The organism is Bacillus pacificus (assembly GCF_020861345.1).
Classification (GTDB): domain Bacteria; phylum Bacillota; class Bacilli; order Bacillales; family Bacillaceae_G; genus Bacillus_A; species Bacillus_A pacificus.
Window position 1 is genome coordinate 2474124 of sequence record NZ_CP086328.1, and the last position, 56964, is coordinate 2531087.

The window sequence follows — 56964 nt, forward strand, 5'->3', positions numbered from 1 at the left end:
AATTGCGGTCCGATTCAATATGAACCGCAAAGTGTAGAAGGAATAGGTGGCTTCCCGCAATCAGGACCTTCGGATGGTCAAATCGCAGGAGCTGGCCATTTCCCTGCTTTAGATGTACAGACTGTAGATAGGTGGAAGAAAGTTACTTTAAACGGTGGGACGAATACATTCAAGTGGAAACTAACGGCTCCTCATAGTACGAAAGAGTGGAAATATTATATTACGAAGAAAGATTGGAATCCAAATAAGCCTTTAACGAGGTCTGATTTAGATTTAGTGCCTTTCTATGTGAAAAATGATGGAGGAGCTAGACCTGGAACTTCCGTAACACATGAAGCAAATGTGCCTACTGATAGAAATGGATATCACCTTATTTTAGCTGTGTGGGAAATTGCAGACACTGGGAATGCATTTTATCAAGTTATCGATGTTAACCTTGTAAATAATGGTTTGGCATCGAATTTTCCGCTAAATCATGTAGTGCAAGCTCCTAGCTTATTTTAAATAAAGTGAAACTTTAATCAGTGGGGGTCTTACTGCACATTAAAGCGGGATAAAATATACATTTCGATCATCTAATTCATTTTAGATGATCTTTTTTTACGAAAAACGATGAAAAATATAGAAGAAAGTGCAATTATTTATAAAAAATTATGCTTTAAATATTGTCATATTTGCTTCTTTAAGATATCCTTTTCATGAAGAGGTGGAAAACATGGAAAAAGTACTAGTTTTCGGGCATAAAAACCCAGATACAGATGCAATTTGTTCTGCAATTGCTTATGCAGAATTGAAAAAAGAATTAGGAATGAATGCTGAGCCTGTACGTTTAGGCGAAATCAGCGGTGAAACTCAATTTGCGTTAGACTATTTTAAAGTAGAAGGACCGCGTTTTGTTGAGACAGTTGCAAACGAAGTGGACAACGTTATTTTAGTTGACCATAACGAGCGTCAACAAAGTGCTAACGATATCGAATCTGTTCGTGTGTTAGAAGTTATTGACCATCACCGTATTGCTAACTTTGAAACAAGCGATCCTATTTACTACCGTTGTGAGCCAGTTGGTTGTACAGCTACAATTTTAAACAAGATGTACAAAGAAAACGGCATTACAATTCGTAAAGAAGTTGCAGGTTTAATGTTATCTGCAATCATTTCAGATTCTTTACTATTCAAATCTCCAACTTGCACAGAGCAAGACGTAGCAGCAGCTCGTGAATTAGCGGAAATCGCTGGTGTAGATGCTGATAACTACGGCTTAGAAATGTTAAAAGCTGGTGCTGACTTAAGCGGAAAAACAATGGAGCAATTAATCTCTCTTGACGCTAAAGAATTCCAAATGGGTAATGCGAAAGTTGAAATCGCACAAGTAAACGCTGTTGATACGAACGACGTTCTTGTACACCAAGCAGAACTTGAAAAAGTTATCTCTGCAGTAGTAGAAGAAAAAGGTTTAGACCTATTCTTGTTTGTTGTAACTGATATCTTAACAAACGATTCTGTCGGTCTTGCGATCGGTAACGCAGCAAACGTTGTTGAGAAAGCATACAACGTATCTCTAGAAAACAACACTGCTACATTAAAAGGTGTAGTATCTCGTAAAAAACAAATCGTACCAGTATTAACAGAAGCATTCCAAGCTTAATTTTATTGAGTACAGATAGAAAAGGACAAGTAGTCGGATTGGCTACTTGTCTTTTTCTATCCGTATAAAACAGAAAATTCGAATTTTTAATAGGGGGTTTGTGTATGCTTAATGAATTCGAAAGTAAATTACAGTCACTTTTAGAGCGAAATATTACTTCTGTTTTAGAATTAGAAAGTTGGCTTTTCGATGAACTGCGTGTAACCGCTGAAGTAGAAGAGGAGATAACAAGTAGTTTAATCGCCACGTATAGAGATACAGATGACAGAAATATGCGTGATTTACATATGTATAATCAAAATACAATTCAACCACTTTTAAAAAGATACACTGCAAAATTTGACGAGAAATTTAGAGAGTGTCCGTTTTCTGACTTATTAGATGAGCAGAAATATGGATTTATGAAAAAAGCAAGATTTGTGAAGAGTAGAATGTTTAATGAAGAAAATATTGCTCTTTCTATTAAAGAGCAAGAGCTTATTACGAAGTATAGAGAAATAATGTCTAACATAACAATTAATTGGGAGGGAGAGCAAAAGACGTATGCATACGTTAAAGCACAGCTAGATAACTCTAATAGAGCTATTCGTGAAAAAGCTTGGTACGCTTTATGTGAAGCAAGAAGTGCAGTGAAGATGGAAATAGATTGTATTATGAATGAGCTCGTACAATTACGGAATGAGCTCGCTTTAAATGCAGGATTTCATAATTATAGTGAATATGCTTATAAACAAAAAAACAGAGATTATAACATTGAAGATTGCTATAAGCTCCATGAATCTATAGAAAAGTATGTTGTACCAATTTGGAAACAATTAGGGAGTATTTCTAAAAAGAATCTCGGTGTAAAAACGTATCGCCCTTGGGATCTTACTCCATGTAATATACTAAAAGCTCCATTTCAAAATGCCATTGATTTATTGGATGGGTTGGAAGAAATGTTTCGGAAGACAGATTTATATTTTTATGAGGAATTTATCCATATACGAAAAGCAGGATTAATTGATGTAGAAGAACGTGAAAATAAAGCACCAGGAGCTGCTTGTTTTACCTTGCCTCATAGTAAAGAGGTTTTTGTGTATTCTAATTTTAGTCCATCATTTTATGCGATTAATGCGCTCATACATGAAGTGGGACATGCATTTCATTTTTATAAACAATTTAAAAATGATAGTAGCATGCAGGAAAGGTATCTTCGTGAAGAGGTGGCTGAGCTTTATTCCCTCAGTCTTGAGTTACTAGTAATGGATAAGCATACTATTTTTTATAAGCAAGAGGATGAATATAAAGAAGTGCAGCGCGTACAATTATATCGTGCTTTGTCTTTATTATTGTCGTCAATTGCAGGAGATGTATTCCAGCATTGGATCTATACAAATCCAAACCATACACCAGAAGAGCGTGATAAGAAATACGCTGAACTATGCAAAAGGTATCAATATTCATCAGTCAATATTGACGGATTAGAAGATGAAATTGGTTCGAGTTGGGTAGAGTCATTTCACTTTGTTCAGTTCCCTTTTTATAAAATTGAATATGCAATTGCGCAAATAGGAGCAATGCAATTGTTTCAAATTTATCGAGAGGATCCAGAAAAAGCGATTACTTTCTTTAAAGAGGGAGCGAGTGCAGACTGGAACCTACCAATACAAGAAATATATGAAAAAACAGGTGTCACGTTTGATTTTTCGGAAGAAAGGATAGAAAGTACTGCAAGTGTAATTGTTGATCTGATTAATGAATTAAAATAAGGATAGCATTAGCTATCCTTATAGCTGTTTGTTCGTAGATTTTTTCTTGTTTATATAAAATGTAATAATAGCTGTAATGAGAAAAATAGGTATAGCATACGCTTGCCCAACAAACAACTTCCAGCCCACATGATTATAACCTTGAGATGCTGGAGCAATCATAGCGATTACGCAAACAATAATATAGAGTACTAGTGCAGGGAGTATATTTTTCACTTATTCACCTCCTTCTAAAGATAAAATATTTTGTCATTCATATATTTTAATTAATATTAAGAGCTTTGAAAAGTAAATGTACCATTATTGGTAGTATTATAATATTTACAAAAAGTGTACTATGTTTAAATAGGGCAATGGGATTTCAAATCTTAAAAAAGTGAATTATAAGTAAAAAACGATGGTTTTATGGTAAAAGATATATTTTTTATTTTTAATATCATTATATAGCATGTTGAGAGAAAAATGTGTAAAATAGTTAATTTTACTTATGCAAGAGAAGAGGTAAGAGATAAATGAAAAGGTTATGCATAATTCCATGCGGAAAGAAGAAAATTTGGGATAAGTATCCGGATTACGGGCCTATGGAGGCAAAAGATGTATATATTAGCCCGTTCGGAAAAGGGTGTCAGGCGTATGCAACGATGTTTTTTGAGAATTGGGTTATATTATCGGCGAAGCATGGATTTTTAAGGCCAAATGATATTGTACTAGAAAACTATGATCTTGCGTTTGATTCAAAGAGCGATAAGGTAATAAGTATAGAGCAATTACAAAAACAGATGGTAGATAAAAGTTTACTACAGTTTGACGAAATCGTCTTACTTGCAGGGAAAAAGCATAAAAAAGTAGTAACAAAGCTATATCCAGAAGAAATGATTACATATCCGTTAGAAGGATATAAAGGAATTGGATATATGTTGCAGAGGTTGAAAGAGGCAGTGAAGGAAGAGGAGGAAATATAAGTATAGTTTCGGTCACCATGAGCTTAAACTGTTTTTAAGGAGCTAAAACGTAAAATAGAGTTTTTAAGCATCGCCAAAAAGGTGATGCTTTTTGTTCGTGTCACCACTTTTTATATCGAAAACGATTTGCCTTCACCTATAGAAAATGTAGGACGTATGGGGACAGTTAAGATTGTAAGAGGGAATAGCAATAAGACAAGTTTTGAATATGATATTAAGAAAGGAGATGTTGATAAATAAATGGCCAGATATAGTTTGCACGGAGGACACAATAGTATTGTTCAAGGGGCTAATTTTGGGAATCGGAAAGAACACGTTCTAGATAGGCAAGTTAAAGATGCTGTGGCGACTAAGTTAAGATCCCTAGGACACACGGTTTATGACGATACGGATGAGGTAGGGACAACTCAATCACAAAATTTAAATAATATCATTCGGAATAGCAATTCCCATGCTGTGGATTTAGTTATTTCTTTTCATCTTAATGCAAGTGATGGAAATGGACAGGGTGTTGAGGTTTTGTATTATGATCAGAAAGATTTGGCGGCTAAAATATCAGCTCAACTAGCAAAAGATATTGGATGGCGTGATCGAGGTGCGAAACAACGTACAGATTTAGCGGTATTAAATGGAACGAAGGCACCGGCTATTCTTATTGAATTAGGATTTATTGATAATGAATCCGACATGGCAAAATGGAATGTTGATAAAATCGCTAATTCTATTGTATTTGCTCTTACAGGACAAACTGGAGGAGGTGCAACGGACTTGCTCAAAGTAAAAACTGGTGGTGTAGCATTTAGCAATTTACAAGCTTTGGCTCAGGCGATGGTTGATGCGGGTATTGATGGACAAATTGTCGTTCAGAAAGATGGCATTGGTTATGCTATAACGAATGGCTATCCGTCCGGAAATATCGATAAATTTACAGCTTGGTTAGATGCACGTAAATGGTACTATGAGTACTTGAGATAAAACGAAAATTAGTTTGATTAAAAACTAAAAATTGTCTTATTTTTAGTTAACAAGTATATTAAGTAATTAATAATTATGTAACTATAAATATGGATAATGTATATGTAAAGTAGTACACAAAACCACCTGTCAGAAAGGTGGTTTTGTGTATCCCGCTTTAATGGGCAGTAAAATTCATACCTCAAAATTCGGATGAAGCTAAGAAATTAGCTGGGAATTGCACTGCTTGTGGCCTCCTACTGATTATAGTTTAGAGCTTTGTAAGTCTTTACTTATTAAACCCGTAATAATATTTTATTTTCTCAATACATAAGCCGAATTTTAAATTATTACTAAATAATACAATACTTCTCATACTATTTATTAGATGATAATAGCAAAAAAACAAGCTTTGAATATAATAACGAAAAAGGAGATGTTAAATAATGGGTTACATTGTAGATATTTCGAAATGGAATGGCAACATTAATTGGGATATCGCGGCTCCACAATTAGATTTTGTAATTGCACGTGTGCAAGATGGTTCAAATTATGTAGATCCTTTATATAAAAATTATGTACAAGCAATGAAAGCAAGAAATATTCCGTTTGGTAATTATGCGTTCTGTCGTTTCGTTTCAGTAGAGGATGCACGGATAGAGGCGAGAGACTTTTGGAACCGTGGTGATAAAAATGCAACAGTTTGGGTAGCTGACATAGAAGTAAAAACAATGAACGATATGAGAGCAGGTACACAAGCTTTTATTGATGAATTACGAAGATTAGGAGCTAAGAAAGTCGGTTTATACATCGCTCATCATATGTATGCTCCATTTGGAATGGCAAATGTCAATTGTGATTTTGTATGGATTCCTCGTTATGGTGGTAACAAACCAGCCTACCCATGTGATATTTGGCAATACACAGAAACAGGGAATGTAGCCGGCATAGGAAAATGTGATTTAAATAAGTTAATGGGAAATAAACCGTTAGTTTGGTTTACTAATCAAACTGTTGAACAATCGACAAAACAAGAAGGAGTTGGAATTATAGTGAATAAATTTAGTAAAGTTGTTACGTATGAATTTGGTACAGCGTTAGTAGTAGAAATGTTAGGAATGATGGATGCTCTTGGGTATGAATCTCGTATTATCTCATATGGAGATAAACAAGGATTAGTTAGATTTGAAACAGCATATCGCCAAGGGAATGAATTAGATCGAGCGACAGCGTGGTTAGATGCTAAGGGACTTAAATATTTTTATACAAAAGAATAGTTTGCTAAATAAAAAGCCGTCATGTGACGGTTTTTTATTTTTATGTAATCTTTTAACTCTACTTATAATATGGAGAAAATAGACTAACAAACAAGCCATTGTATACTTTCAAACATAGAATATGATGCATTCTATCAAGGAGGAAGCATATTTATGAGAAATACTTGTCATTGTGGACATTTTTAAGATTGTAATAAATTTTGGGATGATTTGATGTTTGGGAGATGTAAACGTAATGATTTTCATGAGTGTTGTTGCAAAGAGAAACCGAAGTGTGAGTGTGAAAAATGTCATTGTAAAACAAAAGCGAAATGCCATTGTAGGCATGAAGAGGAAGGGTATTAATAATAAAAAAGAGTACGATACGCACTCTTTTTTGGGGTGATTATATTCCATCTTGAACAGATTTCTTTACAACTAACCATGTGTCTTTCTTTTTAATCGTTATAGCTACATTAGTTCCATTAGATTCCTTATAAAAGATATATCCATTGTTTGAGTTTACATATGTGACTGGTTCGCCTATGCAATCTCGCGAGCAGGATTTGTTGACTAGTTCAATTAGGGAGAGTTCGCTTGGATCTGTTTTACTTGCTTCTATAACAGCATCAAGGTTCGTTTTTCGATAGCCTTGTAAGTTGATATGAAAAAACTGCTCTATTTCTCCTGTAATGCTAGTATTCATTACTTCTACTGAATTCTTTTTTTCTTGAAGAAATCCGTTTTTATAAAGTAATTTTGTATATCCAATCCATGCTATTAATACTAGCATGAAAAATATACCCGTCATTTTAAGCGTTCGTAGTCGTTTACTTACAATAGTTTCTGAGTATTTCATTCAGTCTAATCCTCCAATGTTTTTAATTTAAAATATGCTTGGATACATACTTTTAGAAGAGGATGAAATTTGATGAGTTTTCAATAAAAAAGAAAACATCCAGAGTTAGATGCTTTCTTTTTTGTATTTTTTGCTATCTGTTAGTTACTTGTTTCATAAGTGGTCTAATTTCTTTAACCGGTGGTTTTTTATCGTATACATCAACGTAAGAAAAATAATAATTTAAGTTTCTGAGAATTCCTTTTCCTATTTTAGCACTTAAGAAAGGAAAGACTTGTCCAGTATAATCATCAAGAGATTTACAGTAGTATTTTTCATCTAAATATATACTGTATTTACATGTTAGTTCTACTAGTGAGTTTCCTTCATCATCAATTACTTCCTTAGAATCAATAATGTCTATTAATGCGAATTTTTCATTTAGATAAACTTTCTTCTTTTTCTCATATTTATTTGTGAGTATAAATACGAGACCAATGGCGTTAATCAAACTGTTTCCTCCTATAAAAAACGGATATTAATAAAATATATCGATATACGTTAAATGTAAAGAGGACAGGTGAAATATCATTGATAGAAAGTTCAATAAGCCGATTTGGTTTTCAAATCGGCTTATTGTTATTGAAATACTTGCGGGAATTGCTTTACGATTGCGTTTGTTATCATGTCGGCCATTTCTAAAGCTTCTTTTTCAATTTTATCGTACAGTTTTACGCCTGCTTCATAATCTTTATTTAGGAATGCCAGTGCTTCTGCCTTAGTTAGTGCTAAATGTTCATAAAACATGTTTCTAAATGCTTCTTTATCAATATATGGGTTAATGCTAGTAAGAAATGCAACAATTTCATCTCCGTTAGCGTACCATTTTTTCTCTATAGCAGTAGCTGAATTTTGATCACCAGCTTTTGCTGCTTTAACAAGATCCGCTGCAATTACTAAGTGGTCTTTAATTAGTGCACTATATTTTTTTACAGCATCCTCACCATAGAATGGTTCAAGCGACAGTCCCATATGTGTTGCATTTTGAAGAAGCCGCCCAACTGTAATGTTTACGTCAGGTAAATTAAAAACAATACTTATAATAGCTAATCTCGTCCAAGCAACGTGTTGTTCCCATAAGGAACGCATATAACCTTTTAAAAAATTCTCGTTTTTACTAATTCGGTAATTACGTACAGATGTATCAAACTGTACATAAGGGTTATGATAGGGGGAGTAATACGATTGCCAATAAGGGTACATAAACGGTAACACTCCTTTGAACATGTATAACTCAAAGTATGATGGAAATTTATATTTAGTTACGTGTCCTCGCTTATTTTTAAAAAATGAGTGTTTTAATTGTGATATACAGATAAAACGAATATAAAGTAAAAGATGCTCTGCAAGGGAAGTTGCAGAGCATCAAAAGGGTATTGCCGAGATGTCGGACTCGACTACGTAATATTATCATAAAATTCGCTTAAAAAAACCTGGTAAATGTGTCCAAATGAAAGTGTATCTTTAATAAAGTCAAAGGGATCTGCTTCCCGCGGCAGATCCCTTTGACTAGATAATGTCGATGAGCAAAAACTCATCTGGAGTACTTTAATAGTAACAAGTGAAATTCGTTTTGTGTATTGAGAAAAAAAGATTTACTTTATTAAATGTTAAGAACTTATATTTTACTTCTTGCTATTATCATCATTTGTTGTGAGTGGAGTATGGTTATAAAATGGAGAAAAGATTTACAATCACATCTAAAAGTGTACTGAAATATATATAAATCAAAAAAGACCTGCACAAATAAGCAGGTCAACTTAAGGGGGGATCAAACAGAATATTTCATATGTTAACAACTGTATTGTATTAAGTCTATAAGGTTCATATTGAGAAAATTATTATGAACGATCTATTTCGCACGTGTATTAACGTTTAAAAAGTTGAGAAAGAAAATGAAAAAGCTTTCTATAAGAAAATAATGGTTGGTACTTATAGTATGATTCATATTTCCACGCTTCATTATTTGAGAATTGGGGTTGGTTCGATACGCTTTTCTGTTTGATGAAACTAATATTATGGTGCTTCATATAGTAACCTCCTGAATTCATATGTATAAGATTAGTAGTATTCAAGGAGAATTAATAAAATGTGTATTTATTTAGAAATTCGTTATAGTTGTTAATCCATCTCTAAAACGTAAAGAAGCATAAAATAATGAAAAAGCAGGACGTTAGTCATGTATTCATCGCTTTCATGACCCATAAGAGATGATATAATAGGAGTAGATGAAAGATAAAGAAAAGCAGGTGACTCTTTTTTGTTTACAAAAGCACAAGAACTTTTAGCGTCTTATTTCGGTTATTCGTCATTCCGAAGAGGACAAGATGAAACAATTAAAAATGTATTAGATGGGAAAGATACAGTTTGTATTATGCCTACAGGTGGTGGTAAGTCAATTTGTTATCAAATTCCCGCATTAGTATTTGAAGGAACAACGTTAGTTATATCGCCTTTAATATCGCTTATGAAAGACCAAGTAGATACATTAGTACAAAATGGTATTTCAGCTACATATATTAATAGTTCTATTTCGATTACAGAAGCGAATCAACGAATTCAATTAGCGAAACAGGGCCATTATAAGTTACTTTATGTAGCGCCAGAGCGACTTGATTCAATGGAGTTTGTTGACCAACTGATCGATATGAAAATTCCGATGATTGCCATTGATGAGGCGCACTGTATTTCGCAGTGGGGACATGATTTCCGTCCGAGCTATTTACATATACACCGTATATTAGATTATCTTCCAGAAAAGCCGCTCGTATTAGCATTAACTGCTACGGCAACACCACAAGTTCGTGATGATATTTGCAACACGCTTGGAATTAATCAAGAAAACACGATTATGACAACGTTTGAGCGCGAGAACTTATCATTTTCTGTTATTAAAGGACAAGATCGTAATGCATATTTAGCGGATTATATTCGTCAAAATCAAAAGGAATCTGGGATTATATATGCAGCTACTAGAAAAGTAGTTGATCAGTTGTATGAGGATTTAATGAAAGCGGGAGTTTCTGTATCAAAATATCATGCTGGTATGAGTGATAACGATCGAAATGAGCAACAAGAACTCTTTTTACGTGATGAAGTGAGCGTAATGGTAGCCACATCTGCGTTTGGGATGGGTATTGATAAATCGAATATTCGTTACGTTATCCATTATCAGCTTCCAAAAAATATGGAAAGTTATTACCAAGAAGCAGGACGTGCTGGCCGTGACGGATTAGATAGTGCATGTATATTGCTTTATTCTTCTCAAGATGTACAAGTACAACGCTTTTTAATTGATCAATCGACAGGAGAGTCTCGTTTTTCAAATGAACTTGAAAAACTGCAAAATATGACTGACTACTGTCATACAGAACAATGTTTACAATCATTTATTTTGCAATACTTTGGAGAAGAACCAAAAGAAGATTGTGGCCGCTGCGGTAATTGTACAGACGACCGAGAAAGTATCGATGTGACGAGAGAATCGCAAATGGTTTTATCTTGTATGATTAGGACGAACCAACGATTTGGTAAACAAATGATTGCACAAGTACTAACTGGATCTAAAAATAAGAAAGTCATTGAATTTAATTTTCATACTTTGCCAACTTACGGACTTTTATCAAATCGTAGTGTAAAAGAAGTGAGTGAATTTATTGAGTTTTTAATTTCAGACGAGCTAATTGCAGTTGAACATGGTACTTACCCGACACTAAAAGTAACGGAAAAAGGGAAAGAAGTGTTACTTGGTAAAGAGAATGTTTTACGTAAAGAACGAGTAGAGACAAGACAAATCGTTCAAGATCATCCTTTATTTGAAGTACTTCGCGAAGTACGTAAAGAAATTGCGCAAGGAGAAGGGGTACCTCCATTCGTTATTTTCTCTGACCAAACGTTGAAAGATATGTGCGCAAAAATGCCGCAAAGCGACTCTGAACTTTTAACTGTGAAAGGGATTGGTGAACACAAACTTGTGAAGTATGGTTCGCACTTCTTACAAGCAGTTCAGCACTTTATTGAGGAAAATCCAAACTATGCTGAAACTATTAAAACAGAAGTGGTGACAGAGCGGAAAAAATCAGGGAAAGCTTCAGCAAATTCTCATTTGGAAACGTATGAAATGTATAAACAAGGTATTAATCTAGATGAAATTGCGAAAGAACGTGGATTATCAAGACAAACGATTGAAAATCATTTAATTCGTTGTTTTGAAGATGGAATGGAAGTAGACTGGAACAGTTTTGTTCCTGCAGAATACGAACAACTGATTGAAACTGCTGTGCAAAATGCTGATGGTGGTCTGAAATCGATTAAGGAACAACTTCCGAATGAAGTGAGTTACTTTATGATTCGTGCTTATTTACAAATTAGAAAGTAGTGACATGTAAAGGGGATAGGGATTTATGCATCACGTTTTTGTGTATGGCACGCTAAGAAAAGAGCAAACGAATGCTCATTATATGCAAGGTGCAATATGCATTGCAGACGAAGCATGGACGTATGGCGAATTATTTGATACAAACGAAGGGTATCCAGCGATGATTTGTTCAAATAAAGATAAGGTATATGGAGAAGTTTATGAAGTAAATGATGCTGTTCTGCAAAAATTAGATGAACTGGAAGAATACACAGGTAATGTAGAGAGTGATTTATATGACCGAATCACCGAAACAATATACTTTAGTGATAGAGAAATACGTGCATTTGTGTATGTTGCTCAAGACAAAGAGATGCTGAAGAAAGTTATCATTTCTGGTGATTGGGTAGAATATCAAAAAGGACAATAAGAGCAGCCGTAGAGCAGATAGTGGGATTTTCCGTTATCTGCTTTTTGTTTTACTACTTCCAAAATTCTTATTATTTTGATAAATTGTGAATATAGGGAATTTCATAGGTGTCAGAAAATTAGTCGGTCACCTACAGCGGGAAAACTTATTACAGGAGGAGAATAATGAACGAATTAGATGTGAGGGAGTTTTATCAAAAACAATTTGAACTGTCGAATTACGATATAAATACAGAAAGCTGGTTAGAGCAGCTCGCTAAAGAAGTTAAAGAGCAAATTGGACATCCATTTCAGTCGATGTTAGAACTGGGAGCAGGAAATGGCGGTTTTGCAAGGGCGATGTCTAAGTTACGTGTAAAGATGACTACTGTTGAGCTTGTACGAGAGTTAGTTATGTTTGCAAAAGAGCATTCTACTAATGATATTGCTATTCATTGCGCTGATTTTTATAAAATTAATTTTGAAGAAAAGTTTGATGTTGTTAGTTATTTAGATGGGTTTGGTGTAGGAACAGATGATGAACAATTGATTCTATTGAAACGGATTAAAAATTGGATGAAGGATGATGGATGTGCACTTATTGATATTTATCAACCATTGTATTGGAAAAAGGTAAGTGGACAAGAAATGCTCTTAAGTTCAGCTATGCGAAAATATGAATATGATAGCATAAATGAAAGAATGTTAGATCATTGGTGGCATCCTAATAATCCAAATGATATAGTTACACAGTCTTTACGTTGTTATACGGTAGATGAGATTAGTAATCTATGTGCTGAAGCTGGTCTAAGTATAGTTGGGATTTTCCCAGGAGGAGCGTATGACTTTGAAGAGGGAAAATATAAAGAGCAAGCGTCGTTAAATGAATGTTTATCATATCGAATAAAAGTAAAAAAGAGTAAGGATTAAATTCCTTACTCTTTTTTGCTTCTATAGTGTGAATCATTGACTGTCTTTCGTATTTAATTGTCGTTCTTTTTTAATTCTTATAGATCTTAGTACGATCCCAATTCCAAGAAATATAATAGTAGCAACGACTCCACTAATAGGGTTTAACCAAAGATCACTACTGTTAGTAAGTGCAATGATCCCTGTTATTGTAACTAAAACAGTAGGAACGGCATCTTCAATTGCATGCATGATAACGCATGGCCATACTGACTTTGTAAGTCTATATATTTCAACATACATAATAGACCAAGAAACCATAAGTATGCAACCGGATAAAAGCATATTTAACCTTGAAATAGATTCGAAATATTCATTTGGTAAAAAAACTAAATAATAAGCGGCATGCCAAAGAGCCCAAACTAAACCAGAAATAATATAAATAAACCAATCGTTTAACTTTAGTTCAATGAGCTTAGGAGTTAAATAACCGCGCCATGAAAACTCTTCAAAAATATTTTTAATAAAGTTACCAATAGTAGACATGAATATGAGTGACAATAACGAATATATTTCAAAACTAGTTATGTTTGCTACTCCAAAAATAAGTGCTAAACTTATCGTTATTACTGTAACGAACGGGTAAATTAGTATCGCAACGAAGTACCATTTAAAGTTTGCCTTCAAATTTAGTTTTATACCAAAATCATTCCAATCACGGCTAATAACTCTAAGGAAAATACATGAGAGGAAAGGTAATATTAACCACAGCCCCATGCCTAAAGAGTTTCCTTCAGGCTGATCTGTTAGAAAAGAGTCTAGAATTACGCCAATCCAGCCACTTGCCAATACAATGAACACAAAAATAAGTAAATGTAACTTAAGGGGTTTTCTTTTGGTAGCAGTCATTTTGAATAGACTCCTTTACTTTTATTTTTGTTTTTGTGATTTTAGTTATTTTATAAATGAAATAATAGATATCTAGAAAAGAAGCTGGAGAGTATGTAAGGGGAACTTAGTTAGATAGTATAAAGTCCTTTTAATCAATAGAAAATAGCAGCTTTTGTATAAATCACTTTATTATATGTGTAGTTGTATGATTTAGATGTTATATATTCTTATAATGTAAAAATATCATTTGAATTTCAATATTAGAAAGGTGAAAAGTAAGTTTTTTCAGAAAAAACAAATTAAGTCCTTGACTTTATAAATGGATTTTTAATACAATTATATTTCGACTGAAAATTTAGAACGGACAGGAGGGAATCATCATATGAACAACATTTTTGAAGAAGAGTTACAAAGAATGAAAGATACATTACGTACGATGGATGATCAATTAGAAGAGCTCGAAAACATTCCGGTTTATTATGGCGATGATTTTAAAGAACAAATTCTTGAAAGTATGAGGGAGTCTAATAGACAAAATTTACGTATTGGTGTACAAGAGCCGTACTTTGGAAGATTAGATTTTCGAGAGGATGGTAAGGAAGATGTTATGCCGATTTACATCGGTAAAGTAGGTGTTTCAGATAAAGATACGATGAAACCAATTGTAATTGATTGGCGGGCACCTGTCGCAAGTATGTTTTATTCATTTACCGGCGGTGATGAATTAGCGTTTTATCAATCACCAGACGGATTAGTAGAAGGTGATGTTTATTTAAAGCGAAACATCTCTATTCGAAAAAGAGAATTAGAACGTGTTGTTGATACATATGTGAAAGGAAATGAAGATGTCTCGCATGCCGATGATTTTCTTCTATATCGATTAGGTGAGAATAAAGATAATAAACTAAAAGATATTGTTTCGACGATACAATCGGAGCAAAATGATATTATTCGTGCGGAAAGAAACTTACCACTACTTATTCAAGGGGTTGCAGGAAGCGGTAAAACAACGATCGCTTTACATCGTCTTGCTTTTTTAATTTATGAATATCGTGAGCAATTAGAAGCGGAGAGAATGATTGTTTTTGCTCCGAATAGTCTGTTTTTAGATTATATTTCGAGTGTACTTCCTGAATTAGGTGTCGGGAATATTAGTCAAACAATATTTCCAGACTGGGCATTACGTACGTTAGATGATTCGGTGAAACTGAAGCAGACAGAAGAAAAATTGAAAGAAGCATTTTCTATTAATCGTGATGAAAGAAAGATTATGCTTGGTAAATTGAAAGGTACGATAGAATTTAAGTCCTTTATTGAAGAGAAAATGGTTCAATTTGAAAAAGAACTAGTACCAACAAGTGATTTTGAGGCATGGGATAAGGCTGTTATTCCAGTGGAAGATATAAAAAAATGGATGCAAGTTGAATATAAACATTATCCATTAAAGAAAAGAAGAGAACGTTTAGTTGGCCGAATGAAGCGATGGATTGAAATTGAACTGAAAAAATACGGAGAAACAAATGAGAAGAAATTATTAAAAAAAGAAGCGACAAAGAGATTGAACAGTTATATGAAGTTTTGGCCGAAAATGAGCTCGCTTTCAATATATAGTTCAATATTGAAAAGCAAAGAAATACTCGAAGTATTACCCGAGGAACTTGTGAAAGAAACGGAGAAGAGTTGTCGTAAAAAAGAAGTGTATGTAGAAGATTTGCCAGCTTTAATTTACATACATCATCGCATAACAGGTATTGAAATCGGGCAGAAATTTCATCACGTCGTTATTGATGAAGCGCAAGATTTCTCACCATTTCAAGTTTATGTATTAAAAGAAATTACACTAGGTAACTCTTTCACTATATTAGGTGATTTATCTCAAGCAATTTATGATTATCAAGGGATTGAAGATTGGAGTGCTTTTAAGGAAGTATTCCAAGAAACAGGTTATTATGAACTGACGAGAAGTTATCGCTCTACAAAAGAAATTATAGAATTTGCGAACGGAATAATTAAAAATACAGAGATTCCAGTAGGGCTTGCAATGCCAGTTTTCCGTAGTGGTGAAGAAGTGAAAATAATTCATACAGAAGAACAGTTTACTGAAATTGTAAAGACATTAAAACATCTACAAAGTGAAGATGTGAAAACAATTGCGGTAATAGGAAGAACAGACGGTGAGTGCCGCGATATATATGAGAAATTAACAAATGCAGGATTGGCTGTAAACTTCATTGAAGCAGATCAAAGTAAATATGAAGGTGGTATTTCAGTAGTACCTGTATACTTAGCGAAAGGGTTAGAATTTGATGCTGTTCTACTCATTGATGTTGATGCAGAACATTATAAAAATACGAAACATGATGCAAAGTTATTATATGTTGGATGTACAAGGTCGCTTCATGATTTATGGATTTTCCATAGCGGGGAAGCATCTCCGTTAATTAAGAAATAAAAATTCAAGAGGCTTTTCTAGTAATGAATAGGAAAGCCTCTTAGTTTATCACGCTTTAATGGGCAGTAAGACCCCCACCTCAAAATGCAGCGAAAGTAAAGAAGTTAGGTGGGGCGCGGGCTGATTAAAGTTTCACTTTATAAATATATAGGAGACATGATAATGATTACAAAAGTAATAACAAAGAGAAATTGGGAAATCGCAAAGATAAATGGAGAGATTAATGAAGTTTCACTAAAAGAAGAGGGATTTATTCATTGTTCATTTTTAGAACAAGCTTTAAACGTTGCGGAAAAATATTTCATTCATGAAGAAGATGTTTTATTACTGACAATTGATCCATCCTTAGTGAAAGCAGAAATAAAATATGAACTTGCTTCTAACGGCCAAGAATATCCGCATGTTTACGGAGCAATTAATATAGATGCAATTATAGATGTTGTTCCATTTCCTAAGGAAAAAGGGGAATTTATATTACCAGAGTAAACATTTTGAAAGGAAGAAAATCATGATAAGGGACGCAACGGAAAAAGATGTAACATACATTTTAGATATTTATAATGATGCCATACTAAATACAACAGCTGTATATGCATATAAACCTGTAACCTTTAAAAATAGAATAGATTGGTATGAACAGAAAAAGGCTGATGGTTATCCGATTTTTGTATACGAACTAGATAATAAAGTAGTAGGATTTGCAACATTTGGTCCGTTTAGAGCTTGGCCCGCCTATAAATATTCAATTGAACATTCTATATACATTAATAAGGAATATAGAAAAAGGGGAATTGGGACATCTTTAATGAAAGAACTGATAGCCATTGCACGGGAAAGAGAGTATATGACTTTAATTGCTGGAATTGATGCGGAAAATGAGAGAAGTATTGCTTTACATGAAAACTATGGATTTGTTCATGCAGGGACGATTAAAAAGGCTGGTTATAAGTTTAATAAATGGCTAGATTTAGCTTTTTATCAATTGGAGCTTAATGGCCCTAAAAATCCTTTAGAAGAATAGAGATTTTTCGTAAACATGTATCTTTTAGGTAGCAAGGAGCAATTCATGTTACCTTTTTCCTTTTGTAATATCCGATTTAATCTACTAAAAAGGGTTTATACATTCTATATTGAATTATTAAAGGTGATAAAACGATATGAAATGAGGAATGAAAATGGAAACTGTCATTCAAAAAATGAAAGAGATACAATCTAATCATGTTGGAATAGCTATTTATTCTACAAAAAACAATCGTATAGTTGCTTCATATAATAGTGAAATAAATATTCCGTTAGCATCGGCAGCAAAAGTAGTAATCGGATTTGTAGTAGCGCAAATGGTGAAGGAAAATACATGTAATTGGAATGATATACTTCAGCATGTTAAATTTAATCCAAATGAAGATAGTGCGCAGTTGTATCCACATTTACAAGGAAGAAGGACTTTAACACTTAGTAAAGCAGTAGAAGTAATGATAGCATGTCATGATAGTTACGTTGCACAGTCAGTTGTAATGTACTGTGGTGGATGGGATGCTGTGAAAATGTATGCCCAAACGTACTTTTCAAAAATTCATATACAAGAGGACGCTAGGGATGAGAAAAATGTTGGAGAATTAAATGAGATTCTTTCACTTTTAGTACATATTTTTCAGGGTTATAAATCAGAAGCAGAATTATGGGAACCAATTATTAGCGGCATGGTAAGACAGCAAGGTGAATATGAAGGAATACATTCATATCACTTAGCTCATATGACAGGTGGACTATCTTCAGCTGCAATAAATATTGGTATAATAGGAATATTCAACAAATTCCCGTTTCTTTATGTTATTGGGGGAAAAGATTTACCTAATCGACGTGAAAATAAAGAGGTAGATGAAGCTTTTGCAGTAGCTTTGAAATACATATACAAAGAATATAGTGAAAGTATGCTAGGAGTGAGCAATTGAAAAGAAACTTAAAGACATCAACAATCATTATTTTAATTGTAACGATTATTGCTCTTGAAGTGGGTATCGCACTATACGATCACAATTTGTCATTAGATACCATTTATTTTGCAGCGATCCTCATTTGTATTGTATTACTTTTTGGCACACGAGTTTCTGAAGAGAAAGAAAGTACATCGAAAGAGAGACGAAGAAAAACAGGTCTTCTATTTTGGCCATCTATTTTACTATCTATCGCTTCTTTTGCAGTTATAAGTTATATAAGAGTAGGCTATGTTTCTGTGCCAGGGATAATTGGTTTTTCATGCTTTATTACTTATGGTGGATTCGTATGTATTAGTATTTTAAAAAGGAAAAGTAAAAATAAAAGGTAACTTACTAAGTTGAAAGGAAGAAATATATGAAACATATAGAGAATGGTACTCGCGCTGAAGGAGAATACATAAAAAATAAGGTCATTCAATATAACATGTCTATTTTAACAGATGAAGCAAAACAGCCGATGGAACAAGTAAGTTTTGTTCTGAAAGATGAGGCTGGGAAAATCTTTGGCGGGGTAACAGGAACGATGTATTTTTATCATCTCCATATAGATTTTTTATGGGTTGATGATTCAGTTCGTCATGATGGTTATGGTAGTCAACTATTACATAAAATTGAAGACATTGCGAAGGAAAAAGGTTGTAGATTAATATTATTAGATTCATTTAGTTTTCAAGCGCCAGAATTTTATAAAAAGCACGGCTACCGAGAATATGGTGTTGTTGAAGATCATCCTAAAGGGCATAGTCAACACTTTTTAGAGAAGAGGTTATAGGCATCAGGATGAGTGGCAATCATATAATCGATAGTTTGGAATCCTAATCCTTTTAAATAATTTGCTACTACTTTACCTTTTTCGTTGTTACCACCATCAATAAGGATTGTTTCGCCACTTGGAGATTTAATAAAAGTAGCATCACCTTGTCCTACATCAATATAATGAACTTCTAACTCGCCTTTAGGCTTAGGAAAAGCCGGACGGAAACTAGGTCCTAATACACGAGCTAAAAATACAGCGAACTGTTCACGAGTTACTTTTACATCTGGACCAAATGTACCATCAGGAAATCCAGCTGTAATATTATTTTGAGCTAAAATTTTGACATAATTGTAACCCCAATGATTAGGTGGAACATCAGGGAAATTGACGTCTGCACCTGTAGGTTTCAAATTAAAAGTTTTAACTAAAACTACTGCCATTTCTTACAAGTAATTCAAAGTTTAATAGGTAAATATTTTATTAGTTGTTTTGTATTTCCATAAATTTGTTAATTTGAAATGATCTAACTTAATAGAGGAGATAGGAAAGGTATTAGAGAATTGTTTATATTGCAATTGTAAAATCCATATTATAAATTTATAAAATCATTTATAATAATTTATAATATGTTAAATGGGAGAAAGAAAATGTATACGTATAAATTACAAGATGAGAAACCAATCTGTTCAGAAAAATTAAAGAGGCTTTACGATTCTGTCGGTTGGTGGCCAGAAAGAAAAGAAATCGATATTCAAAAAATGTTAAAAAACAGTATAGCAATTGGGGTATGGAAAGAAAATGAGTTAATTGGTTTTGCTAGAGTTGTTTCAGACGGTGTTTTTCGAGCGTACTTAGAAGATGTTGTTGTGCATGAGAGTGTAAGAAATAAAGATATTGGTGAGAAGATGCTTACAATGTTGCTTGAAGAGATATCTCATATCAATATTGTGAGCCTATTTTGTGGAGAGAAACTTATAAAGTTTTATGGTCAACAGCAATTTCAAGTGACGAAACAAATTGTGATGCACCGTAATCAAATAGTGAAAGAATAAGAGGTGACAATTAGAATGATTGCGGCAAGAGCGTACTGTTTATCGAAAAGAAAAGCGACAGAAGATTCTCCTGATGGTTGGAATGCAACATGTATGAGGCTTAATAATAAAATCTTTGCGATATTGAACCATGAAGAAGGCGAAAAAGCGGCAATAACATTAAAATGTGATCCAGAACTTGCGCTAAGATTAAGAGAAGAGTATCCAGAAACAATCATTCCGGGGTATCATATGAATAAAAAACATTGGAATACGGTGTATATACATAAAGATGTGGAACAGATGCAAATTAATAAGATGATTGATTGGTCGTATGATTTAGTTCTGCAGTCATTTTCAAAGAAAAAGCAGCAAGAGTTATTAGATTAATATGTATAAGGGGTGGGTGTGTTGAAAGACACGATTAAAGATACATATGATAAATTAGCGAGTACATATAAAGAAAATCTAGATGTCGCAAATCCATATAACAGCTATTATGAAAGACCAGCGATGATAGAGATGATTCCAAAGAAATTAGAAGGGAAGAGTGTGCTAGATGCTGGGTGTGCAGCTGGATGGTATACTTCTCAATTTGTAGAAAGTGGAGCAAATGTAACAGCAATTGACGTAAGTTCTGAAATGGTAAAAGCTGCAAAGGAAAGTATGGGTGATAAGGCAACGTTTCTTTGTCATGATTTGCAAGAAATATTACCGTTTGAAGATCATACTTTTGATGTAATTGTAAGTTCGTTAACCCTTCATTATTTAGAAAATTGGAATCAAGTATTTCAGGAGTTTCGTCGTGTACTGAAGCCAGGTGGAGAATTTATATACTCCATTCATCATCCTTTTATGGATTTTACAAAGTTTACTTGTAAAAATTATTTCGAAAAACAATTATTATTAGATACTTGGGTTAAACCAAACATTACAATTGAAGTTGAATTTTTTAGAAGGTCACTTCAAGACATTGTTAATGAAACAACAAATTATTTTGTGTTGGAAAAAATAGTTGAGCCGAGGCCAGTTGAAAAGATGAAAGAAGTAAATGAAAAATCTTATCATTATTTAAATACAAATCCACATTTTCTTATTGTTAAAGCAGTGAATAAATAGCTAGTAAAATGATTATATTTTACTAGCTATTTTGCAGTTTTAAATGATGAATTAGGAGTTTTGAAATGAATATGAAACGGAATAGATTACTATACGCAACGTTTACAATCCTTGTTATTATTTTAGGACTTAGTTCAAGAAAGTTTGCTTTTGCGCTGCCGGCTCTATTAAATAATTATTTAGGTGATGCTTTATGGGCGTTAATGATTTTCATTGGATTCGGATTTTTATTTCCTAAAATAGAAATGAAGAAATTGGCTCTTATTAGTTTAATGTTTTGCTACGGGATTGAAGTGAGCCAATTGTACCATGCCGAATGGATAGATAGCATTCGTGCAACGACTTTAGGTGGACTCGTGTTAGGTTATGGATTTTTGTGGAGTGATTTAGTGGCTTACACAATTGGTGTTGGAATAGGATTTCTTTTTGAGTTGATTTTATGGAAGAAATAAGTGAGTTTAAATGGGGGGATTTATTATGAGGAATATATTAGAAATTGTGAAATTTTGGTTTTATGATTATGATGTCACAGCTACTGAAATAAAAGCAAATGTAATAAAGATTCATTGTAATAATAAATCCTATATTTTAAAGGAGAAGGGATCAATAAAACAGCTTTTAGTTGAAATAAACGTATTAGAGCAGCTTGAGGAAAAAGGGGTTAAAGTACAAAAATTAGTGAAAACAAGTAATAGTGAAAAGTATGTAGTTTATAAAGAGAGATATTATTGTCTATACGAATATGTTGTTGGAAGTGTACTTGAAATAAAGGATCCAGAAAATCTAAAAAATCTAGGAAGCTTAATTGGAGAAGAAATAGCTAAGTTACACCAAGCACTTAATTCGGTGAATAGTAATAATGAGTTAGTAAAAAGAGATTTGTATAAATTGGTATACGAATGGGCTTTACCTAATTTAGAAAAGAATGAGCATGTTGATCAGGATGTAGTTCGAACAATGAATCAAATACATTCAGATTTTAAGAAAACTATTACCTCTTTAAGAAAACAAATCATTCATCGCGATATGCACTTATCGAATGTGATTTTTAAAGATAATGAATTTCAAGGATTTATAGATTTTGAGCTTTTAGAAAGGAATGTTAGAGTATTTGATTTATGTTATTGCTGTACAAGTATTTTGAGTGAGTTACATAGTGATGCGGAATTAAGAGGGAAGTGGCAACATATCATTAGCAAAATCTTTGAAGGATATAATAAGCAAAGTATTTTAACGAGAGAAGAACTACAAGCCATTTGGTACGTTATGCTTTCAATTCAAGTTATCTTTATTACTTATTTTGTTCAGTTACCAGATTTACTAAAATTAAATGAAGAGATGTTTTTCTGGATTTTTGCTAGTAAAGAAACTATTGAAGAATTAATAGAAAGGAGTGTGCAAACATGAAAAAAGTTATATTAATAGGTTCTGGTGGTTCAGGGAAATCTACATTAGCAAGGCAGTTAGGAAATAAATTAAATATTAAAGTACATCATCTTGATGCGTTATTTTGGAAACCGAATTGGGAAGGGGTACCGAAAGAGGAGCAAAGAACGGTTCAAAATGAATTAGTTAAAGAAGATGAGTGGATTATTGATGGGAATTATGGTGGGACAATGGATATAAGAATGAACGCAGCGGATACAATTATCTTTCTTGATATTCATAGAACAATATGTGCTTATCGTGCTTTTAAAAGAGTTGTACAATATCGGAATAAAACAAGACCGGATATGGGCGCGGGATGTAAGGAAAGATTTGATTTGCAATTTTTTAAATGGATATGGGAATATCCTAAGACGAAGCGACCTACAATTTTAAAGAAGTTAAATCAATTGAGGAAGGATAAAGATGTTATTATTTTAAAATCTACAAATGAAGTAAGACTATTTTTAGAGAAGTACGATGCTATAAATAGTTAGATTATAAAAAGAAATAACCTGGGGGGATAGAATTGGATAGATTTATTAGGCTAGTTGATTCTAATATGGTGAAAATTCCAACAGGAAAAGTAGAATTAAGAGATGATCGAATAAAGAAAGAATGGAAAGTCCAAGTTAATTCGTTTCTTCTTGCAAAGTATGTTGTAACGATGGAATTGTATGATGCGATTACGAATCATACATCAAATTTATCCAAAGATAAATACAAACCAGTTGTAAATATCTCATGGAATGATGCCATTATGTTTTGTAATCTGCTTTCAAAAAAAGCGGGGTTAAAAGAATATTATTCTATTAATGACGGTGGTCAAATTGTTAGTTGTAATTTAGATTCAGATGGGTACCGATTACCTTCAGAAGCAGAGTGGCAATATGCGTGTAAAGCAGGAACTACTGGATACATATATGGTGAATTGAAAAAGATTGCTTGGTATAATGAAAATTCAAACGGACAAATTCAAGACATCGGTAAAAAAGAGCCGAATGCATGGGGTTTGTATGATATGTTGGGGAACGTTTGGGAATGGTGTTATGATTTGTATGATGAAAAGGTGTATGGAGCATACCGGATTTTTCGAGGTGGTAGTTGGGCTGAAGAAGCTAGAGGTTGTGGCGCGACTTGTCGTCGCCGTAGTCATCCAACATTTTATATAGATGACCTTGGATTTAGGCTCGCTAAGTCCATTTAGAAGAATTATAAGTGCAAAATAATGTAGAGAAGATTTAAATTAAGGAGTGTTTAAAGTGGCACGTGTTTTATTCATTAATACTGGATCAGAAGGACATATAAATCCAACGTTGCAAGTTGTAGAAGAATTAGTTTCACGCGGGGAAGAGGTAGTTTATTTTTCAATAGAAGCTTTCAGAGAACGTATTGAAAAAACAGGGGCTATTGTAAGAACAATTGACGACCAAAGATTTATAAAAGCATTTCTTTCCGGTGGTCGAAATTATTTGCAAGAAAGAATAAACGGTCTCTTATATACAGCAGATGTGGTAATACCTAGTGTTTTAGAGCAAATTGAAGGAGAGCAGTTTGATTACATCATTCACGATTCGATGTTTGGGTGTGGTCGTTTAATTGCTCAAATTCTAAAGCTTCCAGCAATAAATTCTTGTACATCTTTTGCGCAGGATGAAAGATCGTTTGAACAAATGTTAGATCACTTGTCTAAAAATATACCAGTGGAAGTTCAAGATAACATACATAATGATTTTGAACGCTTAACAAAAGGAATTTCAGAGAAATATGGTGTTGAAATAAACTCAACGTATGAAGTTTTTTGTAACCCAGCACCACTCACTATTGTGTATACGGTTAAAGAGTTTCAACCTTTCGGTGATACGTTTAATGAAACATATAAATTTGTAGGCCCATCTATTTCTGCACAAGTAAAAAATGAAGACTTTGATTTTATTTCAATTGAAGAAAAAAGCCCGATTTACATTTCGCTAGGCACTGTTTTTAATGAAGCGCTTGATTTTTATAAACTTTGTATGAAGGCGTTCGAGAATAGTGATTATACAATTGTGATGTCTATTGGTAATAAAACGAACATAAGTGATTTAGGTGAAATTCCTAAAAACTTCATTGTAAAAAATTATGTGCCACAAACGAAACTACTTGCATATACAAAGTTGTTTATTACACATGGCGGAATGAACAGTACACATGAAGGATTAAATTACGGGATTCCACTCATTGTAATTCCGCAAAGTGCAGATCAGCCAGTAATTGCAAAGCAAGTAGAGAATCTAGGAGTTGGGATTAAGTTATCTATGAAAGAATTAACTGTAGAACAACTACGTGAAAGTGTAGAACTTGTATTAAATAATCCATCATATAAAGAAGCTGCGTTGCATTTGAAGGAGTCATTTCGAAAATCTAGTGGGCATAAACAAGCTGTTGATGAAATTTCTACATTTGTAGGTCAGTAATATCAGTAATAATAGAAGATTATTTATGAGAAGAGTGTCTATATGAAATAGTCCAGAGTTATAAAGGAAATGGGGATCCAAACTGGATTTATGCCTTATCATTATGGAAAACAGTATAAGCTTTACTAAGATATAAACTAAGAGATAATGGGCTTTGATGCAAAAGGACATCTTGAGAATTCATTTTTCTATTAATAAAAAGGGTAGTATATGAATACATAATGTAGTTTCATATACTGCCCTTTTTATTATGATAATATTTTCGTCATAAGTATATGTGGAATACCGTCTTCCATAAATATATCAGAAGAAGTTTGATAACCTAATTTTTTATAAAATCCTTCAGCCTGTGTTTGACCGTGTAGTTTTACTTTTGTAGATTCTTTTTCACGAGCAATTTCTTCTAACGCTTGAATAATTACTTTTCCTAATCCATATTTACGATAGTCTTTTAAAATACAAATACGTTCTAATTTTCCAGCTCCATCAACAAATCGTATGCGACCTGTACCAACGGGAAGCTCATTATAATAAACTAAAATATGTTTACATGTCTCACCAATTTCATCGAATGTATCGAATTCGTCTTCAAGAGGGACATTTTGTTCTTTTACAAATACTTCTTTTCGAATGTAGAAGGCAGTTTCTAAATCTGTACGTTCTGTTATGAGTTTGGAGTGCAATTTGTTCAGCCCTTTCTAGTGTAATGTACTTTTATTTTCATAGTATATCATAATGATACGTAGTAAAGAGAAATATAAAAAGCTGACTGTAAGAGTCAGCATCCATTATAATTCCTGTATCCCGTTTTTTGTTCCAATAATCGCCTTACTAGTCATATTAACAAACAATCCGGTTTCAACTACACCAGTAATCATTTTTAAATGATTGTGTAAATTGGCAGGATTCGTTATGTTATGAGGGAATACACAATCAATAATCATGTTATTATTATCGGTTATAAATGTTTCATTATTTTTTAAGCGTAACGTTGTTTGACAACCTAAAGATTGAATTTTACTTTCGGTTTGTTTCCATGAAAAAGGTATGATTTCAACAGGTAATGGAAAAGTACCTAAATGCGTTACAAGTTTTGATTCATCAGCAATGATAAGTAGTTCTTTAGAGGAGGAGGCAACGATTTTTTCACGAAGTAATGCGCCACCCCCTCCTTTTATAAGGTGTAAATTTGAATCAATTTCATCCGCTCCATCAATTGTAAGATCAAGACTTTGTATGTCGTTTAATGAAATTAGTGGGATATTTAGTTGCTGAGCTAATACTTCAGTTTCTTTTGATGTCGGGACAGCTTGAAATGATAGTCCTTCTTTTACACGTTCACCTAATTTTTCTATCGTCCAGTATACGGTAGAACCTGTACCAAGCCCAATCTTCATTCCATCTTTTACGAAAGTTGCAGCATATTCACCAGCGAGTTGTTTTAAATTCATCGATTTACTCCGCCGGGCGTGGTCCAGCATCAAGACCTGAATTTTCAACTGTAAGTACCGGACGAACTACTATATCCTTATGTACACGCATTTGACAAGATAATCGTAAATGATCTTCAATCCCTTTTTCTGTCATCGCATTTTTTTCCTTTGCATTCGCTTCACAAAAATCACCTGCTATAATTTCTACTCTACAAGTTGTGCAACGTGCTTTTCCGCCGCAACGATGGAGTATGTTTACACCGTTGTCTTCAATTGCTAATACTAATTTTGTGCCTTCTTGTACATCAAAAGTTCCCGTACCTTCAATTGTTAATTTTGGCAAATTTGTTCCTCCTCACGTAAAATGGTACATAACATATTTATGACCGCGAATTATTGAACATAAACATAATTTTTTTATATGCCCCGTAACTTTTTTATTTGTTGAATCGTTAATTAAGTAAGCGCTGAAAAGGAGTGGTTATTTTGTGCACAAAAGTTACTCATATTTTAAAGAATCATATCGATATGAATCATTCAAATATAAATTTTTTAATTGAGCAATATGGAGAGTTAAAAAGATACTGTACTTTTTTAACGAAAAACAAATGGGATGGGGAAGATCTCGCCCAAGAAACAGTGTGTAAAGTACTTCAAAAATATAGAAATAAAGATATTTGTATGGCACTCGTCTATAAAATAGCAAGAAATCGTTGGTTAGATCAGATGAAGTCTAAGTCTGTTCATGAAAAAATAAGAGAACAAATCACTTTTGAAGAGCCACAAGAGAATATTGCAGATTTGCATGAAATGGTAGGGAAAGTATTATCTTCATTAACTGTACAGCAATCCACGATTTTATTATTAAAGGATGTTTTTCAATATAGTATCGCTGATATTGCTAAAGTATGTTCCGTATCGGAAGGGGCAGTAAAAGCTTCTTTGTTTCGGAGTAGAAATAGGTTGAAAACTGTAAGTGAAGAAGGGATTGAGATAGTTGAATTCACAGATGATATGGAAGTTGTAGTGACGTCTATTCGAGAGGAGAGACCGGAATTATTAACGAAACTGCTTCCGACAATAGATTTTACTAAGTTACCATCTAAACAGCCAGTCTTATTATTTAATGTGAAACAATCCTCTTCCTACAGTTGTATGCTTTGCGCGGCATAAAAATTATTGGAGGGATTTAAAATGAATGCAATTCCATATGTAGTAGAACAAACAAAATTAGGAGAACGTTCCTATGATATATATTCAAGGTTATTGAAAGACCGCATTATTATAATCGGTTCAGAGATTAATGATCAGGTTGCGAGCAGTGTAGTAGCGCAATTATTATTTTTAGAAGCGGAAGATGCGGAGAAAGATATATTTCTGTATATTAATAGTCCTGGCGGCTCAACGACAGCAGGATTTGCAATATTAGATACAATGAATCTTATTAGACCGGATGTGCAAACGCTTTGTATGGGCTTAGCTGCATCATTTGGTGCCCTTTTACTATTAGCTGGTGCAAAAGGAAAAAGATTCGCGCTTCCTAATAGTGAAATCATGATTCATCAGCCACTTGGCGGTGTAAAAGGGCAAGCAACAGAAATCGAAATTACAGCAAAAAGAATATTGAAATTGAAGCATGACATTAATAAGATTATTGCTGATAGAACAGGACAGCCAATCGAAAAAATAGCACATGATACGGAAAGAGATTATTTTATGACAGCAGAGGAAGCTAAAGAATATGGGATTGTTGATGGGGTCGTTGAGAAAAAATAACATAAACCAGGCTAGAGAATATGCTCATTCTCTAGCCTGGTTTTTTAATCTTTAATCCATTCATCAACTAACGTTTGGTTCTTTTTAATCCATTTTCGCGCCGCTTCTTCGGGATCTTTCGTTTTATTTAACTCGACCATTAATGTACCAAGCTGTTCATCGTTCATTTTCCATTTGTCAAAGTATTTTATGATATCTGGATGATCTTTTTCGAAACCTTTACGAACAGAGTAATAAATGTCATCTTTTTCACCATATACTTTCTTAGGGTCTTTTAAATATTTTAAATCAAATTCTGAAAAGCCCCAATGCGGATTCCAAAGCGTAACAGCGATTGGTTTCTTTTTCGTATATGCTTTCTTTAGTTCACTCATCATCGCCGCTTCAGAAGATTGGACAAGTTTTAGTTTAATATCATATTCCTTCATCGCCTTATTTGTTAAATTCATTAGACTGCTGCCAGGTTCAATTCCGACAATTTTATTATCTAGTTCATCTTTATGTGCATTTAGATCTTCAATGCTGTTTATGTTTTTCACATAAGAAGGGACAACTAAACCTAGTCCGGTTCCTTCATACCATTTTGATTTTAAGACAATATCATCTTTATAACGATCATTTAGTGGTTTATCCGTAACGGGTAGCCATACTTCTAAATTAGCATCAACATCACCGCGAGCAACACCAGTCCAAATTGCCGCTTTTTCTAAATACATAAGCTCAACTTTGTAGCCTTTTTGTTCTAATAGAACTTTCCACATGTTTGCTGTTGCAATGTTTTCTTTCCAACTTGTTACACCTAGTTTAATTTTTCCTTTCGAATTTGCATTTGTTGCATTACATGAAGAGAAAATCATAGTAATAAATAATGCAAGGCATATGAGCCATATTTTCTTTCTCATTAAAAACCTCCTAAGAAACGTTTGCCTTTTTAAATAAATGTATAAGTAAGCATTCTTATTATGAACGGAAACGAGAATTTTAAAGAAATCTTATAAATGTTATTTTTATGTAATATTTCTTTGCAAAATCGCAACACTATGTGAATAGATGGGTAGAAAAGGAGTAGTGACATGGATAATACAAAGGTACGTGTTGAAAACGTAACAAAAGTATTTGGGAAACACCCGCAAAGAGCGCTTACCTTATTAAAAGAAGGAAAAAGTAAATCGGAAATTTTGAAAGAGACAGGAATGAACGTTGGCGTAAAAAAGGCGACGTTCGAAGTATATACGGGAGAAATTTTCGTTATTATGGGATTGTCTGGTAGCGGGAAATCGACGTTAGTTCGTATGTTAAACCAACTGATTAGACCAACAGCGGGGCATATATACATAGATGGAGAAGATATCGCAACGATGGGCAAAGAAGAGTTGCGAAGAGTGAGAAGAACGAAGATGAGCATGGTGTTTCAGAAATTCGCTCTATTCCCTCATCGTACCGTTTTGCAAAATGTTGCATATGGTTTAGAAATACAAGGAGTTCCAGTAGAGGAACGAGAGAGAAAAGCGTTAGAGTCCTTGAAATTAGTTGGATTAGACCATCATAAAGATAATTATCCAAGTCAACTGAGTGGTGGTATGCAACAGCGTGTCGGCATTGCGAGAGCGCTTACGAATGATCCGGATGTTCTACTTATGGATGAGTCATTTAGTGCATTAGATCCACTGATTCGAAAAGAAATGCAAGATGAACTGTTAGAATTACAAGATAAAATGGAAAAAACAATTATTTTTATTACGCATGATTTAGATGAAGCCCTTCGAATTGGTGATCGAATTGCGTTAATGAAAGATGGAGAAGTTGTCCAAATTGGAACGCCAGAAGAAATTATGATGAGTCCTGCGAATGAATTTGTAGAGAAATTCGTGGCGGATGTGAATTTAGGAAAAGTAATAACGGCGGAATCTATATTAAAACGACCAGAGACGTTATTAATTGACCGTGGACCACGTGTAGCACTTCAAATTATGAGAAATGCCGGTGTTTCTACAGTGTATGTTGTTAACAAAAAGTATGAGTTTTTAGGAATATTAACGGCAGATGATGCGAGTAAAGCAGTTCAAAAACAGTGGCCAATTGCTGATTTATTACTTACCGATATCCCACACGTGTATTTAGATACTTTACTGGAAGAAACGTATGCGAAAATGGCGGAGATGAAATATCCGTTACCAGTAATTGATGAAAAGAAAAGGTTAAGAGGAATTATTAAACGTGAAAGTGTCATTCAAGCTCTTGCAGGTAATATTGAGGAAGAGGTGAAAGACGATGAATAGTATACCACGTATTCCTTTAGGGGAATGGGTCGACTCATTTGTTGCAAGTTTATATGAGCACTTTGAAGGCTTATTCCGAGGATTCTCTTATATTATCGGCGGATTCGTTGATTTACTCACTAATTTTTTAACAATAATACCGGCTATATTGATGATTATTATTTTGTGTTTCCTCATTTGGTACACAACGAGAAAAGTATCTTTAGTTATTTTTACACTAATCGGGTTATTATTTATTTTAAATATTAACTACTGGGCACAAACGATGCAAACATTAGCCCTTGTACTTACATCTGTTATTATTTCAATCATTGTAGGTATCCCAATTGGTATTTTAGCTTCGCAAAATGAACGGTTTTCAAAATTTTTAAAACCGACATTAGATTTTATGCAAACAATGCCGGCTTTCGTATATCTTATTCCCGCGATTACATTTTTTGGAGTAGGTGTAGTACCTGGGATTATTGCATCAGTAATCTTTGCTATGCCACCGACAATTCGTTTTACTGACTTAGGAATTAGACAAGTTCCAGAAGATTTAATAGAAGCAGCGAATGCGTTTGGCTCTACCGCATCACAAAAATTATTTAAAGTACAATTACCACTCGCAACTGGAACGATCATGGCTGGTGTGAACCAAAGTATTATGCTCTCTTTATCAATGGTAGTAACAGCATCGCTTGTAGGAGCTCCAGGTCTTGGAGTTGATGTATACCGTTCTGTAACACAAGTTAATATCGGAATGGGATTTGAAGCCGGACTAGCCATTGTTGTCATTGCGATTATATTAGACCGCATTACACAAGGATTTCATCAAAAAAGAAGATAAACAAAAAACACACTTTATTATACAAAGTGTGTTTTTTGTTTGAATAAATTATATTCGAACGATAACAGAACCGTCAGCTGACACAAAAACTTGTTTTTTTATTTCATTGATTTAATTCTTCAATGAATAACGATATGTTTGTTTAATAGCGACTTGAAAATCTCTTCTTAAGAAAAGGATTATGTGGTGGAAAAGTATAAGTAATAAAGTACATTTTTTGGAAATTATTAAGTGGAATAGCGAATATATTAGGAGACAGTGAAGTCATGTAAATAGATATTATTTTAGAAAAAATTATGAGAGGAGATGCTATTTTGTCTAAAAAGAAAAAAAGCAATGATGCCTTGGCAATAGGCGTCGGTATAGGGGTTGTAATTGGAGTTGTAGTTTTGAAGAAAAAATGAGTTGTAAATTCAATTCAAAATTGTTGCATTAAAAGAATGAATTTTCGGAATATAAATCCTATTTTTCCTTTTTTTATGATATTATATATAAAAAGGATGGTGATGGATATGCCAACAAATAATCAAGAAGAACAAAATTGCTTCATTTGTGAAAAACATAAAGGAAATATTACAGTTCCAGGTGGAGCTATTTACGAAGATGAACTCGTTTACGTTGGACATGTCCACTGGGATAGCGAAGAAACGTATCTTGGTTATGTAATGATAGATATAAAAAGACATGTACCTGGTCTTGCTGAACTAACAGATGAAGAAGCGAAAAGGTTCGGACTTATATCAAGTAGAGTAAGTAAAGCACTAAAAGAAAGTGAAGGTGCAGAACATATTTACACTTTTGTTTCAGGAAATGGTGTACCACATATGCATATGCACATCATACCGCGTTATGCAAATACACCAAAAGAGTTTTGGTCACCGACTGAAGTAGCGAAATGGATGGGTGCGCCTTATGGTGATACAGAAAAAATCAAAAAACTATGCGAAAGAATACGAAAGTATATGGTGAGTGAATATGAATATAACAAATAATAGACAATATTCATGGGTTGGAAGTAGAGAAATGTGCTTAGACGAAATTTCGATAAAGCAATATGGTGAAATCGTAATTGGTAAATACGGCGGAAATATAAGCGCCGGAGCAAACAAGAACGAAGATGGTGCGTTAGTTTGGTCAAATGGTGATTGGGAATTTGCAGCTATATTAGATGGACATAATAGTGCAGAAAGTGTTGATTTAGTAGTAAATACAATTCAAAAAGAATATGAAAATATAAAAGAAATGATGAATGAATCGATTGATACAGTATTTCGATCTATTGAAAATCGTATTCTTACTATCTTTCAATCTTCTTCATTTAAGGAAAAGTGCCAAAGAATTAAAGGTGAAACAGCTTGCTTACTATGTGTAAGAAAAGAAAACTACATATGGTGGTTATCTATCGGCGACTGTTTAGTGTATGTATTTCATGATGAATTACACAAATTAGGACAATATGCGTTAAATCAACGTCATTTTTACGAATGGATTGGTAACGTAAATACTTTTGATTTACCTGTTCCTTGCTATTCATCAGGAATTCGTGAATTACGTACTGGCAACAATCGAATTGTAATGGTGACAGATGGGGTATTAGAATACGGAGAACGTCGATATGAAACACCATTAAATCTATATAATGATATGAATAGAAATAATATAAAACTTGAAGAAAGTGTTCATCATGTATTAGAGCACGTTCATCATCAATTCGGACGAGATAGTGCGACAATTATTAGTTGGGACATTGATAATAAAGGAAAAGCTACTTATCCGAGTAATCAGCCAGATAAAAAGTAAAGGAGGAGACATCACTGTTTTTAGTTAAAGGAATTTTATTAATAGTATGGATCATATTCTTAGTTGTTTTGGAAAAAGTAGTGAGAAAAAAATTAAATATACCGAAACAAACAGACTGGAATAGTAAATATGTAAACAACGCTCATAAATGGGGCACTAGGGCTCTTATCGTTTTTTATATAATTGTTACGCTGATATGTGCCACTTTAAATCCTATTTATATTAGTAATTTACCCATATTATTTTTAATAACTTTATACTGCTTTCAATCATATATGGAGTGGAAATATGATAAAGAATCGAGGGAATATGTCATTTCTTTAGGCGTAGTTCCATTATTAATAATAACTGGAATTATGATTAATCTTTTCTTTTATAACTATTGGATTTAATCATATGTGGAATGAATGGGGAGACGAAATGAAGATGCCTAAATTACGTGCTGAAGCAATGATTTTAAATGAAGATCATTCTAAAGTACTTGTACAATGTGATTTAAGAGAAACATTTTATCGTTTTCCAGGTGGTTCTATTGAATTCGGTGAAACAGCAAAAGAAGCGATAATACGAGAATTAATGGAAGAATACGATTTGAAAATTGATGTCCAAGAGCTAGCTGTTGTAAATGAGCATATTTTCGAGTGGAACAACGAAAAAGGACATCATTGTACATTGATACATTGGGGAACTGTTAAAGAGAGAGTTACAAATGAAATAAGACATAAAGAATATGGGGATATTATATTAATATGGAAGAGCATAGAGGAATTAAAGGAGAAACCAACATATCCTGAAGGAATTGTAAGTTATTTAGAAGAGAATAAACGTAATATAGTCCACTTTATTACTAAAGATAAATAAGGTAATAGGAGAGGGAGCAATGGGTATTTCTACAATTTTGCTTATTATTATTGGACTTGGCATAGGTGGTTACTTTATAGAACAGTTTTTAAGAAGAAAATTAAATATTGAGAAAAGAGGCTTCTTTGGATATAAGCATGTGAATAGTTTACATGTAAAATTAGAAATAGGACTTATTATTATTTATGTAATAAGTAGTTGTTATTATATGTTTAAATTTGAAAACGCTAAAATGGCTTATGTCATGTTCACTTATTTAGGGATATCATGGACTTTAAGAGCATGGATGGAATGGAAATATGATAGAAAATCAAAAGAATATATACTTTCGATAACGGGAATGGTTTCTTTTATATTGATGCTCTCGATACTATTTTATTTCGTTCCACCTGCAACGTAAAACTTTAATAACGGAATGTAAGAGATATAAGGGGATGGGTTAGTTTGGATTTAGACTTAATTTTAAAATGGGCTGAAGAAAAATGTACAGAACAATCACTACTAATAATAGGTATTGATGGCTGTGGCGGTGCAGGTAAAAGTACGTTAGCAAATAAAATAAAAAGTAATTTTTCAACTGTAACGATTGTTCATATGGATGATTTTTATTTACCATCTGCAAAGATTGTAAATGATAATCCTACGAATAAATCAATTGGTGCAGATTTTGACTGGAAACGCCTTTTAAAAGAAGTTTTAAATCCGATTAGTAATGGACTAGAAGGGCGTTATAAGCGTTATGATTGGGAAAAGGATTCTTTAGTTGGATCCCATATTGTTCCTGCCGGTGGTATTGTAATTATTGAAGGTGTATATGCAACACGTCAGGAGCTAGCGGGAATGTATGATTTAAAAATATGGGTGAATTGTCCTCGTGAAACACGTATAAAAAGAGGAATTGCTAGAGATGGAGAAGCTGCGCGTGATATGTGGGAAAACAATTGGATGGTTGCTGAAGATATGTATGTAGAAAGTCATAAGCCACATGAATTTGCAGATTTTATTATTGATGGTACAAATAATGAGATAACTAATAAATAAGAAACCATTTACTACTAAATGGTTTCTTATTGAATTTAAGCATGTATTTTAGCTAATATCGATGTAATAAAATTTGTTTTATCCTCAGCATATTGATGTTTATCATTAGGATTAGCTTGTGAAAGTTGAATCTTCAACTGTTCATACTGTATACGAGCGGTTTTATTGTCTATTAAGTAATCTCGAAATTGTAATTGTTCTATTAAATATGAATTCCCTTGTTCATACATATGAATTTGATGAGTTCTTGGCTCACCTTTATTAAAATAATATCGTTCAGGCAGTACATCTTTTCTATATTTTATAGTTTAGCAGTTCTAACTTGTTAATACAGTTTAAGCCATCGTTATAATCTTCTAATTCGATTGCAATATCAATAATTGGCTTTGCACTTAATTGTGGAATAGCAGTACTACCAATATGGTGTATCGCTAAAATATGTTCGCCAATTTGTTTCTCAATGAATTGTTTCTCTTTCATAAACTCAAATTCCCATTCTTCAGTCCACGGAGCTAAAAACACTTTTCCATATGGTAAACCTAACATTTAATTAGCACCTCTTTCAAAATGTTTTTCAATAAAGGTAATTACATTTTCTTAAAGCTTCTCAAAACAAGATATTCCCACAATCTCCAAGGAAGAATTTTCTTTGCAAAGATCATAAATTTTACACCTTTTCCAATCGGATATCGTAAATTCGTACGCTTAGATTCAGCAATTTCTACAATTTTATTAGCAACATCTATCGGATTGCCAAATGTATCACTGCCGCTATTAATATGTTTTTGTATTTTATCCATATATTCTTTGTAAGGAGAAGATGTATCAGATTGGTTTGTAGCTAGTTGTTTACCAACTTCCCAAATATTTGTGTTATAAGAACCTGGTTCTATTAAAGCAACATCTATTCCAAAAGGTTTTACTTCTAAACGAAGGGATTCACTCCATCCTTCTAATGCATATTTTGAAGAAACGTAAGGAGATAGACCAGGGAATGCAACTTGACCACTAATGCTGCTTATATTAATAATTTTTCCGCTTTGTTGTTCTCTCATATAAGGTAAAACAAGCTGAGTAATTGAAATAGCTCCAAATAGGTTCGTTTCAAATTGTTTACGGTATTCCTCTACTGGAGTTTCTTCTACAAAGCCCCCATTGGCATATCCTGCATTATTAATGAGGAGGTTCACTTTGTTTATTTCTTTTAAAAATAATTGAAAGTTATGTAAAGAGTTTTGATCGGTTACATCTAATTGTTGAATTTTTATGTTTTGCAGTAAGTTGAGTTGAGTAGCTTGAGATAATAAGTTTCCTTGTTTTTCAAGGTTTCTCATTGTTGCGATAACTAAATAATCTTTTTTTGCGAGTTCGAGTGTAGTTAATAGTCCGAATCCACTTGAAGCTCCTGTAATAACCGCGATTTTTTTATTCATTGGTCGCTCGCTTTCTTTTTCTTTTATCATAACGAGTTATAGTAAGAAAATCTATTATTCTTACATTCATTATGAAACCAATTTGTATGTAAAAAAGGGGATTATAGGAAATCAGCGTATATAAAGTAGTGTATATTAATATGATAATGAAATGAGGGAAGAGAAATGGCCCATGTGAAAGATGTATTAGCAGATCAGTTATTAGCGAATGCGAACGATCCTAGTTGGTATATTCCGTTTTCAGATGCAGTGAAAGATCTATCTGAGAGAGAAGCTTTCTGGAAACCGAATGAAGAGAGTAATAGTATAGCTGAAATTGTACAACATTTACTGTATTGGAACTCAACGTGGCAAACGAGGTATAAAGAATCAAATGTGAATGCTGTGCCCGCTATTGGTGATAATAACAAAAGTTTTATGCTTTCAGATAATCAATCTTTCGATGAATTAAGAGAAAAACTACTGGAGAAACTGTTACTATGGCAAAAGCTAATAAATAAAGAAAAGGTAGAAAGTGATGTAGTTGGATTCCCAGTATGTGCAAAGTGGTGGGAAGTGCTAGCAAATGTCACAACTCATAATGCTTATCATATTGGTCAAATTATTTACATTCAGAAGTTACAGAAGAGTTTTGATCATGAATAAAATAATGATTCTCAAATTAGGTGAACAAAAGTGGACAAAACGAGACAGATGTCTCATTTTGTCCACTTTTTTATTTTGAAAGAAAAGAGAAACCCTATTAAATCAAGGATTAGAATTTGGCACAGTACTTGCAATATAAAAGATGAACAAGAAAATAGGAGGGCTGGACATGTTAAAAACAACTGAAAGTAAAGGGAATGAAATTACGAAAGAACAAGCTCGTTGGATGTATGAAAAAATGTTAGAGATTCGTAAGTTTGAAGATAAGGTACATGAATTGTTCGCTCAAGGCGTGCTGCCAGGTTTCGTCCATTTATACGCAGGTGAAGAAGCGGTAGCAGTTGGTGTATGTGCCCACTTAACGGATCGTGACAGTATTACAAGTACGCATAGAGGACATGGACACTGTATCGCAAAAGGTTGTGATTTAAACGGTATGATGGCTGAACTTTTTGGGAAAGCGACAGGGTTATGTAAAGGTAAAGGCGGCTCCATGCACATTGCTGATTTAGATAAAGGAATGCTTGGTGCAAATGGCATTGTAGGTGGTGGTTTCCCGCTTGCTTGCGGCTCAGCATTAACAGCTAAATATAAAGGAACGAAAGACGTAAGTGTTTGTTTCTTCGGTGACGGAGCAAATAATGAAGGAACATTTCACGAAGGGGTTAATTTAGCGGCGATTTGGAAATTACCAGTTATTTTTATCGCAGAAAATAACGGTTATGGTGAAGCGACAACATTTGAATATGCTTCAAGTTGTGATTCCATTGCAGATCGAGCGAAAGCTTATAACATTCCAGGTGTTCAAGTGGATGGAAAGAACTTGCTTGCGGTGTATAAAGCAGCGGAAGAAGCAGTAGAACGTGCTCGTAATGGCGGTGGTCCAACAATAATTGAATGTATGACATATCGTAATTACGGTCATTTCGAAGGTGAAGCACAAACGTATAAAACTTCAGAAGAAAAAGAAGAACATTTAAATGAAAAAGATGCGATTGTGAATTTCCGTAAGCATTTAATTCATGAAGCTTTATTAACTGAATCTGAGCTTGTAGATATGGAAAAGGCAGTAGATGAAGCGGTTCAAAAATCAATTGAATTTAGTGAAAATAGTCCATATCCAGAGGATGAAGAGTTATTAAAAGATGTATACGTTTCTTACAAATAAGAGGAGGGTGAAAAATAATGACTAGAACAGTAAGTATGTCAACTGCAATTAATGAAGCGATGAAAATCTCAATGCGTCGTGATGAAAACGTAATTTTAATAGGAGAAGACGTTGCAGGTGGTGCACAAGTTGATCACTTGCAAGATGATGAAGCATGGGGCGGTGTTCTTGGTGTTACGAAAGGCCTTGTACAAGAATTTGGCCGAAATCGTATTTTAGATACACCAATTTCAGAAGCGGGTTACATGGGAGCAGCAATGGCTGCTGCTGCAACAGGACTACGTCCGATTGCTGAATTAATGTTTAATGATTTTATCGGTAGTTGTCTTGATCAAGTATTAAACCAAGGTGCAAAATTCCGTTATATGTTCGGTGGTAAAGCGAAAGTGCCAGTTACGGTACGTACGATGCATGGTGCAGGTTTTAGCGCAGCTGCACAACATTCACAAAGTTTGTATGCGTTATTTACGAGCATTCCAGGTATAAAAGTTGTCGTTCCTTCTACTCCATATGACGCAAAAGGCTTATTATTAGCGGCAATTGAAGATGATGACCCAGTAATCTTCTTTGAAGATAAAACACTTTACAATATGAAAGGTGAAGTGCCGGAAGGGTATTATACAATTCCATTAGGTAAAGCAGATATAAAACGTGAAGGTTCTGATGTAACAATCGTCGCCATTGGAAAACAAGTTCATACAGCACTTGCAGCCGCTGAGCAATTATCGAAAAAAGGACTTGAAGTAGAAGTAATTGATCCACGTTCTTTATCACCACTGGATGAAGATACGATTTTAGCATCAGTTGAAAAAACAAATCGCCTTATTGTTATTGATGAAGCAAATCCAAGATGTAGTATCGCAACGGATATTGCGGCAATTGTAGCGGATAAAGGATTCGATTTGTTAGATGCACCTATTAAACGAATTACAGCACCACATACACCAGTTCCGTTCTCGCCACCACTTGAAAAGTTATATTTACCAACGCCGGAAAAAGTAATTGAAACTGTATCAGAAATGATCGGAGACCAATCTTTATTACATGTGTAATAAAACGATGAGAAGGGAGAGAGAAGCATGGCTGTAGAAGTTGTAATGCCGAAGTTAGGTATGGCGATGAAAGAAGGTATTATTACGAGCTGGAATATTAAAGCAGGCGATCATGTATCAAAAGGTGAACTAATTGCTAGTATTAATTCGGAAAAAATCGAAACTGAAATAGAAGCACCAGCAGATGGAACTGTTCTTGATATAGCTGTAAGTGAAGATGAGGGAGTTCCACCTGGCACTGTCATTTGCTATATCGGTAAGCTGAACGAAAAAGTAGAAATCAATGAAAGTATAAATGTTGTAGAAGAAAAAGCACCTAATCTAGAGCCTAAAAAGGTCCAACATCCAGAACCATATGCGAAAGAAGTGGCGAAGCAAAGAATCAAAATTTCACCTGTAGCGAAGAAAATTGCAAAGTCTGAAAATCTAGATATCAAAGCATTAGTTGGTACAGGCCCTGGCGGAAGGATTACAAAAGTAGACGTATTAAAAGCGATTGAAGAAAGAGTAACAATTCCAGAAGTACTTGAACAAGAAGAAAGTAAAGCAATTCCTGTTACTGGTATGCGGAAAGCAATCGCAAACCGTATGCATGCAAGTTTACAAAATAGTGCGCAATTAACATTAACGATGAAAGTAGATGTTACAGATTTAGCTGCTTTACATAAAGAAATAGCGGCAGTTGTACAAAAACGATACGATAACAAACTAACTATTACGGATTTCGTTTCTCGTGCTGTTGTATTAGCGCTTGGAGAGCATAAAGAAATGAACAGCGCTTATATGGATGATACAATTCATCAATTTGAACATGTTCATTTAGGCATGGCAGTCGCATTAGAAAAAGGATTAGTCGTTCCAGCTATTCGCTTTGCTAATCATCTATCTTTAGTAGAGTTATCTAAACAAATTAAAAATGTTGCACAAAAAGCAAGAGAAGGTAGTTTAAGTAGTGATGATATGCAAGGGACAACCTTTACAATTAGTAATTTAGGTAGCTTCGGTATTGAATATTTTACGCCAGTATTAAATACACCTGAAACTGGTATTTTAGGTGTAGGTGCAATTGAACATGTTCCAGTATATAAAGGGAAGAAAATAAAAAAAGGCAGTATGTTACCTTTAAGTTTAACATTCGATCATCGTGTATTAGATGGTGCACCAGCAGCTGCATTTTTACGCACAATTAAACGTTATTTAGAAGAACCTGTAACAATTCTTTTATAAAGAGAAGGTGAGAGAATGAGTAAACTAGTCGTTATTGGTGGCGGACCTGCTGGCTATGTAGCAGCAATTACCGCGGCTCAAAGTGGAAAAGAAGTCACTCTTATTGATGAAGCTGATCTTGGCGGGACTTGTTTAAATGTTGGGTGCATGCCTACAAAATCATTGTTAGAAAGTGCAGAAGTGCATGACATTGTGAGAAAAGCGAATCATTATGGAGTTATGCTTAACGAAGGAAGTATTTCAGTTAATTGGAAGCAAATGCAGGCGAGGAAATCACAAGTTGTAACACAGCTCGTCCAAGGAATTCAATATTTAATGAAGAAAAATAAAATAAAAGTTATACAAGGTAAAGCAAGATTTGAAACGGATCATCGTGTGAGAGTTACACACGGTGGTAAAGAAATTGTAGTAGATGGAGAACAATTCATTATTGCAGCAGGTTCAGAACCGACTGAATTACCTTCTGCTACATTTGATGGGAAATGGATTTTAAATAGTAGCCATGCAATGTCCCTAGAAAATATACCGAAATCATTATTAATTGTTGGTGGTGGTGTAATAGGATGCGAGTTTGCAAGTATTTATAGTCGTCTTGGAACAAAAGTTACGATTGTTGAAATGGCACCGCAATTATTACCTGGTGAAGATGAAGATATCGCACACATTTTAAGAGGGAAACTAGAAAATGATGGCGTAGAAATATTTACAGGAGCAGCTTTAAAAGGATTAAATAATTATAAAAAGCAAGCTTCATTTGAATATGAAGGAAGTACCCAAGTAGTTAATCCAGAATTTGTTCTCGTTTCTGTCGGCCGAAAACCACGTGTACAACAATTAGATTTAGAAAAAGCAGGCATTCAATATTCAAATAAAGGAATTTCTGTGAATGAACATATGCAAACCAATGTATCACATATTTACGCAGCGGGTGATGTGATTGGTGGAATCCAGCTTGCTCACGTTGCTTTCCATGAAGGAACGACAGCAGCATTACATGCGAGTGGAGAAGATGTAAAAGTAAACTATCATGCTGTACCTCGCTGTATTTATACAGCTCCAGAAATTGCTAGTGTCGGTTTAAGTGAAAAATTAGCAAGAGAGCAATATGGTGATATTCTTATCGGAGAGTTTCCTTTTTCAGCAAATGGAAAAGCGCTTATTATTGGAGAACAAACGGGTAAAGTAAAAGTCATTGTGGAACCTAAATATCAAGAAATTGTAGGGATTTCTATTATTGGTCCACGTGCAACCGAACTAATTGGACAAGGAACTGTAATGATTCATACAGAAGTTACTGCTGATATTATGAGAGATTATATTGCAGCACACCCAACTTTATCTGAAGCGATTCATGAAGCGCTATTGCAAGCGGTAGGACATGCTGTACACGCTTAAATGGAAGTGTAATAAACCACTATTCTCTAAATGTATGAGAGAATAGTGGTTTGAATTTTTACAGAAGAAATTGAATATCCTATTATTTTTTTACTTCAATCGCTGAAGTAATATCGCTCCAATCAGCAGCTAAATTAGCAGTTTTACCGTACCAATCAGCGTGTTTAAATATAACACCTTTTCCATATCCTTGTGTAGAAGTATGCTCCCAAAGTGTCGTTGAATAACTTGCTGAAGGCGATGCTGTACTTACAGAAGAAATTCTGTCATTCCAGCTAGAAGGTAAGTTTTTAAAACCGCTGCTCCAGTAAATATATTGGCCACCTTTATCTTTATGTTCATAAAAATCAGTACTACCAGCACCGCTACCTAAAGGATTGATTTTATTTTTAAGTACTTTTTTATCCTTTTCAATATAAGTATCTAATGTTTCGCGGCTAGTAAAACCATAAGCTAGCCAATCTCCATTTTCATTTTGCCCTGGTAATACCATAGTAATTTGGATGTCTTTCTTATCTTGATCACTTAATTTTGTAAGAGAATTAACATTCTGTTCATCCACTTTTAAATAATCAAAAGACTTAATTGTGTTACCTTTTTCTTCAGCACTTGCTACTCCTAGTCCTCCAGTTAATGCAAATCCCACTACTAATGTACCTGCTACTAATTTCTTTAACATATAACCATCCCTTTTTGTTTAGATTTTTGTACTAGTAAAATGTATTCTAATTATCAACTATCGTAAATATTCTGAGGTTTTAGAAGTAAAAGGTGGAATATTTACAGTTTTGCATTTTTTCTTTAGAAAAAATAGGTATTAGAATGATATAATAAATAGATATATCGCTTTTGTTGGATGTTAAAATGTTTTAGGAGGGAAGCTGAAGAAGTAACGATTTGTGCAAAAGATGTATTGCTGGAGATAGATTACTAGTAAACTTGATGACTTTACAAACAAAAAAACAGTCGTATTTGACTGTTTTTTATTTAGTTGCTAAATTATCAATTTTCCAATATGTATCTGTTAACGGCGCGGCTTTGCTATCTATGTATAGATACATATTATTTAAATCTTTTGGTGAAGTTTTCAGTTCAAATACAACGTCAGTAGTTAAAGAGAATTCGTGTGGAACATTTTTATAGTGCTCGTCATATATCGGATGAGCTTCACCTTCATATTTCTGACCAGTTTTTTCATCTTGTATGAAATATTTTATTTCCGAAAGATCAATAGTTTGTCCATCATCTCGAACATTATTAATCATAACACGAGTAGTAATACGCCATTCTTTGTCTATTTTTTCGAATTTAGCATTTTCAACAGTTGCTCTATAGTATTCATTTTTAACTATTTCCCCATAATGCATTGCATTCTTTTCAAGAGCGCTCTTTTCTTGTTTTGGTGCAGTATTCCCATTACATCCTGCCATTAGTCCTGTAAATAATAATGCTGTACAAGTTACTTTCATTATAGATTTCATAATAATTCCTTTCTGTGTTAAAAAGTGAGACATAGGAATAATTTTACATTAATAGAAGGATGAATGGAAGTATAATTGTGAAACATGCAAATATGCATTTATTTAGTTGTTAATTTAATGGGATAGAAAAAGGGAGAAAACCTGTATAGAGCTGAATAAAGAAGTATTGAAAATATTGTAAAACAGAAAAAACATGCATATAATTAAAAGATGGATAAATTTTACGAATATTCAATGATGGTGGTGAGAACATGTTTACTGAAGAGCGTAGAGAGAAAATTTTGGAGTTACTTAAGAAAAATGGAAGGGTAATTGCTAAAGATCTTGCGGAAAGTTTTGATATGTCTATTGATTCAATAAGAAGAGATTTGTCTATTATGGAGAAGGATGGCTTATTAAAAAGAACGCACGGAGGTGCAATTGAACTTGCTCGAGTAAGGAATTTAGCTGCTGAGCGATTTGAACGTTATAGTAATGGTTCTGTATATGAAGACGCAATTGCAAAAATCGCAGCTTCTTATATACAAGAAGGAGATTCTGTTTTTATTGGTGGGACTTCTATTCATTATGTCATGTTAAAATATTTACCTGAAACATCATTTACAGTTGTTACAAATTCTATAGAAATTGCTAGTACGTTACGGGAATATAAGAACATTGATACGTACTTAATTGGTGGAAAGGTGAAACCATCAGGAAATATGACAGATACACTTGCCTCAGAATTGATAAGTAGATTCTCTATTGATCTGTATTTCTCTACAGGTGGTGGTATTTCATTGAATGGTATAAGTACTGCAACGCCTGAAGTTGCTTATTTTAGTAAAACAGTAAATAAGATTGCTAGACGAAATATTTGTTTAGCTCCTCACGATAAACTTGGAATAGACTACTTTATAAAAGGAGAATCACTGATTGAAATTGACCTTATAATAACAGATTCAGAGGCTAGTAAAGAAACGATTCAACAATTTGAGAAACAAGGTAAAAAAATTGTAATAGCATCAATAGACTACTTTTAAAAGGAGCTTGAAATGATTATAAAAGGACAAAAATTCCACATAAATGGATTAGTTTATACAATTCGTTCGGCAACTGAAACAGATGCGGAACAGTTATCGGAAATTAGAGTTCAAATCGATGGAGAAACTGAAAACATGGATAGAGAAGCTGGAGAGGGATTTATAGATAAGATAGGTTTTCAAAAAATAATAAAAGCAGATAGTGGCGAGACAAAGAATTTGTTTTTAGTTGCAGAAGTGCACAACCGAATCGTTGGGTTTTCAAGATGCGAAGGGTCAAATTTGAAGAGATTATCTCATAAAGTAGAATTTGGCGTTTGTATTTTAAAAGAGTTTTGGGGATATGGAATAGGTAAGAGTCTATTGCAACAATCTATTCATTGGGCTGATGAAAATGAGATTAAAAAGATATCATTACAAGTATTAGAGACAAACGAAAAAGCCATTCAACTTTATAGAAAATTAGGTTTTGAAGTAGAAGGAATTTTGAAAAATGATAAAAGACTGTCAGATGAAAAGTATTATAATACGGTTGTAATGGGAAGGTGTATTTGAGGTGTTTATAAAAGAGGTGGAAATGTATGTTTTATAGAAGAAAGTACTATATAGTAAAGAATGAATTTATAGAAATATTTAATGAGCATTTTAATAAAACAAACTTACCAAATCAGTTAAAGCATGGTTCCAGGCTAATAGGACGCTGGATGAAAGATAATAAGAATGGTACGACTGAAGTGTTTGCAATATGGGAATATGATAGTTATGAACAATATAAAGAAATAGAATCAAAGATTAGAAATGACGAGAAGCATATTAGAAGGATACATGAATGGTATGAAAAACATGGCGGGAAAAAATATGTTTTTCAGGAGTACATAGTAGAGATGAAAAATGAAGAGTTAGTGTGTACTGTAAAGTGATAGAGATGTGAGGGATAATGGGAATGAAAACAAAATTATATTTTAGTGTAGCATCCACAATTTTCTTTGCAATAGCCGTGATTGTTTTCTTTATAAATGGAAATCCACAAAAGTGGTTTTGGTTATGTATTTTCTTTGCTTCCATTATACAAAATATAGTGCTACTAAAAAAGAATAAAGAAGTGCATTAAGATATTCAAATTATTAACATATTTGTGTCGTCTTTCTAGTTTTGTTGAAAACGCTTTTATTCAGTTTTATAATAAAAGTATGTTTTTACAAATCTCCAAAATAATGAATAGGGAGATGATATAATGCTAGCTTCACCGTTTTACTTACATACATGGAAAAAGTTTGTTGATGAAGGTGTCCTTGATTCGAACCGTATAAACGAAAGAATTTCAGAGTCATGGTATCGATGTAAACAAGCAAATGTGAATCCTCATATGAATAAAGGTCAGAAAATTTTGTCTTCTAATATTTTTCAAGACCAAAAGAAAAAGAGTGAAATCTTCCTAGATATAGCAATACCTCAAATACAAAATATGAGAAAAACCATTGATGAACTGCAAATGATGGCATTATTAATCGATCCAGACGGTTACGTTCTATCGTTAAGTGGAAATAAACAAACGTTGCAACGAGCGAAACATATTAATTTCGTTGAAGGTGTGAAATGGACGGAAGCGGCTGTTGGTACAAATGCGATAGGAACAGCGTTAGAAATTGAAGAGGCTATTATGATAAGTGGTACAGAGCATTATTCTGTCGCATCTCATAGCTGGAGCTGTGCGGCCGCTCCTATTCATAATGATGATGGGAAATTAATAGGCGTTCTAGATTTCTCTTGTCCGATTGAGTTTTCGCATCCATATATGCTCGGTATGGTAACTTCGATTGCACATGCGATTGAACGTGAATGTAGTATTCGAGTACATCAAAATGAACTGCAGTTAATCCATCGTTTTTTAGATGTAATTGACAGTAATGAACAAGTAGTAATTTGTAATCATCGCGATGTTATCGTTTCTGCGAGCAAGAGGGTTCGGGAACGAGTATGTAATTGGTCACGAATGAAACTTGCAGATTTAATGCACTATGGATTGAAAACTAAATTAGAAGTTCCAGTATACAGTAATAATAGAATGATTGGGAAATGTATCTATGTAAAGGAAAATAAACAAGTAAAATCATTTTCAACGTCCCCATTTATAAATGGCATCACTTTTCCTGGAGTGATTGGGACAAGTAGTGCATTTCAACATACATTAGAAGAAATTAAGCTTGTATCACCAACTGACGCAAGTGTATATGTTTGTGGTGAAACAGGTGTAGGGAAAGAATATGTAGCGAGAGCGATTCATGAAAATAGTCCAAGAAAAGATGGTCCATTTATAGCTGTTAACTGCGGTTCATTACCGAAAGAATTAATGGAAAGTGAATTGTTTGGTTATGCTGAAGGAGCGTTTACAGGTGCACGGCGCCAAGGATATAAAGGGAAATTCGAACAAGCAGATGGAGGAACAATATTTTTAGATGAAATTGGTGAAGTGCCTCCAGAGATGCAAGTCGCATTATTGCGTGTTTTACAAGAACGAACAGTAACCCCAATTGGCAGTTCAAAAGAGGTACCGGTAAATATTCGTATTATTACTGCGACACATAAAGATTTATTGCGATTAGTAGAAGAAGGGAAATTTCGTCAAGATTTATATTATCGGTTACATGTTTATCCGCTTTATGTTCCAACGTTAATAGAAAGAAAAGAGGATATTCCATACTTCATAAAACATTTTTGTGAACAAAAGAATTGGAATGTTGTATTTCCAAAAAGTATTTGTAATCAATTTTATCAGCATACATGGCCCGGAAATATTCGAGAATTATTAAATGTATTAGAACGCATTTACATTTTATCGCAAGGACAGGAAATATGCGAAAAACAAATCTCTTTTTTATTACAAACAATGATGGGAAATCAACATCAACTTGCATTGCAAGCAGAAAATAAAATAGAGAACACATTAAATTTCCGCGAAAGAATACAGCGTGACAGCATGATTGAAGCGCTAGAAAAGACGAACGGAAATGTTTCGTTAGCTGCAAAACTTTTAGATGTACCTCGAAGTACATTTTATAAACGAATGCAAAAATATAAGCTATAAAGTAGATTTTTGTAATCTACTTTTTCTTTGTGGGCTCATGTTCTGTCGGAATATGCGCTTACCGGGGAAATAATAAAATAGTTAGAAATAAATTTCCGAAAGGGGGACTTATGTGAAGTATATTGAAATTGGTATTGGAAATAGGTGGTTCGTTCGAACAGAAACCGAAAATAAAGATGGAACTGAATTTGAGGAAAGAGGAATTATAAAACCTATTTATTTTGAGTCACTGTACGTACGAATGTGGTTTCGGAAAACGTGTTTAATTTTTGATACGAAAGAAGGGTTTAAAAAGGTTAAGAAGAGGAGGATTGATTATAAATTTATAGTTGGAATTGTAAGTAGACTGAATAAAGAAAAGGTGTACTAACATACGTAGTTATATTGACCAGAAAATCCTTTTGACTTATATCAAATTCATGAAAAGCAATTTTTATAAATATAAATTGATAATAAAACCGCTAAGGAAACTTAGCGGTTTCTTTTTAAATGGGAGGGATTTTCGTATGAATAGGATCGTAACGGTTTTACTTGCAATTATTATAATGGGGTATTCCATTTATAGTTGGAATGATACTTCGGAAATGAGTATGCTAATTTTACAAACGCTTTTAGGTTTTATGTTAGTTAGCTTAGGGGTGCAAAATTTAAAAAATAACGAAAAAGAAAATAGAAGTATAGGGATCGCTTTATTACTCGTGGCTTTGTTTTTAATTGTTGTATCTTTAATAAAATATTTTGTATGAATAAGTTTTTAAATTAATAAAAAATTAAAATTCTACTTGTATTTCACTATATAAAATATGGCATAATGATTTAGTTAAAATAGAAATGGATAGGGTATTTGAGAGGGGCAGTATAATGAGTTTTGCAATAGAAATAGTAATAAAAGCACCAATGGATGTTGTATGTGACTACATAATAGAAGATGAAAAAATAAAAGAATGGAATACGTTTATAATAGAAAATCGCTATCCTTCAAATATGGATAAAGAGAATCCACGTGAAGGAGATAAATATATTACTGTTCAAAAAGTCGGTAAGAAAATATTCGAGGCTGAAGTAGAAATCCTTGAATACGATGCACCTCATATCATTTCACTTGGCAGTGAAATGAAGCAAGGTTATTCAGCAATGACTTATATGTTAGAAGAAGATGAGGAGGGTACAGCACTTACATTAATTTCAGAATATGAACCTAGTAATTTTTACTATAAAATTATGTATAAGTTAACAGGCTGGATTTCACGAGGTTTAACTATGGAACAAATTGAGCGGCTAGCAGAATGTGTAGAAGCTGCTTATCATAAAGAAAATTAATATTAAAGATATGTATGAAGGTAAAAGCGTTACTCAATCTCAGGAGTAACGCTTTTACTGTTTAAAGATTTTTTATTGAAAACCTCAATAGCTCTTTCATATATTTCTTTATCAATACAAAATCTTTCTGTTATCCAATAATTAAGTTCAGAAGATGTAAGGCTTTGTTCTCTTTTCTTATCTTGGAAATATTGTTTTAAAACATTATCATTAATAGAAGTTGGAATACCATCGATATAACCGAAAATCTGAATTTTCTTTAATACAGGAGATGTATGCCAATCGTTAGACTTTGTAATGAGTTCTTTCATACTTGATAAATCTATTGGCTCTGTATGTAAGATTTTTGCTGGACCTGGATTTCTAGTAATTTCAATCTTATTATTTGAGACTTCATAAGTAAAAGTTTCCCTTACATTACTTACTTGAAATGATTCATAAAGTGGATAAGCTTGGAATAAAGGTGCACAGTAACCAACATCAACATAGTAAGGCTGCTCTAAGTTAACGCGTAAGCATAAATGTCCGGGATTCATATACAAATAATGAACGTCAAAACCAAGGTTTGATAATAACCAATGAAATCCAATTGAGTGCGTCCAACAAGTACCCCCCAGACCTTTTGTAGTAATACGGTTTATGTATGTATCAATGGAAGGGAAATAATTACCTGTTTCATTACCTTTTTCCCAGTCAATTATTTTAGTAAGAGTTTCCCACTTTATTTTTTCTTGATGAGCTTTAATAAGCTCATTTAAAAACTTTAAGCTAGTAGGTTGATTTGTAGTACCTAAAAATGATAGAAATTTATTTACTAGTTTTTCTTGAGACATTTTCTGATCCTTTCTATATAGAAATCGTTTTTGGTATTATTATACAATAGATATCAGAAAATACAGGTATTTATTAATGGAGTGGGAGAGAATTATATGTCTATGTCGCTATATTATAAAAAAATCCGGGAGAAATTAGGCCATGAACTAATTTTTATGCCGAGTGTAGCTGCGGTTATAAAAAATGAGCAAGAAGATATTTTATTTCAATATCCTGGCGGGGAATACTGGAGTTTGCCAGCTGGAGCAATTGAGCCTGGAGAAACTCCAGAAGAAGCAGTAGTTCGTGAAGTGTGGGAAGAAACAGGATTGAAAGTGCAAGTAAAAAAACAAAAAGGGGTGTTTGGAGGAGAAGAGTATCGCCATACATATCCGAATGGCGATCAAGTAGAATATATTGTTGTTGTGTTTGAATGTGAAATTACTAGTGGAAAACTGAAATCAATAGATGGTGAATCTTTAAAACTACAATATTTCTCATTATCTGAAAAGCCTCCTTTAGCACTACCATACCCAGATAAAATATTTTTATAGATGTAAAATAACACACCTTATTTATTGAAGGTGTGCTATTTATATAACCCCGTTGTATACATTTCCGTCAATGTATGTACTATCTCTTCTAACTCTAATTTTTTATCATTTTTCACAATCGTCCAAAGAAACATCTCATTCATTGCGAACCAAGCACGTGCTACAGTTTCTTTATTTAATTCAGGATGCGCTAACCCATTTTCTTGAGAGTATGTAATATCTTGCGTAATGCTGTTTATAAATCGTTCTCGAATCTCATCCCATTTTTGACGTATCTCTTTTGATAGCCCGATTGCTTCTTCTACAACTTGTAAAATAGCTCGTTCTTTCTCTGCTAGTTGGAGGAATGCCCTCACTTGGTTTTGAATCATATTACGTGCTTCTTCTTTTGTTTGAGGGGAAAAAGAGCGCTCAGCAATATCATAAAATTGATTCATAACATCTTCCATTAGAACGGTGAGGAGATCATCTTTGTTTTTGAAGTATACATATGCCGTTCCATAACCAGTTTCTGCATGTTTAATAATTTGCGTAATGGTTGTTTTCTGAAATCCGTTATTAATAAAAACAATGTATCCGGAATGTAAAAGTTTCTTTTTAGTTTCTAAGGAGCGGTGTTTTCTTGATGAAAGAGTAGTGTTTTTCAAAGAATCACCTCTTTATACTGAAATATCTGAAAATACAACTGTATTGTAAAAGAAATTCATATATAAAGTCAACTGACATAATATCATTGACGTTATATCAACTAAGGTGATATATTTCAATTAGTTAGAATAAAAAGAAAATTAAGAGAAGGTGACACCATGTATACAGAACCATTTCAACCAACTTATGAGTATGCGCTTGAATGTGATAAACATGATGAACTGAAAGATTTTCAAACTGAATTTTATAAAAAAGAAGGAACAATATATTTAGATGGAAACTCATTAGGGCTACTTTCAAAAAGAGCAGAAAAATCATTACTTACTTTGCTAGATTCATGGAAAGAGTACGGTATTGACGGCTGGACCGAGGGTGAGCATCCGTGGTTTTTCCTTTCGGAGAAATTAGGTGAATTGACTGCGCCTCTTATTGGAGCTTTACCAGAAGAAACTATTGTAACCGGTTCCACGACAACGAATATTCATCAAGTAATCGCAACTTTCTATGAGCCGAAAGGAATTCGCACAAAAATTCTTGCGGATGAGTTGACATTCCCGTCCGATATATATGCACTTCAAAGTCAAATTCGTTTAAAAGGATTAGATCCAGATGAGCATTTAGTACGAGTGAAGAGCCGAGATGGTAGAACACTTTCTGAAGATGATATTATTCATGCAATGACAGATGATATCGCGTTAATTTTATTACCTTCTGTACTATATAGAAGTGGCCAAGTTCTTGATATGAAACGTTTAACAGCGGAAGCACATAAGCGTGGTATTCATATCGGATTTGATTTATGTCATTCGATTGGTTCTATTCCGCATCATTTCAAAGAATGGGATGTTGATTTCGCTATTTGGTGTAATTATAAATACTTAAATGCAGGACCTGGTGGTGTTGCTGGTCTTTATGTAAATAAAAAGCATTGTAATAGACTTCCAGGATTGTCTGGATGGTTCAGCTCTAGAAAAGATAAGCAGTTTGATATGGAACATACATTAACAGCTGCTGATCATGCAGGTGCATATCAAATTGGTACCCCTCACGTATTAAGTACAGCGCCGTTAATCGGTTCTCTTGAAATTTTTAAAGAGGCTGGTATAGAACGTTTACGTGAAAAATCTTTACATATTACAAGATACATGCTTAATTTAATTGCTCATGAATTAAGTGATTTTGAATTTACAATTGGAAATCCATTAGAGGATGAAAAACGAGGCGGGCATATTTATTTAGAGCATGCAGAAGCAGCACGCATATGTAAAGCGTTAAAAGCAAATGGAGTTATCCCTGATTTCCGTGCACCTAATGGAGTAAGACTTGCGCCAGTCGCTTTATATAACACATACGAAGAAGTGTGGAAATCTGTACAAATATTAAAGAAAATCATGAAAGATGAAGAATATAAACAGTTTGAAAATAAGAGAGAGGTTGTGGCATAGGTATGAAAACATCAGAGTGGATTGATATTTCACAACCGCTAAATAATGATATTGCTACTTGGCCAGGGGACACACCGTTCTCGTATGAAGTATCATGGCCGAAAGAAGAGAGTGGCTCAGTAAATGTTGGAAAATTAACGATGAGTATTCATACAGGTACTCATATTGATGCGCCGTTTCATTTTGATAATGAAGGAAAGAAAGTAATAGATTTAGATATTCAAGTTTATGTCGGCCCAGTACGAATCATTGACGTTTCTAATCTTGAAAGCATCGGGAAAAAAGAATTAGAAAACTTTCATTTAGAAGGAGTAGAACGGTTGTTATTACGCACATCTTCACATGGTAAAGTGAATGAATTCCCAAATGTAATCCCGCATTTACATGCAGATATAGCACCGTTTCTTTCAGAGAAAGGTATACGTTTAATCGGGGTGGATGTACCGTCAGTTGATCCATTAGATGATAAAGAATTAGAAGCGCATCATCAATTGTTTAAACATGGCATACACATTTTAGAAAATGTCGTACTAGATCACGTAGCAGACGGCGATTATGAATTGATTGCATTACCACTTGCCTTAACAGATGCAGATGGAAGTCCAGTTCGAGCAGTTATTAGACCAATATAAGTAGAAATATATAAAAGGGGCGTTTGGCTAATATGAAAGAAAACGAAAAGATAATTATGGAAAAAGGAATTCATACGGATTTTAAAGAGAATATGACGTATGGGGAATATTTACAATTAGATAGTTTACTATCTTCTCAAAAGAGATTATCAGATCACCATGATGAAATGTTGTTCATCGTTATTCACCAAGCAAGTGAGCTTTGGATGAAGCTTATTTTACATGAATTACATGCAGCAATTGAATCTATTAAACAAGATAAATTACAACCAGCTTTTAAAATGTTAGCGCGTGTATCAAAAATTCAGTCGCAAATTATTCAATCTTGGGATATTCTTGCGACATTAACACCATCCGAGTATATTGAGTTTCGTGACTCGCTCGGTCAAGCTTCAGGTTTTCAATCGTATCAATATCGTATGATTGAGTATGCGCTTGGTTATAAAACGCCGCATGCATTAAAAATTTATGAAAAAGATCCAGAATTACACGCTCGACTTCATACGGCGCTACATGCACCAAGTTTGTATGATGTCGCAATTCAAGCACTTGTAAAAGAAGGATTCCCTATTCATAAAGATGTGTTAAATCGCGATATTACGCTGCCTTATGAAGAAGATGCCACGGTAGAAGCGGCATGGCTTGAAGTGTATGCCGATGTGAAAAAGTATTGGAACTTATATCAGCTTGCTGAAAAATTGATTGATATTGAAGATTGGCTACAACAATGGCGTTTCCGTCATATGAAAACGGTAGAACGAATTATCGGACATAAAATGGGAACAGGTGGATCTTCAGGTGTATCTTATTTAAAACGAGTACTTGATCAACGATTCTTCCCAGAGCTTTGGAATGTTCGTACGAAATTATAGAAACAAACCTGTCAGCTAAACTGACAGGTTTGTTTTTTTATTTGAACTCAATTATGTTTTAATAGAAGCTACAAGATATAATAAATGAAGTGATTTTTTAAACGGAGGTAAAGTTTTGAATTTCAAGCAGCTAGAAAATAAATTTGAAAAGAAAAAAGTGAATACATTTCTTGTTTATCAAAAAGGAGAATTAACAACCGAGTATTATAAAACACCCGAATGTACAAATAACTTATATAAAATAAATTCGATTACAAAAAGTATAGTATCTTTATTAATTGGTATTGCAATTGATAAAGGCTATATAAATGATATACATACACCTATTACAGAGTGGATTGAAAATGTACCTGAGGGAAAACATGATTTGACGCTTTATCACTTATTAACAATGACTACTGGTGAGGAGTGGAAAGAGTTTGGAAATGGAGTAGTATTCCCGAATGACTTTGTAGAATCAGCGAACTGGGTGCAATATATATTAGAAAAACCAATAATTGAAGAACCGGCTACAAAAATGAATTATAACTCAGGGTCTTCGCATTTACTTAGTTACATTATCCAAAAAGCTACTGGAATGCCGACAGAACAGTTTGCGAAAAGGTACTTATTTAATCCGTTAGAGATTACAGAATATGAGTGGCAACAAGATTCCCAGGGAATATATGTTGGTGGTTTCGGTATGAAAATGAAATCTAAAGATTTATTAAAACTCGGAATATTATGTTTGCAGAATGGAATTTGGCAGGGGAATGAAATTGTATCATCGAAATGGTTAGAAGAATCAAGTACACCTCTATTTGAAACGTATGAACATGTCGGGGCATATGGATATCACTGGTGGGTATTGAATAACGAAAGATTTCACATACCGTATTGTATGTACTTTGCTATGGGATACGGCGGGCAATACATCGTTGTCATTCCGCAGTTAGAGGTGGTTGCTGTAATTAGTAGTCATATGCCTAAACGTGGGCTCGTTCCATTAAAGTTATTTATTGAGCATGTACAGGAGAATTATAAGTTTGTATAAGAAGAGGAGGGACTGTATGGGGGATGTAAAAACATTATCTTTATTTAGACTATGTTTAAGCCTTCTAGCATTTAGTGCAATCATTACGCAATTTATAATACGGGCACAAGTGAAACCGTTCAATCCAGTTAATTTTTTCAGTTTCTTCACTATCGAAAGTAACATTTTAGTTGCATGTATTCTCCTTTTAAGTAGTATCGGAACAGCTACATTTGGTCGATCAGAACAGTTTGGTGTACTTCGTGGTGCAGCGGCTGTATACATACTTACGACTGGACTCATTTATTTTTTATTATTAAGAGGGTTAGAAGAATCACTTCAAACCGCAATACCATGGGTAAATACGGTGTTACATTATATCATGCCAATTGCCATGATTTTAGATTGGATATTAAATCCACCAAATAAGAAAATCACTTGGAAACAAGCCGCAAGTTGGCTCTTATTCCCGTTTTTTTACGTTCTATATAGCTTAATACGTGGTCCAATCGTGAATTGGTATCCTTATCCGTTTTTAGATCCGAGAATAAGTGGATATGGTAGAGTACTTTTATACAGTATAGGAATAGCAGTTGTAATTGGTGCTATTTGTATATTGGTAAGATTTTTAGGGAATCGAAATTTTAGAAATGAAAGAAACCCGGCTGTTTAAATTCATAACAGCCGGGTTTTTTTCGTTTTATCCCGCATTAACGGGCAGTAAGACCCCCTCCTCAAAATTCAGCGAAAGCAAAGAAGTTAGGTGGGGATCTCAACTGCCCGTAAAAGCCCGATTGGTTCAACTAATAATCAGTGGGGGATGAAGAAAACCCCCACTGATTAAAGTTTCACTTTATCTACTCGTTTTCTGAAACGACATTTTAATAAATTTCTCCGTCTTCGTTTCAAACTCTACATCAACAAAAACACCATATTCTTTTCCATCCTCACGTAGCCACAATTTAAATTTTTCAATTGTTATTTGAACGGTTTTTGGTTTTCTACCTATATGAAGGTAATCAATAATCTCCGCTTTTGGGTATTGTTCTTTCGTTTTCTCTACAGCAAGTTTACCCCATTTCGCATAAGGTGGCTGAGCATGAACAATTGATGAGCCTGTATATACATTTGAACATGTTATTAGGAACAGAAGGACGAATGCGACACGCTTTAACAATTTCTTCACGATGAACTCCTTTTATCCTTTTTTATCCCACTTTAATGGGCAGTAAGCCCCCCCATCTCAAAATTCAGCGAAAGTAAAGAAATTAGGTGGGGGTCGGGCTGCTCATAAAAGTTCGATTGGTTCAACTAATAATCAGTGGGGATGAACAAAACCCCCACTGATTAAAGTCTCACTTTATATTGTTTACATATTTTTTCAACGATATTAGTTTGGATTTTTTTGTCTTCTTTACATAAAAGCGAGGCTTTTACAAAACATAACCAAGAAATCATTTCCGTAATTAAGGAGGGAAAATTATGCGCCAAAAAGCTATTTTTAAAATAGCAGTTTTGCTTGCGTTCATAGGACTGTCTTTCATGGTCAGTAGTATACAACTAAAAAATGTAGAAGCCTTTTCTAATCAGGTCATTCAAAGGGGAGCATCTGGCGAAGATGTCATTGAACTGCAATCTCGTTTGAAATATAACGGGTTTTATACAGGAAAAGTGGATGGTGTTTTCGGCTGGGGTACATACTGGGCACTTCGAAATTTTCAAGAGAAATTCGGTTTACCTGTTGATGGTTTAGCCGGAGCTAAAACGAAGCAAATGCTCGTGAAGGCAACGAAGTATGATAAGTCAACTGCTAATAAAGGAACGACAACGAATAAAGGAAATAGTGGTGGTACAGCACAAGAAAATAAACCAC

67 protein-coding genes and 3 pseudogenes (2 of these 70 running past the window's edge) are annotated in these 56964 nt (G+C 33.8%); 53 read left to right on the forward strand and 17 right to left on the reverse strand.

The genetic code is table 11. From position 1 onward, the window contains the following. The 3 genes from LMD38_RS12955 to LMD38_RS12965 form a co-directional block, all read left to right on the forward strand. Positions 1-504 carry the 3' portion of a lytic polysaccharide monooxygenase gene (locus LMD38_RS12955; RefSeq protein ID WP_000850067.1) on the forward strand. It extends 162 nt beyond the left edge of the window, so the window shows 504 of its 666 coding nt (coding positions 163-666); its start codon lies off the left edge, out of view; the stop codon is at positions 502-504. 211 nt (positions 505-715) lie between these two features. Beyond that, positions 716-1645 carry a manganese-dependent inorganic pyrophosphatase gene (gene ppaC, locus LMD38_RS12960; RefSeq protein WP_000416846.1) on the forward strand — a complete coding sequence of 310 codons (930 nt, stop codon included), beginning with the start codon at positions 716-718 and terminating at the stop codon, positions 1643-1645. A gap of 104 nt (positions 1646-1749) precedes the next feature. Beyond that, on the forward strand, positions 1750-3396 hold the full coding sequence (locus LMD38_RS12965; RefSeq protein WP_228920338.1) for a M3 family oligoendopeptidase: 1647 nt from the start codon (positions 1750-1752) through the stop codon (positions 3394-3396). An 18-nt stretch (positions 3397-3414) separates the two neighbouring features. On the opposite strand, the gene LMD38_RS12970 is transcribed toward LMD38_RS12965, so the two are convergent. Next, on the reverse strand, positions 3415-3612 hold the full coding sequence (locus LMD38_RS12970) for a DUF4017 family protein (protein WP_000789868.1): 198 nt from the start codon (positions 3610-3612) through the stop codon (positions 3415-3417). A 296-nt stretch (positions 3613-3908) separates the two neighbouring features. On the opposite strand from LMD38_RS12970, the gene LMD38_RS12975 reads away from it, so the two are divergent. The 3 genes from LMD38_RS12975 (at position 3909) to LMD38_RS12985 (ending at position 6589) form a co-directional block, all read left to right on the forward strand. Continuing rightward, positions 3909-4358 carry a DUF6884 domain-containing protein gene (locus tag LMD38_RS12975; protein ID WP_062821636.1) on the forward strand — a complete coding sequence of 150 codons (450 nt, stop codon included), beginning with the start codon at positions 3909-3911 and terminating at the stop codon, positions 4356-4358. A gap of 240 nt (positions 4359-4598) precedes the next feature. Beyond that, the gene (locus tag LMD38_RS12980) at positions 4599-5333 is read left to right on the forward strand and encodes an N-acetylmuramoyl-L-alanine amidase (protein ID WP_000135295.1); all 735 of its coding nucleotides are present in this window, start codon (positions 4599-4601) and stop codon (positions 5331-5333) included. Between the two features lie 425 nt (positions 5334-5758). Continuing rightward, entirely contained in the window at positions 5759-6589 is an 831-nt protein-coding gene (locus LMD38_RS12985) for a GH25 family lysozyme (RefSeq protein WP_016717701.1), read from the forward strand. A gap of 385 nt (positions 6590-6974) precedes the next feature. Here LMD38_RS12985 and LMD38_RS12990 read toward each other — a convergent pair whose 3' ends face one another. From LMD38_RS12990 to LMD38_RS13000, 3 genes are all read right to left on the reverse strand, one after another. Further along, positions 6975-7427 carry a hypothetical protein gene (locus tag LMD38_RS12990; RefSeq protein WP_061182415.1) on the reverse strand — a complete coding sequence of 151 codons (453 nt, stop codon included), beginning with the start codon at positions 7425-7427 and terminating at the stop codon, positions 6975-6977. A 133-nt stretch (positions 7428-7560) separates the two neighbouring features. Continuing rightward, entirely contained in the window at positions 7561-7917 is a 357-nt protein-coding gene (locus LMD38_RS12995) for a hypothetical protein (protein WP_000606242.1), read from the reverse strand. Between the two features lie 128 nt (positions 7918-8045). Continuing rightward, the gene (locus LMD38_RS13000) at positions 8046-8669 is read right to left on the reverse strand and encodes a hypothetical protein (RefSeq protein ID WP_014893647.1); all 624 of its coding nucleotides are present in this window, start codon (positions 8667-8669) and stop codon (positions 8046-8048) included. 1057 nt (positions 8670-9726) lie between these two features. Here LMD38_RS13000 and recQ point away from each other — a divergent pair. The 3 genes from recQ (at position 9727) to LMD38_RS13015 (ending at position 13161) form a co-directional block, all read left to right on the forward strand. Continuing rightward, a complete protein-coding gene (gene recQ / locus LMD38_RS13005; RefSeq protein WP_000494287.1) occupies positions 9727-11844 on the forward strand; it encodes a DNA helicase RecQ in 2118 nt (705 codons plus the stop codon). A gap of 25 nt (positions 11845-11869) precedes the next feature. Then, on the forward strand, positions 11870-12253 hold the full coding sequence (locus LMD38_RS13010; RefSeq protein WP_062821637.1) for a gamma-glutamylcyclotransferase family protein: 384 nt from the start codon (positions 11870-11872) through the stop codon (positions 12251-12253). 164 nt (positions 12254-12417) lie between these two features. Then, the gene (locus LMD38_RS13015) at positions 12418-13161 is read left to right on the forward strand and encodes a class I SAM-dependent methyltransferase (protein ID WP_016717696.1); all 744 of its coding nucleotides are present in this window, start codon (positions 12418-12420) and stop codon (positions 13159-13161) included. Positions 13162-13194: 33 nt separating this feature from the next. Here the strand turns inward: LMD38_RS13015 and LMD38_RS13020 are convergent, their stop codons facing one another. Continuing rightward, positions 13195-14049: a CPBP family glutamic-type intramembrane protease gene (locus tag LMD38_RS13020; RefSeq protein WP_016717695.1), complete on the reverse strand. Its 855-nt coding sequence runs from the start codon at positions 14047-14049 to the stop codon at positions 13195-13197. A 364-nt stretch (positions 14050-14413) separates the two neighbouring features. On the opposite strand from LMD38_RS13020, the gene LMD38_RS13025 reads away from it, so the two are divergent. The 6 genes from LMD38_RS13025 to LMD38_RS13050 all read left to right on the forward strand — a co-directional run bounded on the left by LMD38_RS13025 (position 14414) and on the right by LMD38_RS13050 (position 19252). Then, on the forward strand, positions 14414-16483 hold the full coding sequence (locus tag LMD38_RS13025; RefSeq protein WP_062821638.1) for a HelD family protein: 2070 nt from the start codon (positions 14414-14416) through the stop codon (positions 16481-16483). A gap of 162 nt (positions 16484-16645) precedes the next feature. Then, positions 16646-16969 (forward strand): DUF952 domain-containing protein, encoded by a 324-nt coding sequence (locus tag LMD38_RS13030; protein WP_016717693.1) that lies wholly within the window; start codon positions 16646-16648, stop codon positions 16967-16969. A gap of 22 nt (positions 16970-16991) precedes the next feature. Then, a complete protein-coding gene (locus LMD38_RS13035) occupies positions 16992-17504 on the forward strand; it encodes a GNAT family N-acetyltransferase (RefSeq protein WP_061182389.1) in 513 nt (170 codons plus the stop codon). Between the two features lie 154 nt (positions 17505-17658). Next, positions 17659-18435 carry a serine hydrolase gene (locus LMD38_RS13040; RefSeq protein WP_016717691.1) on the forward strand — a complete coding sequence of 259 codons (777 nt, stop codon included), beginning with the start codon at positions 17659-17661 and terminating at the stop codon, positions 18433-18435. Further along, on the forward strand, positions 18432-18809 hold the full coding sequence (locus LMD38_RS13045; RefSeq protein WP_016717690.1) for a hypothetical protein: 378 nt from the start codon (positions 18432-18434) through the stop codon (positions 18807-18809). The genes LMD38_RS13040 and LMD38_RS13045 overlap by 4 nt, the downstream gene beginning before the upstream one ends. Positions 18810-18835: 26 nt before the next feature. Further along, positions 18836-19252: a GNAT family N-acetyltransferase gene (locus tag LMD38_RS13050; RefSeq protein ID WP_000680402.1), complete on the forward strand. Its 417-nt coding sequence runs from the start codon at positions 18836-18838 to the stop codon at positions 19250-19252. On the opposite strand, the pseudogene LMD38_RS13055 reads toward LMD38_RS13050, so the two are convergent. After that, a pseudogene (locus LMD38_RS13055) lies at positions 19252-19680 on the reverse strand (S-layer homology domain-containing protein); the annotation flags it as partial. The gene LMD38_RS13050 and the pseudogene LMD38_RS13055 overlap by 1 nt on opposite strands. A gap of 204 nt (positions 19681-19884) precedes the next feature. Between LMD38_RS13055 and LMD38_RS13060 the strand changes: the two are divergent. The 8 genes from LMD38_RS13060 to LMD38_RS13095 all read left to right on the forward strand — a co-directional run bounded on the left by LMD38_RS13060 (position 19885) and on the right by LMD38_RS13095 (position 25268). Next, on the forward strand, positions 19885-20289 hold the full coding sequence (locus LMD38_RS13060) for a GNAT family N-acetyltransferase (RefSeq protein WP_016717688.1): 405 nt from the start codon (positions 19885-19887) through the stop codon (positions 20287-20289). A gap of 15 nt (positions 20290-20304) precedes the next feature. Beyond that, positions 20305-20658, forward strand: coding sequence for an MmcQ/YjbR family DNA-binding protein (locus LMD38_RS13065; RefSeq protein WP_062821640.1), 354 nt, complete (start codon positions 20305-20307; stop codon positions 20656-20658). Positions 20659-20679: 21 nt separating this feature from the next. Next, positions 20680-21387 (forward strand): class I SAM-dependent methyltransferase, encoded by a 708-nt coding sequence (locus LMD38_RS13070; protein WP_016717686.1) that lies wholly within the window; start codon positions 20680-20682, stop codon positions 21385-21387. A gap of 65 nt (positions 21388-21452) precedes the next feature. After that, on the forward strand, positions 21453-21839 hold the full coding sequence (locus LMD38_RS13075) for a ribosomal maturation YjgA family protein (RefSeq protein WP_061182560.1): 387 nt from the start codon (positions 21453-21455) through the stop codon (positions 21837-21839). A gap of 25 nt (positions 21840-21864) precedes the next feature. Continuing rightward, on the forward strand, positions 21865-22794 hold the full coding sequence (locus LMD38_RS13080; protein WP_061182561.1) for a phosphotransferase enzyme family protein: 930 nt from the start codon (positions 21865-21867) through the stop codon (positions 22792-22794). Beyond that, a complete protein-coding gene (locus tag LMD38_RS13085; protein WP_061182562.1) occupies positions 22791-23309 on the forward strand; it encodes a DNA topology modulation protein in 519 nt (172 codons plus the stop codon). The genes LMD38_RS13080 and LMD38_RS13085 overlap by 4 nt, the downstream gene beginning before the upstream one ends. Positions 23310-23374: 65 nt before the next feature. Next, positions 23375-24019, forward strand: a complete 645-nt coding sequence (locus LMD38_RS13090; RefSeq protein ID WP_012644441.1) for a formylglycine-generating enzyme family protein — start codon at positions 23375-23377, stop codon at positions 24017-24019. A gap of 55 nt (positions 24020-24074) precedes the next feature. Further along, positions 24075-25268 (forward strand): macrolide family glycosyltransferase, encoded by a 1194-nt coding sequence (locus tag LMD38_RS13095; RefSeq protein WP_000124907.1) that lies wholly within the window; start codon positions 24075-24077, stop codon positions 25266-25268. A gap of 248 nt (positions 25269-25516) precedes the next feature. Here LMD38_RS13095 and LMD38_RS13100 read toward each other — a convergent pair whose 3' ends face one another. From LMD38_RS13100 to LMD38_RS13110, 3 genes are all read right to left on the reverse strand, one after another. Then, on the reverse strand, positions 25517-25951 hold the full coding sequence (locus LMD38_RS13100; RefSeq protein ID WP_000555726.1) for a GNAT family N-acetyltransferase: 435 nt from the start codon (positions 25949-25951) through the stop codon (positions 25517-25519). A 105-nt stretch (positions 25952-26056) separates the two neighbouring features. After that, positions 26057-26719: a ribose 5-phosphate isomerase A gene (gene rpiA / locus LMD38_RS13105; protein ID WP_001050000.1), complete on the reverse strand. Its 663-nt coding sequence runs from the start codon at positions 26717-26719 to the stop codon at positions 26057-26059. A gap of 4 nt (positions 26720-26723) precedes the next feature. Then, on the reverse strand, positions 26724-27044 hold the full coding sequence (locus tag LMD38_RS13110; protein WP_001125397.1) for a 2Fe-2S iron-sulfur cluster-binding protein: 321 nt from the start codon (positions 27042-27044) through the stop codon (positions 26724-26726). Positions 27045-27187: 143 nt separating this feature from the next. Here LMD38_RS13110 and LMD38_RS13115 point away from each other — a divergent pair, with 143 nt between their 5' ends. After that, positions 27188-27874 carry an RNA polymerase subunit sigma-70 gene (locus LMD38_RS13115; protein ID WP_000337484.1) on the forward strand — a complete coding sequence of 229 codons (687 nt, stop codon included), beginning with the start codon at positions 27188-27190 and terminating at the stop codon, positions 27872-27874. 21 nt (positions 27875-27895) lie between these two features. Continuing rightward, the gene (gene clpP, locus LMD38_RS13120; RefSeq protein ID WP_000991618.1) at positions 27896-28477 is read left to right on the forward strand and encodes an ATP-dependent Clp endopeptidase proteolytic subunit ClpP; all 582 of its coding nucleotides are present in this window, start codon (positions 27896-27898) and stop codon (positions 28475-28477) included. A 44-nt stretch (positions 28478-28521) separates the two neighbouring features. On the opposite strand, the gene LMD38_RS13125 is transcribed toward clpP, so the two are convergent. Continuing rightward, positions 28522-29379: a glycine betaine ABC transporter substrate-binding protein gene (locus LMD38_RS13125; RefSeq protein ID WP_001227648.1), complete on the reverse strand. Its 858-nt coding sequence runs from the start codon at positions 29377-29379 to the stop codon at positions 28522-28524. Between the two features lie 171 nt (positions 29380-29550). On the opposite strand from LMD38_RS13125, the gene LMD38_RS13130 reads away from it, so the two are divergent. The 9 genes and pseudogenes from LMD38_RS13130 (at position 29551) to LMD38_RS13170 (ending at position 35287) form a co-directional block, all read left to right on the forward strand. After that, a complete protein-coding gene (locus LMD38_RS13130; protein ID WP_000370623.1) occupies positions 29551-30756 on the forward strand; it encodes a quaternary amine ABC transporter ATP-binding protein in 1206 nt (401 codons plus the stop codon). Further along, a complete protein-coding gene (locus LMD38_RS13135) occupies positions 30749-31585 on the forward strand; it encodes an ABC transporter permease (protein WP_001084762.1) in 837 nt (278 codons plus the stop codon). Before LMD38_RS13130 ends, LMD38_RS13135 begins: the two co-directional genes overlap by 8 nt. Before the next feature lie 296 nt (positions 31586-31881). Then, a pseudogene (locus tag LMD38_RS13140) lies at positions 31882-31968 on the forward strand (septum formation initiator); the annotation flags it as partial. Between the two features lie 123 nt (positions 31969-32091). Then, a complete protein-coding gene (locus tag LMD38_RS13145; RefSeq protein ID WP_029141132.1) occupies positions 32092-32577 on the forward strand; it encodes an HIT family protein in 486 nt (161 codons plus the stop codon). Further along, complete coding sequence (locus tag LMD38_RS13150) at positions 32561-33385, forward strand: PP2C family serine/threonine-protein phosphatase (RefSeq protein ID WP_061182563.1); 825 nt, start codon at positions 32561-32563, stop codon at positions 33383-33385. The genes LMD38_RS13145 and LMD38_RS13150 overlap by 17 nt, the downstream gene beginning before the upstream one ends. Before the next feature lie 80 nt (positions 33386-33465). Continuing rightward, positions 33466-33777, forward strand: coding sequence for a DUF4181 domain-containing protein (locus LMD38_RS13155; RefSeq protein WP_033677825.1), 312 nt, complete (start codon positions 33466-33468; stop codon positions 33775-33777). Between the two features lie 28 nt (positions 33778-33805). Continuing rightward, positions 33806-34246 carry an NUDIX domain-containing protein gene (locus tag LMD38_RS13160; RefSeq protein WP_016717674.1) on the forward strand — a complete coding sequence of 147 codons (441 nt, stop codon included), beginning with the start codon at positions 33806-33808 and terminating at the stop codon, positions 34244-34246. Positions 34247-34265: 19 nt separating this feature from the next. After that, a complete protein-coding gene (locus LMD38_RS13165) occupies positions 34266-34646 on the forward strand; it encodes a DUF4181 domain-containing protein (RefSeq protein ID WP_016717673.1) in 381 nt (126 codons plus the stop codon). 44 nt (positions 34647-34690) lie between these two features. Next, on the forward strand, positions 34691-35287 hold the full coding sequence (locus LMD38_RS13170) for a uridine kinase family protein (RefSeq protein ID WP_016717672.1): 597 nt from the start codon (positions 34691-34693) through the stop codon (positions 35285-35287). A gap of 35 nt (positions 35288-35322) precedes the next feature. Here LMD38_RS13170 and LMD38_RS13175 read toward each other — a convergent pair. Continuing rightward, positions 35323-35833 (reverse strand): annotated as a pseudogene (locus tag LMD38_RS13175) (GrpB family protein). Between the two features lie 41 nt (positions 35834-35874). Beyond that, positions 35875-36720, reverse strand: a complete 846-nt coding sequence (locus tag LMD38_RS13180) for an oxidoreductase (RefSeq protein ID WP_029141131.1) — start codon at positions 36718-36720, stop codon at positions 35875-35877. A 165-nt stretch (positions 36721-36885) separates the two neighbouring features. On the opposite strand from LMD38_RS13180, the gene LMD38_RS13185 reads away from it, so the two are divergent. The 5 genes from LMD38_RS13185 to lpdA all read left to right on the forward strand — a co-directional run bounded on the left by LMD38_RS13185 (position 36886) and on the right by lpdA (position 42207). Beyond that, entirely contained in the window at positions 36886-37365 is a 480-nt protein-coding gene (locus tag LMD38_RS13185) for a DinB family protein (protein ID WP_016717669.1), read from the forward strand. A gap of 169 nt (positions 37366-37534) precedes the next feature. Then, on the forward strand, positions 37535-38533 hold the full coding sequence (acoA, locus tag LMD38_RS13190) for an acetoin:2,6-dichlorophenolindophenol oxidoreductase subunit alpha (RefSeq protein WP_016717667.1): 999 nt from the start codon (positions 37535-37537) through the stop codon (positions 38531-38533). Between the two features lie 17 nt (positions 38534-38550). Further along, a complete protein-coding gene (gene acoB / locus LMD38_RS13195) occupies positions 38551-39585 on the forward strand; it encodes an acetoin:2,6-dichlorophenolindophenol oxidoreductase subunit beta (protein WP_000198893.1) in 1035 nt (344 codons plus the stop codon). A gap of 27 nt (positions 39586-39612) precedes the next feature. Further along, entirely contained in the window at positions 39613-40812 is a 1200-nt protein-coding gene (locus tag LMD38_RS13200; RefSeq protein WP_016717666.1) for a dihydrolipoamide acetyltransferase family protein, read from the forward strand. A 15-nt stretch (positions 40813-40827) separates the two neighbouring features. After that, complete coding sequence (gene lpdA / locus LMD38_RS13205) at positions 40828-42207, forward strand: dihydrolipoyl dehydrogenase (protein ID WP_062821641.1); 1380 nt, start codon at positions 40828-40830, stop codon at positions 42205-42207. Positions 42208-42289: 82 nt separating this feature from the next. Here lpdA and LMD38_RS13210 read toward each other — a convergent pair whose 3' ends face one another. Both LMD38_RS13210 and LMD38_RS13215 read right to left on the reverse strand, forming a co-directional pair. After that, entirely contained in the window at positions 42290-42886 is a 597-nt protein-coding gene (locus tag LMD38_RS13210) for a hypothetical protein (RefSeq protein WP_029141130.1), read from the reverse strand. Positions 42887-43190: 304 nt separating this feature from the next. After that, positions 43191-43688, reverse strand: coding sequence for a hypothetical protein (locus LMD38_RS13215; RefSeq protein WP_062821642.1), 498 nt, complete (start codon positions 43686-43688; stop codon positions 43191-43193). A gap of 251 nt (positions 43689-43939) precedes the next feature. Here LMD38_RS13215 and LMD38_RS13220 point away from each other — a divergent pair, with 251 nt between their 5' ends. The 7 genes from LMD38_RS13220 (at position 43940) to LMD38_RS13250 (ending at position 49115) form a co-directional block, all read left to right on the forward strand. Beyond that, on the forward strand, positions 43940-44710 hold the full coding sequence (locus LMD38_RS13220) for a DeoR/GlpR family DNA-binding transcription regulator (RefSeq protein ID WP_016717663.1): 771 nt from the start codon (positions 43940-43942) through the stop codon (positions 44708-44710). A gap of 12 nt (positions 44711-44722) precedes the next feature. Then, a complete protein-coding gene (locus LMD38_RS13225) occupies positions 44723-45265 on the forward strand; it encodes a GNAT family N-acetyltransferase (RefSeq protein WP_000584356.1) in 543 nt (180 codons plus the stop codon). A gap of 26 nt (positions 45266-45291) precedes the next feature. Next, positions 45292-45630 (forward strand): NIPSNAP family protein, encoded by a 339-nt coding sequence (locus LMD38_RS13230; protein WP_061182598.1) that lies wholly within the window; start codon positions 45292-45294, stop codon positions 45628-45630. 314 nt (positions 45631-45944) lie between these two features. Further along, on the forward strand, positions 45945-47795 hold the full coding sequence (locus tag LMD38_RS13235; protein WP_062821644.1) for a sigma-54-dependent Fis family transcriptional regulator: 1851 nt from the start codon (positions 45945-45947) through the stop codon (positions 47793-47795). Positions 47796-47907: 112 nt separating this feature from the next. Further along, positions 47908-48165: a DUF3977 family protein gene (locus LMD38_RS13240; protein WP_000873848.1), complete on the forward strand. Its 258-nt coding sequence runs from the start codon at positions 47908-47910 to the stop codon at positions 48163-48165. Between the two features lie 136 nt (positions 48166-48301). Continuing rightward, positions 48302-48541, forward strand: coding sequence for a DUF3953 domain-containing protein (locus LMD38_RS13245; RefSeq protein ID WP_001080079.1), 240 nt, complete (start codon positions 48302-48304; stop codon positions 48539-48541). 115 nt (positions 48542-48656) lie between these two features. Continuing rightward, positions 48657-49115 carry an SRPBCC family protein gene (locus LMD38_RS13250; protein ID WP_016717660.1) on the forward strand — a complete coding sequence of 153 codons (459 nt, stop codon included), beginning with the start codon at positions 48657-48659 and terminating at the stop codon, positions 49113-49115. A 29-nt stretch (positions 49116-49144) separates the two neighbouring features. Here the strand turns inward: LMD38_RS13250 and LMD38_RS13255 are convergent, their stop codons facing one another. Next, the gene (locus LMD38_RS13255) at positions 49145-49948 is read right to left on the reverse strand and encodes an arylamine N-acetyltransferase (RefSeq protein WP_016717659.1); all 804 of its coding nucleotides are present in this window, start codon (positions 49946-49948) and stop codon (positions 49145-49147) included. A 96-nt stretch (positions 49949-50044) separates the two neighbouring features. Here LMD38_RS13255 and LMD38_RS13260 point away from each other — a divergent pair, with 96 nt between their 5' ends. Then, positions 50045-50482 (forward strand): NUDIX hydrolase, encoded by a 438-nt coding sequence (locus tag LMD38_RS13260; RefSeq protein WP_000062910.1) that lies wholly within the window; start codon positions 50045-50047, stop codon positions 50480-50482. Between the two features lie 35 nt (positions 50483-50517). On the opposite strand, the gene LMD38_RS13265 is transcribed toward LMD38_RS13260, so the two are convergent. Continuing rightward, positions 50518-51129 carry a TetR/AcrR family transcriptional regulator gene (locus LMD38_RS13265; RefSeq protein ID WP_016717658.1) on the reverse strand — a complete coding sequence of 204 codons (612 nt, stop codon included), beginning with the start codon at positions 51127-51129 and terminating at the stop codon, positions 50518-50520. 159 nt (positions 51130-51288) lie between these two features. Here LMD38_RS13265 and kynU point away from each other — a divergent pair, with 159 nt between their 5' ends. The 5 genes from kynU to LMD38_RS13290 all read left to right on the forward strand — a co-directional run bounded on the left by kynU (position 51289) and on the right by LMD38_RS13290 (position 55764). Continuing rightward, entirely contained in the window at positions 51289-52575 is a 1287-nt protein-coding gene (gene kynU, locus LMD38_RS13270) for a kynureninase (protein WP_062821645.1), read from the forward strand. A gap of 2 nt (positions 52576-52577) precedes the next feature. Next, on the forward strand, positions 52578-53207 hold the full coding sequence (kynB, locus tag LMD38_RS13275) for an arylformamidase (protein WP_062821646.1): 630 nt from the start codon (positions 52578-52580) through the stop codon (positions 53205-53207). Positions 53208-53239: 32 nt separating this feature from the next. Continuing rightward, positions 53240-54079, forward strand: a complete 840-nt coding sequence (gene kynA / locus LMD38_RS13280; protein ID WP_000661934.1) for a tryptophan 2,3-dioxygenase — start codon at positions 53240-53242, stop codon at positions 54077-54079. A 115-nt stretch (positions 54080-54194) separates the two neighbouring features. Beyond that, on the forward strand, positions 54195-55112 hold the full coding sequence (locus LMD38_RS13285) for a serine hydrolase domain-containing protein (protein WP_001009748.1): 918 nt from the start codon (positions 54195-54197) through the stop codon (positions 55110-55112). A 16-nt stretch (positions 55113-55128) separates the two neighbouring features. Continuing rightward, on the forward strand, positions 55129-55764 hold the full coding sequence (locus LMD38_RS13290) for a Pr6Pr family membrane protein (protein WP_016717656.1): 636 nt from the start codon (positions 55129-55131) through the stop codon (positions 55762-55764). A 180-nt stretch (positions 55765-55944) separates the two neighbouring features. Here LMD38_RS13290 and LMD38_RS13295 read toward each other — a convergent pair whose 3' ends face one another. Then, on the reverse strand, positions 55945-56277 hold the full coding sequence (locus LMD38_RS13295; RefSeq protein ID WP_016717655.1) for a DUF3889 domain-containing protein: 333 nt from the start codon (positions 56275-56277) through the stop codon (positions 55945-55947). A 296-nt stretch (positions 56278-56573) separates the two neighbouring features. On the opposite strand from LMD38_RS13295, the gene sleB reads away from it, so the two are divergent. After that, positions 56574-56964, forward strand: the 5' portion of a protein-coding gene (gene sleB, locus LMD38_RS13300; protein ID WP_001249040.1) for a spore cortex-lytic enzyme. The gene runs 389 nt beyond the window's last position; 391 of the gene's 780 nt are visible here — the first part of the coding sequence; its start codon is at positions 56574-56576; its stop codon lies beyond the right edge, outside the window.

Excerpts from the sequence above, each read along its gene's own strand:
- ppaC (WP_000416846.1), top strand. The coding sequence starts at position 716 with ATGGAAAAAGTACTAGTTTTCGGGCATAAAAACCCAGATACAGATGCA.
- LMD38_RS12965 (WP_228920338.1), top strand. The coding sequence starts at position 1,750 with ATGCTTAATGAATTCGAAAGTAAATTACAGTCACTTTTAGAGCGAAAT.
- LMD38_RS12975 (WP_062821636.1), top strand. The coding sequence starts at position 3,909 with ATGAAAAGGTTATGCATAATTCCATGCGGAAAGAAGAAAATTTGGGAT.
- LMD38_RS12980 (WP_000135295.1), top strand. The coding sequence starts at position 4,599 with ATGGCCAGATATAGTTTGCACGGAGGACACAATAGTATTGTTCAAGGG.
- LMD38_RS12985 (WP_016717701.1), top strand. The coding sequence starts at position 5,759 with ATGGGTTACATTGTAGATATTTCGAAATGGAATGGCAACATTAATTGG.
- LMD38_RS12990 (WP_061182415.1), bottom strand. The coding sequence starts at position 7,427 with ATGAAATACTCAGAAACTATTGTAAGTAAACGACTACGAACGCTTAAA.
- LMD38_RS13000 (WP_014893647.1), bottom strand. The coding sequence starts at position 8,669 with ATGTACCCTTATTGGCAATCGTATTACTCCCCCTATCATAACCCTTAT.
- LMD38_RS13010 (WP_062821637.1), top strand. The coding sequence starts at position 11,870 with ATGCATCACGTTTTTGTGTATGGCACGCTAAGAAAAGAGCAAACGAAT.
- LMD38_RS13015 (WP_016717696.1), top strand. The coding sequence starts at position 12,418 with ATGAACGAATTAGATGTGAGGGAGTTTTATCAAAAACAATTTGAACTG.
- LMD38_RS13020 (WP_016717695.1), bottom strand. The coding sequence starts at position 14,049 with ATGACTGCTACCAAAAGAAAACCCCTTAAGTTACATTTACTTATTTTT.
- LMD38_RS13025 (WP_062821638.1), top strand. The coding sequence starts at position 14,414 with ATGAACAACATTTTTGAAGAAGAGTTACAAAGAATGAAAGATACATTA.
- LMD38_RS13030 (WP_016717693.1), top strand. The coding sequence starts at position 16,646 with ATGATTACAAAAGTAATAACAAAGAGAAATTGGGAAATCGCAAAGATA.
- LMD38_RS13035 (WP_061182389.1), top strand. The coding sequence starts at position 16,992 with ATGATAAGGGACGCAACGGAAAAAGATGTAACATACATTTTAGATATT.
- LMD38_RS13040 (WP_016717691.1), top strand. The coding sequence starts at position 17,659 with ATGGAAACTGTCATTCAAAAAATGAAAGAGATACAATCTAATCATGTT.
- LMD38_RS13050 (WP_000680402.1), top strand. The coding sequence starts at position 18,836 with ATGAAACATATAGAGAATGGTACTCGCGCTGAAGGAGAATACATAAAA.
- LMD38_RS13060 (WP_016717688.1), top strand. The coding sequence starts at position 19,885 with ATGTATACGTATAAATTACAAGATGAGAAACCAATCTGTTCAGAAAAA.
- LMD38_RS13065 (WP_062821640.1), top strand. The coding sequence starts at position 20,305 with ATGATTGCGGCAAGAGCGTACTGTTTATCGAAAAGAAAAGCGACAGAA.
- LMD38_RS13075 (WP_061182560.1), top strand. The coding sequence starts at position 21,453 with ATGAATATGAAACGGAATAGATTACTATACGCAACGTTTACAATCCTT.
- LMD38_RS13080 (WP_061182561.1), top strand. The coding sequence starts at position 21,865 with ATGAGGAATATATTAGAAATTGTGAAATTTTGGTTTTATGATTATGAT.
- LMD38_RS13085 (WP_061182562.1), top strand. The coding sequence starts at position 22,791 with ATGAAAAAAGTTATATTAATAGGTTCTGGTGGTTCAGGGAAATCTACA.
- LMD38_RS13090 (WP_012644441.1), top strand. The coding sequence starts at position 23,375 with ATGGTGAAAATTCCAACAGGAAAAGTAGAATTAAGAGATGATCGAATA.
- rpiA (WP_001050000.1), bottom strand. The coding sequence starts at position 26,719 with ATGAATTTAAAACAACTCGCTGGTGAATATGCTGCAACTTTCGTAAAA.
- clpP (WP_000991618.1), top strand. The coding sequence starts at position 27,896 with ATGAATGCAATTCCATATGTAGTAGAACAAACAAAATTAGGAGAACGT.
- LMD38_RS13125 (WP_001227648.1), bottom strand. The coding sequence starts at position 29,379 with ATGAGAAAGAAAATATGGCTCATATGCCTTGCATTATTTATTACTATG.
- LMD38_RS13130 (WP_000370623.1), top strand. The coding sequence starts at position 29,551 with ATGGATAATACAAAGGTACGTGTTGAAAACGTAACAAAAGTATTTGGG.
- LMD38_RS13135 (WP_001084762.1), top strand. The coding sequence starts at position 30,749 with ATGAATAGTATACCACGTATTCCTTTAGGGGAATGGGTCGACTCATTT.
- LMD38_RS13145 (WP_029141132.1), top strand. The coding sequence starts at position 32,092 with ATGGATATGCCAACAAATAATCAAGAAGAACAAAATTGCTTCATTTGT.
- LMD38_RS13150 (WP_061182563.1), top strand. The coding sequence starts at position 32,561 with ATGAATATAACAAATAATAGACAATATTCATGGGTTGGAAGTAGAGAA.
- LMD38_RS13160 (WP_016717674.1), top strand. The coding sequence starts at position 33,806 with ATGAAGATGCCTAAATTACGTGCTGAAGCAATGATTTTAAATGAAGAT.
- LMD38_RS13165 (WP_016717673.1), top strand. The coding sequence starts at position 34,266 with ATGGGTATTTCTACAATTTTGCTTATTATTATTGGACTTGGCATAGGT.
- LMD38_RS13180 (WP_029141131.1), bottom strand. The coding sequence starts at position 36,720 with ATGAATAAAAAAATCGCGGTTATTACAGGAGCTTCAAGTGGATTCGGA.
- LMD38_RS13185 (WP_016717669.1), top strand. The coding sequence starts at position 36,886 with ATGGCCCATGTGAAAGATGTATTAGCAGATCAGTTATTAGCGAATGCG.
- acoA (WP_016717667.1), top strand. The coding sequence starts at position 37,535 with ATGTTAAAAACAACTGAAAGTAAAGGGAATGAAATTACGAAAGAACAA.
- acoB (WP_000198893.1), top strand. The coding sequence starts at position 38,551 with ATGACTAGAACAGTAAGTATGTCAACTGCAATTAATGAAGCGATGAAA.
- LMD38_RS13200 (WP_016717666.1), top strand. The coding sequence starts at position 39,613 with ATGGCTGTAGAAGTTGTAATGCCGAAGTTAGGTATGGCGATGAAAGAA.
- lpdA (WP_062821641.1), top strand. The coding sequence starts at position 40,828 with ATGAGTAAACTAGTCGTTATTGGTGGCGGACCTGCTGGCTATGTAGCA.
- LMD38_RS13210 (WP_029141130.1), bottom strand. The coding sequence starts at position 42,886 with ATGTTAAAGAAATTAGTAGCAGGTACATTAGTAGTGGGATTTGCATTA.
- LMD38_RS13215 (WP_062821642.1), bottom strand. The coding sequence starts at position 43,688 with ATGAAATCTATAATGAAAGTAACTTGTACAGCATTATTATTTACAGGA.
- LMD38_RS13220 (WP_016717663.1), top strand. The coding sequence starts at position 43,940 with ATGTTTACTGAAGAGCGTAGAGAGAAAATTTTGGAGTTACTTAAGAAA.
- LMD38_RS13225 (WP_000584356.1), top strand. The coding sequence starts at position 44,723 with ATGATTATAAAAGGACAAAAATTCCACATAAATGGATTAGTTTATACA.
- LMD38_RS13230 (WP_061182598.1), top strand. The coding sequence starts at position 45,292 with ATGTTTTATAGAAGAAAGTACTATATAGTAAAGAATGAATTTATAGAA.
- LMD38_RS13235 (WP_062821644.1), top strand. The coding sequence starts at position 45,945 with ATGCTAGCTTCACCGTTTTACTTACATACATGGAAAAAGTTTGTTGAT.
- LMD38_RS13245 (WP_001080079.1), top strand. The coding sequence starts at position 48,302 with ATGAATAGGATCGTAACGGTTTTACTTGCAATTATTATAATGGGGTAT.
- LMD38_RS13250 (WP_016717660.1), top strand. The coding sequence starts at position 48,657 with ATGAGTTTTGCAATAGAAATAGTAATAAAAGCACCAATGGATGTTGTA.
- LMD38_RS13255 (WP_016717659.1), bottom strand. The coding sequence starts at position 49,948 with ATGTCTCAAGAAAAACTAGTAAATAAATTTCTATCATTTTTAGGTACT.
- LMD38_RS13260 (WP_000062910.1), top strand. The coding sequence starts at position 50,045 with ATGTCTATGTCGCTATATTATAAAAAAATCCGGGAGAAATTAGGCCAT.
- kynU (WP_062821645.1), top strand. The coding sequence starts at position 51,289 with ATGTATACAGAACCATTTCAACCAACTTATGAGTATGCGCTTGAATGT.
- kynB (WP_062821646.1), top strand. The coding sequence starts at position 52,578 with ATGAAAACATCAGAGTGGATTGATATTTCACAACCGCTAAATAATGAT.
- kynA (WP_000661934.1), top strand. The coding sequence starts at position 53,240 with ATGAAAGAAAACGAAAAGATAATTATGGAAAAAGGAATTCATACGGAT.
- LMD38_RS13290 (WP_016717656.1), top strand. The coding sequence starts at position 55,129 with ATGGGGGATGTAAAAACATTATCTTTATTTAGACTATGTTTAAGCCTT.